Genomic DNA, 57,671 nt, shown 5'->3' on the forward strand with positions numbered 1-57,671 from the left:
TCTTTATCAAACCATAACAGCTCATCGTTATCAACTTCACCATTATAATTGATTAAAATTTCTTCTCCTGCTTTTATATCTTTATAAGCATAGAAGTTAAATGTATGATTCTCAAAAACGATGTCATACGTTGCATTCGGTGTATATGAATGATTAAATAACATACCATATCCTAAAAGGATTGCCGTATGATTGATTCCATACTCAAATGCGTAATCAGCAAGTAACGTTTTCTCAATATGTTCATGCTGTTCATTCGGATAAGAGATAACTGGTGCTGCGTGTATCAACTCACCCTTTTTAATATCACGAGTTGCAAATACACCTCTATTAAATTCTCCATCACTAAGTTCAGAAGTCTTAACTTCGATCATATGCGTCACCTATATAATTCTTTCTTTGAAGTATTTTATTCCGCTATTTGCGGATAGCTTGATTGGTGAGGGCTAATAATCAGTATGTACTAGTCTCACTTTATCTCCTTAAGCTTGGCAGAAAACGCGCAGAAAAGCAATTAAATTCCTATCAAGTATTCGTTTCAATGAAAAAAGAGCACATCACTCGTGCTCTTTCTAAGCAATATTACTTTTCTAAAATATCTTCTAACAACTTCACTTGCTCGCTAACAGTTTGTAACGTCTTCACTGACGTATCATTTCGATGTTTTTCTTCTTCCACACTCGCTAGCACTTCTTCTGTAGCTGTAGAAGTTTGCTGAATTACGTTAGAAGCATGCGTAACATCCTTTACGATATTCGTCGTTTTAACTTGGAAACTTTCTTGTTGAACAACAACCTCTCGCATTACTTCATTAATCGCATCAATAAACTTCCCTAAATCAGTTACATTTGTTAAAACGCTTGCTAACATCTCGTTACATTCTTCTTGTACTCTTTCTGACTTCTCTACTTGCACTTCTACCTTACTTGCTTGATTACTAAACTCCTTCAAAATCCCTTGAATTCTTCCCGCAGAACGATTTGATTCTTCAGCAAGCTTTAACACTTCACTCGCTACAATAGCAAAACCTTTTCCATGCTCGCCTGCCCTCGCAGCTTCAATATTTGCATTTAAAGCTAGCAAACTCGTCTGACTTGAAATATTCGTTATTACATCTACAATTTCATTAATTTGTTTCGATTGCATCATTAAATCTCTAAATATAATTCCAGACTGTGAAACAACATCATTTAAACTTCTCATGTTAGTTTCAAAATTTCTTAGAGTATGTACACTACCTTTTGAAATTTCTAAGCTTTCATCCACATGAGCCGATGCAGTTCTTACTTGAGAGATGATTTTTTCAATATTTCCCTCCATATCATTGAATACTTCTACCGAACGATACATCATCTCTGATTGTGATTGCGTACCAACTGCCACCTCTTCAAAGGCAAAATTAATTTCACTCATCGATTCCATCGACGTGTTCATATTTTGTCTTAAATGATTGAAATTACTATCTAGTTTCACAACTGTTTCTTCAATAAGTCTTTGCGTCTCTTCTAACTCCTGAGCTTTTCTCATTACTTCTTGCTTCTCATCACTTAAACGAAGGAGCAGATTAGAACCGATTTTCGTGACGCCCCACATAGCGATTGTTACAATCGCTAACAAACTTGCGAAATTAGCAGCTTCAGATGAGGCTGTATAAGCAAAAAATTGCTCCGGCCAATAGCTACAAAGGATAAATGTAATCACAACAGCTACCCCGCCAATAATTAAAATGAGGCGCTCACTTAAATAAATAAGTGAAACAGCTAATGTAAAATAGACCATTTGAAATACAGCCGGGCTTTCATTAAAAGCTTGTACCATAATGTAAGACATTGTAAGCAACATAAATGTCATGATATATTTATACGCTGATTCCATACTTTTTATAAAAGTAAAAAGCGTTCCAAATGCAACGACAGAAATACCACAAATCCAAAATGCTATGGCTCTCTCTGTAAAAATATATCCATAATACCCAATTGCGATTATCCCAAGGAAGAAACTACAAATCGTTATAAACAGTAATAAATGATTTTTCTGTGATTCTTTCTCAAGGTTAGAAAAACAAGTCCTCTTTAACCACTCCATATGAAGCCCCACCTTCTACTTATACATATCAATTACTTCAGTTTAAATACCGCACTTACTGGGTTATGATCGCTATTTTCAAACTTTAAATCTTTCCCTTGTACATTTACAATCTCTACATTCGGTGAAACGATAAAGCCATCAATAATAGTGACGAAATTTTCACCTTCTACATATTTCTTTACATCATCTCTTACAGTCATAACAGACGGATCTACAGCCCACTTAAAGCCACCGTCTGTAAAGTCCTTCGGTAACTCTACTAACCACTCAGGACGCTCTTTCACGAACTTCGGATCACTTAATTGAGCGTTCGAAACCAATTGATTCCAATCTCCACCCATTATTACGTAATCACCATTTTCATAATACTTGTTCATATATTCTTTTAAATACTCTACTTGCTGTTTTCTAATTTTCCCGCCTTCATCATAAGCAGACAAATGTAAATTTACGAGTCTAACATGTTTTCCATTATTAACAGGAATTTTATATTCCACAATTGCTCGATCTAAATCAAACAAACGCTTTGGCCAAGGCTCCATTCCAGGTAGCTGGAACCTCTTCGCTTCTTGAACAGTGTATTTAGAAAACGTACTTAATCCAGCCTCCGCATATCCCATTGGATTTGTTATTGGCACTGGAACCCATTTCGTATCGTAGTTCTTGCCAAATGACGAAACATAATCAGGTAATCCTTTTTTCAAAAATTCATGTTCATTTACATCAAATGAACGAAGTGACTTTATATCAACTTCTTGTAATAGTGCAAAATCACTATTCTCATTTTGTAAAAACGAAAGCATATTCTTTAAATTAGTTTCCGTTTGCTCTTTACTACTTGAACCAGATCCCTTTCCACCATCCATAAAGAAATCTTGATCCTTATCTAACCCAGCATATCCAATATTAAATGTTGTAACTTTAAACTCATTTCCAGTCGCTAATACGCGCTCCTTATTATTCTCTACCTTCAAGCTTATAACATCAGCAGGCTGTTCTTTAGTAAGTGTCATATAAGCTAGAAATCCTCCTACAATGCCCGCTACTACTAAAACACATGTAAATACGATTTTTAAAAATTTCTTCAAATAAATGACTCCTTTTCACGCAAATTTATTTTTCTTTATTTTCAGTCAAATAAAACAAAACGACACACATAAGAAACATTTTATCATAATTAAAACCGTATATCACTATATTTAGTTGATAAGTAATCGATCCCATTTTAATTACTTAAAAAGCCTTCAGACATCAAAAAAAGAAAAGTTACACCCTCCTCCTCACTGGAAATTAAACGGTATATTTAGTACACTATATGTAATAATCATAGGCGATGGAGTTCGCCATAAACGCTGCTTAGCTAATGACTCCTACCAGTATGGATACTGGTAGGAGTCTATTTTTTTGAGCAAGCTATTTAAAGAGGTGAGAAAATTGATTTATATTATCGTTGGCATTGCTGGTATATTAGGAGCTCTTTCTCGTTATTATTTAGGTCTTAATATCAACACATTTTGGCATCATTCATTTCCATTGGCAACATTACTCATTAACTTAATCGGTTGCTTTTTCTTAGCGTGGCTAACTACTTATATCGCTCGGCTAAACATCTTACCTTCAGAGGTTATCACAGGCATCGGAACTGGATTCATCGGTTCCTTTACGACTTTTTCAACATTTAGTGTAGAAACTGTGCAATTGATCAATCATTCTGAGTGGAGCATAGCCTTCTTATATGTATCATGCAGCATACTTGGTGGCCTCATTATGTCTGGTCTTGGCTATACACTTGGAGATTTCTTAATTAAGAAATCTCTTACAGAAGGTGATTACTCATGATAGAAGCTTTATTAGTCGCAACAGGAGGATTTTTCGGTGCGATTACACGATTTGCAATTAGCAATTGGTTTAAGAAAAGAAATAAAACACAATTTCCAATTGCTACATTCCTTATTAATATAACAGGAGCATTTTTACTTGGATATATAATCGGCAACGGAGTTACTACAGGCTGGCAACTATTATTAGGTACTGGATTTATGGGCGCATTCACTACATTTTCTACGTTTAAATTAGAATCTGTTCAGCTTCTCAATCGTAAAAAGCTATACATCTTCCTTTTATATTTAAGTGCTACTTACATAATTGGTATCCTCTTCGCCTTCCTTGGAATGAAGCTAGGCGGAATATAAAAAAAGCGACTCTATTGAGTCGCTTTCTTTCATAAGAAATATGTCCCGCCATATGGAATGGAAAATAAACCAGCTGGATGTACATCGTAATGTACAATTTGCATCGGAAGTTGTGAATACGGCATATACTGACTTTGCATCATTTGTGCAAAATATGCTTGTTGCTGCATTTGAATAGCTTGATTCACAGCATGAATTGTCCCTTGTGCCCCAGCCAGCGTAATAGCAGCTCCTACTTGTCTACCATTATAAAAATAATGATTCATCATGATTCATCTCACTTATTCTTTTTCTTCCATATGGTATGTTTCTATTTCATAGTGAGTGTTTTGTCCCTATCTATTGCCCTTTTTCAGCTTTGAAGTAATAAATCCAAATAGCAATATACCAATACCACTAAGGAACAATATATAACTTATCGGTACTAGGAAAAAGAAAGGTTCTTCAAGAAATCCATCCGCTCCTACTTTACTGTTTGAAGCATGTATCGTTAAAGAAATAATCGCTAAAATCATGAAAGAAATAGCTACTACGTATTTATTTTTCATTTCACATTCTCCTCTACTTATGTAATTCCCCTTAGATTCTTACCATCATATTATCTAAAAAATAATTATTGACTAAACAACCAACAAAAAGGTTTGCAAAGCATCTTAAATCACTTCACAAACCTTCTAAATTATAAATATTTACACTTCAAACCTCTTGCTTAATACAATATACATTGCGCAAAATAGCACGAATATCCCAGCATAAATTAACAAAATCTCTACACTAAACATATCCGACAACGGACCAAATATTATCATTCCTAAAGGAAGCGCGCATGAATTCGCAATTTGTACAAGGCTAAACATCCGTCCGTGCATTGATGGTTCTACTTTCTCTTGCAATAACACAGTAACTGGTGTATTGAAGCACGGCATTGTTATACCAATTAAAAAATTAAAGACTAAATACATAATAAATACCGGAGCGATCCCTAGTCCAATCATAAGCAGTCCATACAACGCACAAGCTAGCGCTGTTGTATGCATACGATTACGGAAACCACCCCACGCTGCAATCAATATGCCACCAGCTGCCGCTCCCGCACTAAAGGTCATCTCACTAGCAGTAAGTCTCCACATTTCGGCCCCGAAAGAACGAGTTACCATTAAAGGTGTTAAAAAAGCAGCTGGACTTATTAAAATCATGACGATAATCAATAAAACGATTAGCCTTTTAATAAATACATTTTCTTTTAAATAAGAGAACCCTTCTTTAATTCCTTGTAGATTAGATTTTTGCTTACTCTCTACATTCACATGTCCTTCCACCTGAATGATAAACATAATACCAATTCCAATCATAGCCGTAATAACATCAATAAAAAATGTTGTTTCAATGCTGGCAATAGAAAGAATCGTAGCACTTGCTGCTGGAGAAAGAAACATAATTAAAGATGTAATACTGCTATTTATTCCATTTACTTTCATAAGATACTCTTTCGGAACGATTTGCGGAATTAATGCATTCACAGCTGGCGTTTGTACTCCTGTTCCAGCTGAACGAATGAGTAACACAATAAAAAGTAACCAAATACTTTTATATCCTGTTAAAAATAAAATTGCTAAAACTAACGTCGCAATCGCTATAATCCCGTCCGATAACATAATCATCTTTTTACGGTCATAACGATCAATCCAAACACCTGCAAACAAAGATATCGCAATTTGTGGTAGAAAACCGCAAACAGTTGAAATAGTCAACATCACTCCTGATGATGTTGTAAGGGTGATATACCATATAATCGCGTATTGCACGAGAGAGGAACCGAACAACGAAATAGTTTGAGCGGTCAAAAATAATATAATTTTCGTTTTCCAATTGTTTTCACTCATACGTTTCACACCCCCTTAACTAATCCCGTCTCTATATGAAAGATGCTATCTGCCCAATCAAGATAAAAACTTGCTTCGTGAGATACGAGTATAATACTGCCCTTAAACTTAATTAACGCCTTTTGCAAAGCTTCCTTCGCTTCTGCATCCAAATGATTTGTCGGCTCATCTAAAATTAAGAAGTTACAAGGTGATAGTAATAATCCACACAGTTTCACCTTCGATTGTTCACCACCACTTAACGTACGAATTTCTTGCGAAACGTGCGTATCCTTCACTCCACACGCAGCTAAATGATGGCGTATTTCCTTCATATTCAGTTTAGGAAACTGTTCTGAAATAATTTGAAGCGGCGTTAAAGAATCATTGCTCCAATTTAAATCTTGCTCATAATATCCAATCTTTATTTGCTCTGAAAAGTGAAACTCTCCAGAAATACTAGCAATATTTCCAACGATTGTTTTTAATAAAGTAGATTTCCCTACTCCATTGAAACCTGTAATAACAAGTTTTTGCCCACCCATTACTGAAAAATTCAACTTTGGTAAGAGAGCGAAGTCGTAACCAACTTCAAGATTATTTACTTCAAGAACTGTCTGAACTGAAATGGGAAGTTCCTGAAAATGAATAGACGGTTTATGAGTAAAACTTGGTGGCGCAATTCTTTCCATACGCTGTAATTGTTTTCTACGACCTTGCGCTATTTTTGAATTCACCCCAGCAATATTTCTACGAATATACTCTTCCGTTTTTTCAATTTTCTTTTGCTGTGCATAATATTGGCGAATATAATCTTTTCGCAAATGCTCCTTTTGTCTTACAAAATCTGAGTATTTGCCGTAATACTTCTTAACTGTTCCGAACTCTACATCACATATGCAAGAAGTTACCTTTTCCAGAAAATCAAAATCATGTGATACGACAATAAACGCTCCTTCAAAATTCATTAAATAATTAGCAAGCCACTCCACATGCTCCTTATCGAGAAAATTCGTCGGTTCATCTAGCAATAAAATATTAGGCTCTTCTAATAAGAGCTTCGCTAAAATTACCTTTGCACGCTGCCCTCCGCTTAATTCACCAATCACACGATCCATCCCAATCACATCAATACCTAAACCGGCTGCCACCTTATTCGTAATACTATCTACTGAATAAAAATCACGAGCCTCGAGCAGTTCTTGAATTTCTGCCGCTTTCAATAGTTGATTTTCATCTCCAGTCATCGCACTTTCTTCATATAACTTGTTCATTCTCTTTTCCATTGCATACAAATCATAAAAGGCTCTCTTTAAATATTGTGAAATGGTATAACCCTCATCAATTTCTGCGTATTGATCAAGATGTCCAATTTGAATATTAGGTTGCCACTTTATGTCTCCCTTATCAGGAATAATTTCCCCCACCAATATTTTCATTAATGTGCTTTTTCCTGCACCATTCTGTCCAACAATTCCCATATGCTCCCCTTTATGCAAATCAAAAGAAGCATTTTCGTATAATACTTTATCTATAAAACTATGTGATAAACTTTCCACTTTAAGTAAACTCATTTTTATTCCTCTTTTCCTGAAATTAAAAAAAGCAGAGAGATAGCGTCATTCGACACTAGCCCTCTGCTTCGTGGTTTTTCCTATACTACTCCAATTTATAGTAAAGACTCATCGGAATAATATACACAAAGGGCCATAGACAAAGCATTGTCTATGGCCCCTTAATCTATTTTATACACCAGCTGAAAAACCATAACGAAATAAGCATAGATAAACTATACTTTTTTAGAAAAGTTATTCAGCCGATGAATATAGGGGATTTATACCCCTTGATTAAGCTCCGTACAACGCTTCACCGTATACATTTGTGCGGAGCAAAGTTTTCTAATGAGTTTTACAAATTTTATATAAAGCATATTATGCACCTTCCTTAATACTTAAAAAGGATTTTAGCATACGGTTTTACGAAGCGTCAACATTACTTCCGAATCTTTCAACTACTTGTTTTCAAAATATTGCTTCTGAAACATACACATTCTTATCGCATTATGATAGTTACCATCAACGAAAAACTCATCGATAAGCTCACCTTCTACCATAAACCCAACTTTTTTATAAACATGTACTGCCTTTTCATTTTCCTTATCCACAACTAAATAAATCTTATGCATATTTAGTACGGAAAAAGCGTAATCCATCGCTAAACGCGTCGCATCCACTGCATAACCATATCCTTGATAATTCGGATCAATAATGATTTGGAATTCTGTTCTACGGTGAATATAATCGATTTCTACTAACTCAACTAATCCAACCATTTCATTGTCTTTCTCAACGATAAATCGGCGTTCGCTTTGATCATGTATATGTTTATCATATAAGTCTTGCAGCTCCACAAATGCCTCATACGGCTCTTCAAACCAATACGACATAATATGCGCATTATTATTCAGTTCGTGTACAAACTTTAAATCTTCTCGTTCTAATGGACGTAACTTCAATTCCTGATTCATTCCTATAACCTCCAAGTAAAAGAAACCTCTTCACTTAATTTCTCAATTTTTTTCGATTTCAAACGCCCTAATTTCATTGTAAACTTTCAAGCAACTTGAAGGTCAAGATGTAAAAAAGTAGTGCAAACTTATGTCTGCACTACTACTCTTTTCTCAAATCTCTCATATTTGATATGTATAAAGCAATAACTAAAACAAGAATTGCTCCTGCGTATAATAACGTCTCCATCGGTTCCTCATGAGACACAATAATTAATCGAATTAAGGCCGTAATTCCGATATAAATAAAATAACGTAACGGGAAATGATAATTCGATTTAAAATACTTAATAATTAATGCAATGAACTCGAAGTATAAGAAATAGACGATGATACTTTCAACCAATTTATAAGACGTATACTCTTTTGCCGAAAAAATATACTGCACGAACGTAATTGTCTCATTCACTAAGAAAATTGATAACACAATGGATAATATAATTAAGGCTATATTTAATATCCATTGCAAAACACTAGCTATAACATGATCGATATTAAATGACTTCATTTTCTCTTTAGACTCCCCTTCGTATAAGTACTTATTTATTATAGCAAAATTACGATTGGAAAGAAGTTAAATCATATATTCGTCCTTTGTTGTTGCCAGTGAAGGGCAGATTTAGTGTGTGGAGAATTCTGTTTACAACCATACCCGACGAAACATGGAGAAACTCTTTCAAATTACCGTTCGTACATGTCGTACTAATAAGCAATGCATAATCTCGTATAGCACCCTCATGTGCCACTTTTGAAAAATCTTTACAACTTTTACAACGCCACCCCTTCTTCACTTTAACCATTGGAATAACTAAGCATTTCTCACATTGTACTCCATTTAACAACTCCTCTTTTTCTATTTTATATTGCTCAAGTATATTTTGTTGAAGTGGAGAATGCTCCATTATTATTTGATGAATGAGCCTATCTACATTATCTATAACCTTTCTCTTATATTTACTTTCAAACCACTTTATTTTATGAGGTAAATTTGCACTATGAATAATTGTATGAAGAAGATTGTCATCTGAAGATTTTATAATGGTACGAGGCGAGCTAATAACAACGAGGGACTCAATCGGAAGACTAGAGGAAAATCCATGTAAGCTTAACCATTTCTTTAGTTGTATTTCTTGCCTTTTTATTTGTAAAACCGGATCTGGAAATCCCTCTGAATTTCCTTCTGTTATTCGGATAAGTTGATTAAACTTTGCATCAAACATTAATGTACCTGCTATATTTTTTATCTCAAGAAAAAGAAGAAACTTTGTGGAAAGGATAATAGTATCAATTTGAAAGTATTGATCATGATTAGATAAGCGAACGTCATGTAAAACACTGTATTCTTTCTCAGAAATAAAACTAAGTGGATAATCAATTGCTTGCTCCCCTTTATACCCCGCCATGTGTTTTGCTAAGTTTTCTCCAATTAAATTTCGTTTTGGATGATGTACAGGTAACCTTCTAAGAAGCGCTTCTAACTGTCTTATATAAATCGGCATTTTTCTTTCTTTCACAATCATCTCAAACACCCCTTTACAAATATATCAACGATTTTTTCAATATATCTATCACAAATCGCAATATATCAACGATTTTTCCAATATATCTATCATAACTCACAATATATCAACGATTTTTCCAATATATCGATCGGTCGACAATATCCGACACTACCTCCCTCCACTCACTCACAGCATACCCCAGAAAAACACCCTCAGCAAAAACTTAAAATCGTATTTCCTCATAAAAAAAACATAACCCGCTCCTCTAGCAAAGTTATGTTTTTATCCTACAACGCCACTCTACCTATAACTTTGCCGTGAATTTCACAAAATCCATTTGTACCTATACCAACTTTCACCTTTTTCACAATGAAACTATATACGTTAAAATCGTTTCACGACGTTATTACTTACGCATAGCTACAATTTATATAATAACGGCACAGTACAAATAACGTACTAAATCACTAAGTATGGGGGAATAACGATGAAAGAGGCGTTACTATTAGTAGACATACAAAATGATTACTTTGCAGGCGGCAATATGGAATTACATCAACCTGAAAAAGCCGCACACAAAGCGAAAGAAGTTTTGAAAGTATTTCGTGAAAAGCATAAAACAGTTATTCACGTACAACATATTGCGAACAATGAAGGGGCTACTTTCTTCTTACCCGATACAGTAGGTGTTCAAATTTATGATGATGTACAACCGATTGCTAACGAAAGAGTCATTCAAAAACACCACCCTAACAGTTTTTTTAGAACACATTTATTAGAAACATTAAAGACAGAAGAAATAGATCAATTAGTCATTTGCGGTATGATGACTCATGTATGTATTGATGCAACAGTACGCGCTGCCAGTGACTTCGGATTTCAATGTATTGTAATTGAAGATGCTTGTACAACAAAAGATTTAGAATTACAAGGAAATTTAATCCCCGCAGTACACGCTCATCAATCGTTCATGAGTGCATTAGAGTTTGGTGATATTTATGCAACAATCATGTCAGCGAGCTGTTTTATAAACAAAAGCAAATAAAGAATTACAGTTCCATATGAGAAAAGAAAGGATAAGTATCTTATCCTTTCTTTTTTTCAATTGTCTTAATAACAGTATTTATACGATAATCACCATAATGTAAAACATCTGCAAGAGCCTCTTCTAATTGCTGATGCGAAGATGTGTGAAGAGTCATGACATAGCACCCATCGCCGCTTATACGATACATTTCAGTAATTACGTCCATTTTTTCAAAAAAGTTTTGAATTTGATTATGATAGTGCGGTGCATGCAAAAATAGTGTAACAAAGGTCATAATAGAACCTTCTAGCTTAGCCCTGTCAATATTTATCGTATATTTTTGAATGACACCTGCCTCTTCTAATTTATTAATTCGTTTCCCAACAGCCTGGCCAGTCAAATGTACTATCTCCCCAATTTCCTTCCAGTTCATTCTAGCGTTTTCTTGTAGTAATTGTATAATCTTAAAATCTGTTGAATCAAACATGGGCATCCCCTTCCTATACGAAACGAATTCTATAAAATCTTCATTTTCCTTACAGTTTTCCTCAAAAGTTTTGCACTACAATCGATTAGCTCTATTAGCAATTACATTATTGTTAGTGGCTTTCCTTCTTCTTTACAATGTATTTTTGGGATTACTCGTAGGCACTACAGCAAGCTAGCAATTTTTTATAAATATGAACATTTTTTAGGAATTAGTTTATCTTTTTTTAATGTTTTATTTAGAGGCAGTTTATAGTCGAGTATTAACATAAGAAACGTAGCAACTAAGTTCGTATATGACGCACTGCTACTATAATCGCTAACCGTACTACCTAAAATCATAAAATAAGGAGACGATAAAACATGAACAAAAAAACAAAAACACTATCATCCATACTGCTCGGATTCACATTAGCATTAACAGGGTGTGCTGGTACTAAAGCTGAAGAAAATCATGGGAAACAAAAGCAAGAACAAGTTGCTAAAGAAACAAAAAAGGAAAATAAATTAACTAAAGGGCAAAAAATGGCTAATATTCTTAGCGAGACAAATTGGCAAGGTACACGAGTGTATGACAAAGATAAGAATGACTTAACAAAAGAGAATGCAAACTTCATCGGTCTTGCAAAATATGATGCGAAGTCCGGCAGATATGAATTTTTTGATGCTAAAACAGGTGCAAGTCGTGGCGATAAAGGAACTTTCTTTATCACAAATGATGGGAAAAAGAGAATATTAATTTCAGAATCAATGAAGTATCAAGCTGTCGTTGACATGACAAAACTAAATAAAAATGTATTTACTTATAAACGAATAGGGAAAGACGCTAACGGTAAAGATGTAGAAGTTTTCGTTGAACATGTTCCATATAAAGAAAAAGAACTTTCTTTCACTGATCCGGACAAGCAGCTGAACACGACTACAGGAGATATTGTTAAAAACGTTGATGGAGATAAAATTTTAGGCGGTACCCTTTGGCACGGAACAAAGGTATTAGACGAAGCTGGTAACGATGTAACACAGTTTAATTCGAATTTTATAAGTCTAGCAAAATTTGATGACAAATCTAATAAATATGAGTTTTTCAATAGCGAAACAGGTCAAAGCCGCGGTGATTATGGCTACTTCGATGTTGTACACGAAAATAAAATAAGAGCCCATGTTTCAATTGGAAATAACAAATACGGTGCTGCTCTTGAACTTACTGAACTAAATAAAAATAAATTTACGTATAAAAGAACTGGTAAAGACCAAGCTGGTAACGATATAACTATATTCGTTGAACATGAACCTTATAAAGGTGATATGAAACCACAATTTAGCTTTTAAAAACGTTTGATTAAAGATCCTGTACTGAGTTACAGGATCTTTCTTATTAAGCAAGAGAACGAAAAGACGAAAAACATGTAGCTTTTCGTCTGCACAATATTCCCACCTTATAGTTGATGATTTACAAAACTTAAAAACATACCGATACAAAATAAAATTTGTGACCAAGTAAAAAGCGCCCTACTTATAGGGCGCTTGTTTTATACTTAATGACTAATACTAGCTGTTGGGTATAATGTTGTTCCTCCAATTGAAACTTTTATTTCATTTGTTAATGGAACATTTTGTTCATTAATAATTGTTCTCCACCATTCCCATGCAAGACCTGTACATTCTCTTGCTACAATTTTTATATTTTTTGAGTTCGGTGGAAGAGGGATAACTGTAGAGTAATGAGCCGTTTTGTCTTTTCCGCTACCATCCCATGTTTTATGTGTTAATACTTCGTTACCCTTTTGGTCAAATGTGAATTCATCCCAAGATACATCAAATTGAGCAACGTAAGCACCGTAATGATCAAGTGTCATTTTAGCACTTGAATATTCTGTAGTTGTCGTCTCAATATAATCTGTATTGTTATGAACAGCAGCAGTTGCATTATCTTTTAAGAAAGTGCTTGTATATGAAATTGGGTATGCTGGATTTTTAAGACTTAATTCAGCATTATCTTTAATGATATTTCGGATTTCATTGAAATCTTTAGTAACAACCTTGTTATGCTCTTTCGCATCTCCGCCTAATACTACAGCAGTAAAGGTACTTTCTTCAAAAATATCTTTATACTGTCCACTTGTTTCAACGCTGTTATTCTTAAGTAAGGCTTTAAAAGCAGCTTGTACATCTTTGCTCTTAGATGTTGTTTCTAATTTTACATAAATCGTTCTACCATAAGCTACATTTGAAACCATAACAGGTGGAGCCGAATTACTTACGCCTTTTCGAGTTAACTCGTCAAAAGTAACGCTATTATCAAAAAGGTCGGATGGATTGTTAGGTAGTTCAGCACTTACCGTATAAAATATTTGCTTATACGCCGCTACCATCACTTTTTTCTCTCCATTTGCAACCGCATTAAAATCAATGTTTAGACTGTTATCAAGATATTTAGCGTTAACATTAAGAGCACTTGCTATTTGTGATTTACTATAAACCATAGATTCCGTATACTGCATTCTTGCAGGTAACGTATGTGTTGTAGAATACTTTTCATTCCAAGTAGATACTAAATCGTCTACTGCTCCAGCTACATTACCATATGTCGGATTTTGGACAGTGATTGTATTTTCTTTTCTCATGCCCGGTAAGTCTATACTAATATTCAAAGGCTTTCTCTTAGCCACTAATAAACTTGGTTGATTGTCTGCAAAAGCTTTATTTGCAAGTTGTACAGCTCCTGGATACGTGCGATTCACTACAGAATCAATAATTGAAATATCGACTGGTGACGTTGTAAGTGATTTTTTCTCGCGTTCCACTACTACAAATTTACCATTTGAATTGATACTTTCTTTCGGAACAAAACTTTCTACTTTATCACCATTTACAGCTAAAACCTCTTGATTATTATATTTAAGATTTGCTATACCAGTATCAATGCCACTAGCATTTTTGGTTACATCAGTTGCATTACTTGCATTACTTGCTTGTGTTTCTGCGAAGGAAATAGATGAATAATTAATAGTGCATAGACTAACTAATAAACATGCAAGGAACTTTCTTCTTTTAGTGTTTTTCTTAATATTCAGAAAAGTCACCCCGTTCTTTTTTTAGTAAAATATGATAATGATTGATAAATGATAGCTAACTAATAAACTTACATAAATGCTTTTAAAAGTTCTTGAATTAACGGGATTACGCCACCTACAAATTTTAAAACTGCCATTGCGATTTCCATATTATTTCCTCCTTTTTATTGCTACGAAAATGTGATTTATCTTTATGCCCTCATTATAGTGACCCCTTACACTTTTATCAATACACTCTGATATGCAATATTACATATCAAAAAACAAGCTGAATTCTTTTAAAAAGTTATACAGGGATATTTTTTTCGTTTAGTACATACTTGAAAAGGTGAAGCATTCTTTTGCATTTTATGAGTAGTCACATAAAAAAGCTGCTGCCTATAAAATACAGACAGCAACTTCAACTAGAGTAGCTTGCATAATCTACACAAGCTACGGTATTTTTTTACATTTTATAACTAATAAACTGCGATTGGCCCATAAGGACCATTAATAATTTCTATTTTTGTTTCAAAAATATCTGTCAGAAGTGTTGAGTCCATAACTTCTTCTACTGTTCCAAAAGCAGCAATTTGTCCATCTTTCATAGCACAAATTTTATCCGAGTATTTAGCTGCAAAATTTATGTCATGCATGACAGTCAAAATTGTTCTTCCAAATTCATTAGCTGCACGTCTTAAATGCTCCATCATTTGAACAGAACGAGCAACATCAAGGTTGTTCAAAGGTTCGTCCAAAAGTACATATTCCGTCTCTTGGCACAATACCATCGCTACATATGCCCTTTGTCTTTGACCACCAGAAAGCTCATCTAAATATCTATTCTCTAAACTAGTTAAATCTAAGAAATCGATATATTTAGAAATGATAACCTCATCTTCTTTAGTCAATCTTCCCTTTGAATAAGGAAAGCGCCCAAATCCAACTAATTGTCTAACTGTAAGCCTAGTTACAAAATGATTTTCTTGTCGCAATATAGTCAAAACTTTTGCTAAGTCTTTTGATTTGGATTCAGAAACATCCATATTTGCTACCTGAATTTGGCCTTCATCCATATCTAAAAGTCTGCCAATCATCAAAAGTGTCGTGGACTTTCCAGCACCATTTGGTCCAATTAAAGAAGTAAAGCCTGCTTTTGGTATTTCAATATCCAAAGGTCCTATTTTTACCTTATCAGTATAGAACTTTTTAACATTATCAATTTTTATCATAAAGCCCTCTTCCTTAAAACTATAGTTAAGAATATGATTCCACCAAATAATTCAATAATAACTGAAACTACACCTTGAGCATGGAATACATGATACATTAAAAAGTATGCGCTCGTCATTATTAAAAATCCTATAGCAAAAGCCATCGGAAAAATATATCTATGATCATAAGTTGCCGCTGCCTGATAACTCAAAGTTGCTACTAAAAAGCCGTAGAAAGTAAGTGGCCCAATTAGAGCTGTTGAAATGGACATTAAAATAGCTACTAATACAAGCGTATAAATTACACTAGGTTGATATTTAACTCCAAAAGAAGTAGCAACATCTTTTCCTAGTGACAAAACATTCAAATTCTTAGAATGAGCAAAAATTAATACCGCTACAATTATGATCATAGGAATTACAATAGGAAAATATGCAGGATCTGCATGATTAACAGAACCAAATAATCTTGCTTGTAAAATATCAAATTCTGAAGGCGCAAGTAGTTTTCTCATGAAAGTTGACACAGAGTTTAGCCCGGTACCAATAATAATTCCAACTAAAAGCATAAGTTGTAAATTCCCGTATTTACCGGAAAGTAACCATCCATAAAGTATCAAACTCATGAAGACCATAACAACAACTTGGAATAAAAATGATCCAATTCCATTAAAATTTATTAACGCACTAGCACCAAAGAAGAATACTGTACTCGTTTGAATTGCTGAATAAAGTGATTCGAAACCTAAAAGTGAAGGAGTAATAATTTTATTATTCGTAATAGATTGGAAAGCAACTGTCGACAAGCTATGGCAAACCGCAGCAATAATCATTGCAACAATAGCTACTATCCTTCTCTTAACGACTGGGATAAAAGAAGGTGAATCTATCGGAACTGGATTGTTATAAACTAAAAGTCCATATGAAGAAAGAAGACCTAAAGCAATCAATGTTATGAGTAAAATCCAATAACGTTTTGCTTCCTTCTTAGACCGAAAAGCGCTAGCTGATCTACTTTCATTATGAAGGCTAGAATCGATTTCGACATTTTCTTTTTTTCTATATTCTAATGTGATCATCGTAGCCTCCTTGGTTTTCTTTGTCTCAATAAAATAGTAATAAACACGACTGCTCCCACTGTTGCAAGTATTAAAGAAACAGGTAATTCAAAAGGCTGTATAATTGTTCGAGAAATGGTGTCACAGGCAGTTATTGATCCCATTCCGATCACACAAACCCAAGGTAAATTACTCCTAAGATCATCACCTCTAAACATTGAAACGATATTTGGCACAATTAATCCTAAGAAAGGTAAGTGTCCAATAACAGCTGCAACAATTCCAACTGCAACAGAGATAAGAGCAGTCCCAAAAAGAACAATTCTATTGTAATTAACTCCAAGACTTGTTGCGACATCTTCTCCTAGTCCAGCTAAAGTCAATCTATTAGCATACATAAAAATAAGAAAAGTAATGATAACAATCAGCCATAAATATTCATATCTTCCCACCTGAATGTTAGCAAATGAACCTACAAACCAAGTTTCAATACTTTGCGTCTTTTGAAAAAGGAGTCCTAAAAAAGTAGACACTGCAGAAATTACTGCTCCAAGCATCAATCCGATAATCGGAACAATTAAAGACGAACGAAGCTTAACTCTTCTTAAAAATAGAAAGAAAATCATAGTTCCTATAAAAGAAAAAATGATTGCACCAGTCATTCTTTGAACTAAAGTCGGGGCAGGAAATAATAAATACACAAAAAGCAGGCCTAAGCCTGACCATTCAATCGTCCCCGTTGTAGTAGGTTCAACAAAACGATTCTGTGTAATTAATTGCATTACGAGTCCTGCCATCGCCATTGCAGCTCCAGTAAGCATTAATGCAACTGTTCTCGGAACACGAGTGATGAAAAACATCTCCATTCCGTCCTCTTGTCCACGTATATCATAAACTCCAGTAAACAGTGATATAATCCCTAAAATTATAACAACTATAACCGCTATTATAAAAGGTTTTGTCCATATTTTATTGTGATTATAAAACTGGGGTTGAGAAATATTCTCAACCCTAGAAATCATATTTTTTGACACTGTTTCGTACCCCTTTACACTACTTAGCTAAAGTTTTTGCAAGATTTCCAAATAACTCTATATAAGTTTGAATTGATTCATTTGTGTAAGTATCTTCTGGTGCATAAACAACTTGTTGTTTAGAAACAGCAGTTGTGTTTTGAAGAGCTGGTGATTTAGAAATAACATCCTTAGCAGGTGTTGACTTAGCTGCATCAGATGTTGCAGCATCACGATCTAATACGAAAAGCCAATCAGGATTTGTTTGTGCGATAGCTTCAACAGAAACGTCATCACCTTTATGACCTGCAGTAGAATTCGAAACTTCTAATGCTGGAGTCCAACCGAAAATTTCATACATAGGTCCCCAAACGCGACCAGAGTGCGGCGCAGCAAAGCCAATATTTCCACCAGTAACGATAACACTCATAACTTTATCTTTTCCGTTATAAGCAGATTTTGCCTTTTCAATAGATTTATCGAAATCAGCTACTAATTGTTTAGCTTCTTTATCTTTAGCAAAGATTTTACCTAAAGTAGTTGTAGAATCTTTAAGTCCTTTTACTAAGTTTTCTCCAGGCTTAGTAGCCTTCTCAGAAACATCAAAATTAAGATCAATAACAGCTGCATTTGGCACTAATTTTTTGATTTCTTCATAATGATCAGCAAATCTTTGACCAACGATTACAAGATCAGGGTTTGCCGCTGCAATAATTTCTAGATTTGGTTCACGGTGATTCCCAATATTTTGAACTTTTTCATCCTTTTTATATGCTGAATCAGCAGGCATGATATCCTTTGGAGCAGCCGCTAATTTAATTCCCCAATCAGATAAAGTTTCAAAAGTTCTGTTATCCAAAGCAACTACATTCTTTGGGTTTACAGGTACTTTAACAGTTCCATGAGCATCAGTGATTTCAACCGTTTTTGGCTTATCACTACCATTATCTTTATTATTAGCCTTCGAAGTTTCTTTACTTGAATCTGAGCAAGCCACTAACATTAAAGTAAAAATTGCTAGAATACTCACTAATTTTAAAAGCATAGATTTTTTCATATGTATACTCCTTATAGTGTGATTTATTTCGAAAATGATGACATCCATAGATTGAATTAGAAGATAACTTTTATTCAATTGAATCGCTATTGATAATCATTTTCATTTGAACATCCTGTTAATTAGTATAGTCATTAATTCTGTGAAAATCTTGTGAATCGTATGAATTCATAAAATCAAGCATAAAAAGTAATATGTGCGGTCAGGACTGTTGATTAACCTTCATTAAATACTTTCTCAACAAATACGGGACAGAGACCTTCCCTTACAAAATACGCGCAGTAATAGCTAATATTTCACAGAAACTACTTTATTATCTTATTTTTATCATTCAACCATTGAATAGCCTCTGCCATGTATCGTTTGAATATATCTATCTTTCTTCTCGCACTTTAGCTTTTTTCTTACATACCCAATATATAAGTCTACTACATTCGGATTTACTACTACGTCATATCCCCAAACTTGATTCAAAAGCATTTCACGGCTTAATATCGTATTTTTATTCTTAATTAAAAATACAAGTAAATCGTACTCGCGCTTCGTAAGCGAGAGATTTTTGCCACCTTTTTTCACAATATTGCTAGATGCATCAACAAAGAGATCTTTAAACTGAAAAAAGTTTGTCTCATTTTGCTGGTTATAGTCACTTCTTCTTAAAATAGCTTGAACTCTCGCTACTAATTCTTCCTTCACAAATGGTTTTCTAATATAATCATCTGCTCCTGCTTGTAACCCTGCTATGCAATCCTCGCTAGAAATATTGTTGGTCACAATAATGATTGGTGTCGTTTTAACAAGTCGTATTTGTCTACAAATTTCTGGTCCCGATATACTTAATGAATCCCAATCCAATATGATAATATCCCAATCTTGCTCATATGCTATATTTAAACCTTGGTTTTCATTGTGAAGTTTTAAAATGAAATGGCCCTCTTGCGTTAAACCGCTTACGATTTTCTTTGCTGAAGACCGTTCATTTTTAATCACCAACACCTGCTTCACCGATGGTTCACCTCTACTTCAATATAAATTATTCAGATAAAAAAATTATCCCGAAAAAATAATTTAAGATTTATAAATTTAAAACCCCTAAATAATCCATTAAAACAGTTTATTAGGAGAACTCTATATAATCTTACAATAGGTATGGATAAAAACACAAAACATATGAAGATTCGAATAAAGTAAAAAAATAATAACCACTTAACAATTGAGCGTTTACAATCTGCTATAGTATCTACCCGCTTATCATCAATAACCATTTTTTATTCTCTCTTTCAGGGATACCGTCCCATCAACTTCAGCATTCTATAAAACCACAAACAAAAAGAACCATAACCTCACCAACCTGGCAAAATTATGGTTCATATTATACAAAATAAAAAACCACCAAATATGTATTGGTGGAGACGGTGGGAGTCGAACCCACGTCCAAAAATATCGGCACTTAAGCTTCTACGAGTGTAGTCGATATATTAGCATTTCGCGAACTCTTCGGCCTATCGACAGGCTTCCAAGTTGCTAGTCTGGTTATTCTCTTCCTTTGTCCTCAGACGGCGAACTCCGGCGTAGTCCACTTAGTTTGAGTCCCTTACCCTACCACATGGACGATGGAGGGAGGAACCTTTAGTGCAATTAAGCAGCTAAAGAAAGATTGTTTTGTTTGCCAATTATAGGCTTTGACGTTTTAACGAGGCCGATCCCCTCGACTCGCAACCTAAGCTCGAACTATCCCTGTCGAATCCGTAACGTCCCCATGATAAAAATGGAGCATACGAAGAAAATATCGTGATAGCTACTAAGAGCTGTTTTTCAATGTGCAACAACCTTACATAAGTTATTATAACATACGCGCTCCATTTTACAAATGTAAATATCTGTATTACATCTTTTGGCGATCACGGAACGCGCGTGCAATTTCACGTTTAGCTTCTTTCTCTTTTAAATCGTGACGTTTATCGTATTGCTTCTTACCTTTTGCTAAACCAAGTGCCATCTTTGCAAATCCATTTTTTAAATAAATTCTAAGTGGAACTAATGCGTAACCTGTTTCTTTCGCAGCGCCCGCTAGTTTATCAATTTCTTTTTTATGCAGAAGTAATTTTCTCGTACGAAGTGGATCATGGTTGAAACGATTCCCTTGTTCGTACGTATTAATGTGCATATTATGAACCCATACTTCACCATTATGTACACGTGCAAACGCATCTTTCAAGTTTACGCGTCCAGCGCGAATCGACTTAATTTCCGTTCCTTGAAGGACAAGCCCTGCTTCGTATGTTTCTTCGATGAAATAATCATGAAATGCTTTTTTATTCTGTGCAATAACCTTACCTGTACCCTTTGGCATATAACGTCCCTCCTCTATTTTTACTATTGTAACAAATGTTAATAAAAAGCGAAAGTGGCTCGCTCAGAATCTTTGGACATTGGAACTCCCGACAGAGAAGCGCTTTTTGCTTCGGCCGAGGGAGTGAAATGGCCAACAGATTCTAGCCACTGTAGCTGGATTCCATTAAAAGCGAAAGTGGCTCGCTCAGAATGTGAGGTGGATGGAGCTTCTGACCTTGAGGCGCTCTTTGCCTCTGGGGAAGAAGCGAAGCCGCCGAACATTCTAGCCACTGTAGCTGGATTCCAATAAAAAGCGAAAGTGGCTCGCTCTTAAGCCACGAAGAAAAAAGAAAAGGCCCCGCTTTTCATCAAAGCGAAGCCACTCTTTTCTTACTTACGCTTTTTCTTTTTCTTCTTGAATCCTGGTACGTTTTCGAAGAATGCTTTTTTCTTCTTACCGTTACCATCTTTTTTTCCTGGCTGGCTAGCAGAAGCGGATGCGGATGCAGATCCTCTTCCTTTTCCTTTACCACCACGGTCAAATTTTCTACCTGTGCCACGTTCACCGCCGCGCTCATTACTGCGCTCGCTACGTCCACCGCGTTTCTTTCTGCCTGTTCTTGGCTGCTCGATAACGACTGGACGATCTTTGAACTTACGGCGAGGTGTGCCTTTCATGCCAACGATTTCAAAGTCGATTGCACGCTCGTCTTTGTTTACGTTAATAACGCGAATTGTAATTTCGTCACCGATGCGGAATACGTTTCCTGTACGTTCTCCGATCATAGCGAAATGTTGCTCGTCATAACGGTAGTAATCATCCGTTAAGTAGCTAACGTGTACAAGACCTTCAATTGTATTTGGAAGCTCTACGAATAAACCGAAGTTTGTTACAGAGCTAATCATACCGTCATACTCTTCACCGATCTTATCAACCATATACTCTGCTTTTTTCATCTCATCTGTTTCACGCTCTGCTTCAACAGCACGGCGTTCCATATTAGAAGAGTGCTCTGCAATCTCAGGTAATTTTTCACGCCATTTTGCTTGCGTTTCGTTGTCGACTTTACCCTTAATAATGTATTCACGAATTAATCTATGAACGATTGTATCTGGGTAACGACGAATTGGTGATGTGAAATGTGTGTAGAACTCAGTTGATAAACCGAAATGTCCTAAACTATCCGCATCGTAACGAGCTTGCTTCATAGAACGAAGCATAACTGTTGAAATAACTACTTCTTCTGGCTGTCCTTGAACCATTTCAAGAATTTGTTGCAGCGCACGAGGGTGCACTTCATTCGCACGTCCTTTTACCGCATATCCGAAGTTCGTTACAAACTCGAAGAAACGCTCAAGCTTATCTTCTTTCGGATCTTCATGGACACGGTACATAAACGGTACGTTCATCCAGTGGAAGTGCTCTGCTACTGTTTCATTCGCAACAAGCATAAATTCTTCAATTAACTTCTCTGAAACAGAACGATCGCGCATGACAACGTCTGTCGGTTTTCCTTCTTCATCTACTAATACTTTCGCTTCTTTAAAGTCAAAGTCAATTGCACCACGGCGCATACGTTTTTCACGTAAAATTTGTGCCAATTGACCCATCTCTTTAAACATCGGTACGAGCGGCTCATAACGCTTAATTAACTCTTCGTCCTCATCTTCTAAAATGCTTCTTACGTCAGCATACGTCATACGCTCTGTCGTTTTAATCACACTTTGGAAAATCTCGTGTTTAACAACATCACCTAAGTTGTTGATTTCCATTTCACAAGATAACGTCAGACGGTCTACTTTCGGATTTAATGAACAAATACCGTTAGATAGACGATGCGGAATCATCGGGATTACACGGTCAACAAGATATACACTCGTCGCTCTTTCCGCTGCTTCAACATCAATTGGAGAGCCTTCTTGAACGTAATGACTTACATCCGCAATGTGAACGCCTAGCTTGTAGTTACCGTTCTCAAGCTTCGTTACTGTAACAGCATCATCTAAGTCTTTCGCATCTGCACCATCAATCGTTACGATCATTTGATCGCGCAGGTCGCGGCGATCTTTTAAATCTTCTTCTGAAATCGTTTCTGGTACACTGTTTGCATGCTCCATCACTTCCTCAGGGAATGCTAAAGGTAAATGATGTTTATGAATGACAGATAAAATATCTACTCCTGGATCATTTTTATGACCTAGAATTTGAATAACTTCACCTTCTGCGCTTAAACGATTCTCTGGATAGCTCGTAATTTTCACAACTACTTTATGACCTTCTACAGCACCCATTGATGCGCTTTTCAAGATAAAGATATCACTCGTCCAGCGCTTATTGTCAGGTATAACAAATCCAAAGTTTTTCGATTCTGTATATGTACCAACTAGCTCTTTCGTGCCACGTTCTAAAATGCGTACAATTGAACCTTCTTGACGCGAACCGCTCGATTGAGAACTAAGGCGTGCTAATACTGTATCGCCATGAAGTGCACCGTTTAATTCTGTAGGCGGGATGAAAAGATCATCGTCTCCCGTTTTCTTCTCGTCTGGTACAACGAATGCAAAACCACGTGCATGTCCAATTAACTTACCTCGTACTAAATTCATCTTTTCAGGAAGACCGTAACGGTTGCTACGTGTACGAATAACAAGTCCCTTCTCTTCCATCGTTACAAGTGCCTTTACAAAATCTTTAAAACCCTCAGAACCTTCAATTCCAAATGCCTCTTCTAACTCTTGTATCGTTAGCGGTTTATACGCTTCTTCTCTCATAAATAATAACAACTTATCAATATGTTCTTGTATGATTTCTTCCAAGCAAAAATACCTCCTTTAAAACCTTATATTATTTAGTGTATCCGAAAGATAGGGGATGTATAAAGTGAAACTTCAATACTCCCCTTATGATTTTTACAGTTTTCACAAAAAATTCCTTATGAAAAAAAGAGGCAACTAGATCTTACCAATCTAGTTGCTCCAAGAAGTTATATACATCCTCATGTAGCTCGTCACGTTGTTTATCAAGTGTAATGACATGCGTAGAGTCTTCATACCATTTAATGTCTTTTAACGTAGATTCTACACCGTTATAAATAATGTTAGCACTATCTGTATTAATCATTTCGTCATGACGTGCTTGTACAACAAATGTTGGCGCATAAATCATATCCACATTGTTACGTACGTCAGCAATTAATTGTTGTAATGCTTTTAATGTATTCATCGGTGTCTTTTGGAATTCCAACATTTCTTGTTCAATTTGTTCAGGTGATTTTTGCTCACGTTTTTTATATTCGCGGGCATATGCCAATATACCTTGGTACATCGTTTCTTCACTCTTAATATACATCGGTGCACACATTGGTACTACACCTAAAACCGGTACTGTATAACCTAATTTTAAAGAAAATACGCCGCCAAGTGACAATCCAACAACAGCAATTTTCTCAAAACCTTTATCTTTTAAAAGCTGATATGCCTCCGTTACATCTTGCCACCAATCTGTAGGCCCTGTATGAACAAGCTCTTCTGGTGGTACACCGTGCCCTTTATAAATTGGCGCATGACAAGTATAGCCCTTCTTTTCTAAGAAACGCCCTAACATACGTACATCAGCTGAGTTCCCTGTGAATCCATGTAGTAATAAAACAGCGCGGTCTCCACCCTCAAATGTAAATGGTTTCGGAGATGCTAATTTCATCATGTATTTCTCCTCTTTCTCTTCTGTAATCTAGTCGTATTCTTTCTATATCTAGTGTACCATATTTGTATTTCTATAATCTAATTAGAAACATCTTTCAAATAGCAAAACAAAAAAAGAAGAACCATTAGTACCATTCACTAACGCTTCTTCTTTCAATTTTATAAATTGAAGTACGTAACACCAATTGTTAATACAAAGAACAATACAGCTAAAACAATTGTAATACGGTTTAATACCGCTTCAATTCCACGTGCCTTTTGCTTACCAAATAATTGCTCCGCACCGCCTGAAATTGCACCTGAAAGGCCTGAGCTATTACTAGATTGCATAAGTACCATAACAATCATTAAAATCGATACAATAATAAGTAAAACTGATAATAACGTATGCACTTGGCGTACCTCCTACAAAGATTCAGTTATTGTAACTGTAGCATAAATTCTATAGAAAAGCGAGAGCTATAGAGGCGCTCTCGCTTTTCTTCTATTACATAAACATCATCGCAAATAACGGTCCAAGTAAACATGTCAAAATTGCTGTTAATGTCATTGTTACCGATCCAATAACACCTTCATGTTCGTTATTTTTCATCGCTCTCATCACGCCCATAATATGAGAAGCACATCCAAATCCGATACCTTTACCAACTGAATTTGTAACACGGCTCCATTTTAATAAAAGGGGTCCTGTAATCGTTCCAGTAATACCTGCGATAACAACGAAAGCTGCTGTTAAGGAAGGTACACCACCGACTTGCTCTGAAACACTCATCGCAACTGGCATTGTCACCGATTTTGGTAATGACGATAAGATTAAGCTTTTATCCGTTCCCATAAGTGAAGCAATCGCAAAATCACTAGCGATTGCAACTGTTGTACCTACTAATACCCCGCCAGCAATCGGTACAACATATTTTTGCAGAACATGACGTTGTTTATAAAGAGGAATTGCAAATGCTACAACACCGGGTCCAAGTAGCTTTGCAATCCAGCCACCACCACTTTCCATATAATGTTGATATGGTATATCAAGCACGATAAATAGGAAAGCCATTAATCCAGTTGCTACAAGCATTGGAATGGTGAATGGTGTTGGAAATAATTTATAGATTTTTTTAGATAATTGATATAATAGCACCGTAAAAAGAACCCAACCGATTCCGATTAATATTTGGCTCATCGCGACTCTCTTTCCTTCCTATTCGCAAGATATTGTCCTGTATGTCCTGCGACAATAATAATTAAAAATGTACTCGCTACAACTGTAATGAAAAGAGAAATTCCTTTACTCATAAAAAAAGCACCGTAATTCATTAGGCCAAGCGTTGGCGGAATTAATAAAAACGGCATAATAGCAACGAGTGTTTCTGCTCCTAAATCGAACCATTTCACTGGAAGAACTTTTAGGCTAAGTAAAACAAGTAAGAGGAACATTCCAATCAAACTTCCTGGAATCGGAATATTTAACATTTCTTGCACCCAAGTTCCAACCATATAAAACACGTAAAGAGCAGCAATTTGGACAAGAATCTTTGTAAATTTCATGTTCATCATCCCTCATGTTTATACGATCTTCTGTTAATATCTTTATCATAGTATAAATTGTAAAAAGCTGCAATTTATCAACTTGACAGCAAAAACAGCCTATGTTATACGCTTACAACCTTGATATGACTGCATTTCCAAACGAAAATTACGTCAAAAACCTTGACCTAATATAAAAAGTTTTTATTTTCTGAATTTAAAAGACTATTATTTCAATAAAATAATCTTTTTATCCTTAAACTTACATATATATAAAGTGAAACTTTAATCATTGAGGTTTTCCTCATCCCCATTAATTATTATCCCTCACCAAGCGGATTTGTACCGGATAAACAAGATAGGTGGTGAACATATGCCAAAAAAAATTCTCATTTTTTGTGATCCTGGGATTGATGATACGATGGCTCTCCTCTTAGCATTCTTTATCGATGAAATAGAAATCGTCGGTATCGTTGCTGATTACGGCAATGTTCCAAAAAAAATGGCCGTAGAAAATGCTCATTTTTTTAATAACGAAACAAAGAATAGAAATATCAAGATATTCGGTGGTTCAGAACGTCCCCTTACAGGTGCCCCACCTGCGTTTTTTACGGATGTACATGGGAAACAGGGGCTCGGTCCAATTATTCCAAAGGTGAATGTGACTAACGGAGAAATGGAGAATTTTTTTGAAGTCATTCCTCTTATTGAACAGTATAAAGATGAATTAATCATTGTGAGTTTAGGAAGACTTACCTCCCTAGCAATTTTGTTTATCATGTGCAAACAGTTAATGAAACAAATTAAATCTTACTACGTAATGGGCGGTGCCTTTTTACATCCTGGTAATGTTACCCCTATTTCCGAAGCAAACTTTTATGGCGATCCTACTGCCGCTAATATAGTCCTTCAATCCGCAGTTAACATGTACATATACCCATTAAACGTCACTCAATACTCCATCATTACACCAGAAATGGCAGAATACATTGAGGCAAAAGGAAAAGCTCCACTTGTCAAACCGTTATTTGATCATTATTACTACGGATATTATAAAGACGCCCTACCACATTTAAAGGGGAGCCCCTTCCATGACACAATGCCAATACTCGCTTTATTTGATAACTCTATGTTCACGTATCATAAATCACCTATTGTTGTCATGACAGAATCCTCTGCACAAGGAGCAAGCATAGGGGAATTTCGCTCTCTAGTGAACCAGAAGCCATTTATTGATTGGCCGGTTCATCAAATCGCAATTGATTTTGACTATAACCGCTTCTTCAAACATTTCATGTCACTTATGACGGGTGAACAATTTTAGCATAAAAAAACAGACCGTGATTTCTCACGGTCTGTTTTTTTATTTTCTACAATTATCGTTTGATGTTATAGAAAGATTTGATACCATCGTAAACAGCGATTTCGCCTAGTTCGTCTTCGATGCGTAATAATTGGTTGTACTTAGCAATACGGTCAGTACGGCTCATAGAACCAGTTTTGATTTGGCCAGCGTTAGTTGCAACTGCGATGTCAGCGATTGTAGCATCTTCAGTTTCACCAGAACGGTGAGATACAACTGCTGTGTAACCAGCACGTTTAGCCATTTCGATAGCTTCGAAAGTCTCAGTTAAAGTACCGATTTGGTTAACTTTAATTAAGATTGAGTTAGAGATACCTTTTTCGATACCTTCAGCAAGTTTTTGAGTGTTAGTTACGAATAAATCATCACCAACTAATTGTACTTTATCACCGATACGCTCAGTTAATAATTTGTGACCATCCCAGTCGTTTTCGTCTAAACCATCTTCGATAGAGATGATTGGGAAGTCTTTGCAAAGCTCTTCATAGAAATCAACCATTTCTGCAGAAGTTAAGCCAGTACGGCCTTCGCCTGCAAGGTCATATTTACCAGTTTCTTTGTTGTAGAACTCAGAAGAAGCAACGTCCATTCCTAAGAATACGTTCTCGCCAGCTTTGTAACCAGCTTTTTCGATAGCTTCGATGATTACTTCTAAAGCTTCACGGTTAGAACCAAGGTTTGGAGCGAATCCACCTTCGTCACCTACTGCAGTGTTAAGACCTTTGTCATGTAATACAGCTTTAAGTGCATGGAATACTTCAGCACCCATACGGATTGATTCTTTGAATGTTGGAGCACCAACTGGTAAGATCATGAACTCTTGGAAGTCAACGTTGTTATCAGCGTGAGAACCACCGTTGATGATGTTCATCATTGGAGTTGGTAATTGTTTTGCATTGAATCCACCAAGGTAACGGTATAATGGAAGACCTACGAAGTCAGCTGCTGCGTGAGCTACTGCCATAGATACACCAAGGATAGCGTTAGCGCCTAGTTTACCTTTGTTTGGAGTGCCATCTAATTCGATCATAGCACGGTCGATACCAGCTTGGTCAGTTACATCGAAACCTTCGATTTCTGGAGCGATAATTTCGTTAACGTTGTTTACTGCGTTAATAACACCTTTACCAAGGTAACGAGATTTGTCACCGTCACGTAATTCTACTGCTTCGTGTTCACCAGTAGATGCACCACTTGGTACGATAGCGCGTCCGAAAGCGCCGCTTTCTGTATAAACTTCTACTTCTACAGTTGGGTTACCACGAGAGTCAAGGACTTCGCGAGCATAAACATCAATAATTGTTGGCATAATAAATTCTCTCCTTTTTATATAAGCAAATTATTTAATAATTGTTTTACCTGTCATTTCTTTCGGTTGTTCCACATTTAAAAGTGTAAGCATTGTTGGAGCGATATCTCCTAAAATACCACCTTCACGAAGCTCTACATCATTTTTTGTAACGATGAAAGGAACCGGGTTAGTTGTATGAGCTGTCATAGGACCGCCATCAGCAGTTAACTCCTGATCAGCATTACCATGGTCAGCAGTAATAAGTGCTACACCATCTTTTCCAAGAATCGCTTCTACAACTTTTCCTAAACATTCGTCAGTTGCTTCTACTGCTTTAATTGTTGGTTCCATCATCCCAGAATGGCCAACCATATCACAGTTCGCAAAGTTAAGAATGATAACATCATGTTTATCATTTTCGATTTCATTTACTAAAGCGTCCGTTACTTCGTAAATGCTCATTTCAGGTTTCAAGTCATACGTTGCAACCTTTGGTGAGTTAATTAAGATACGTTCTTCTCCTGGGAATTCAGCCTCACGACCACCGCTAAAGAAGAATGTAACGTGCGGATACTTTTCAGTTTCCGCGATGCGAAGTTGCTTTAATCCCGCTTGCGCAACAACTTCACCTAAAGTGTTATCAAGGTTCATTGGCTTGAATGCCACGTATCCATCTACAGTTTCACTGAAGTGTGTCATACATACGAATTCTGGAATGTGAGGTACTTTTTCACCACGATCGAACTCACGGAAGTCTTCGTTTGTAAATACACGAGCAATTTGAATTGCACGGTCTGGACGGAAGTTATAGAAGATAACTGCATCATCATCATTGATTGTTGCAACTGGCGTGTTATCTTCGTTAACAATTACAGACGGCAATACGAATTCATCATAGATACCGTTCGCATAAGAGTCTTCTACACACTCTTCTGCTGATTTATAAGTAGGGCCTTCACCATTCACCATAGCACTGTAACATTTTTCTACGCGATCCCAACGCTTGTCACGGTCCATAGAGTAATAACGACCAGAGATAGTCGCGAATTGTCCTACTCCTGTTTCTTTAATTACTTCATTCGTTGCATCGATATAACCTTTTGCTGTTTGTGGTCCAACATCGCGGCCGTCTAAGAATGCATGGATATAAACTTTCTCCACGCCTTCTTTTGCTGCTAAGCGAAGAAGAGCAAACATATGGTTCATGTGACTGTGCACACCACCGTCAGAAAGTAAACCGAATAAATGAAGTGCAGTACCTTTTTCTTTTACGCTTTTAATTGCATTTTGAAAAGTTTCGTTCTTATCGAACTCGCCTTCACGAATTGCAACGTTAACGCGTGTTAAGCTTTGATATACTACGCGGCCAGCACCGATATTTAAGTGACCAACCTCAGAGTTACCCATTTGACCTTCTGGAAGACCTACTGCCTCGCCACAAGCTGTAAGCGTTGTGTGAGGGAATTTGTTCCAGTAACCATCAAAATTAGGTTTCTTAGCTTGTGCTACAGCATTCCCGTAAGTTTCTTCACGAAGTCCGAAACCGTCAAGAATGATTAAAGCTGTTGGCTTTCTCATTTTACCGCCCCCAGAAGACCTAAGAACGAAGCAGGCTCTAAGCTAGCACCGCCAACTAAAGCGCCGTCGATGTCAGATTGTGCCATATACTCTTTAATGTTTTCTGGTTTTACGCTACCGCCGTATTGGATACGAACAGCTTCTGCAGCTTCTGGAGAAACAGCTTCTGCAACAACTTTACGGATGTGCGCACATACTTCGTTTGCATCTGCAGAAGAAGAAGATTTACCTGTACCGATAGCCCAGATTGGCTCATAAGCGATAACAGTTGCTTTAACTTGCTCTTCTGTTAAACCTGCAAGTGCTTTTGTAACTTGACCTGCTACTAGATCAAATGTTTTTCCGCTTTCGCGCTCTTCTAAAGTCTCACCACAACATACGATTGGTGTTAAACCATGTTCAAATGCTGCGATAGTCTTTTTATTTACTGACTCATCTGTTTCAGCAAACATTTCACGACGCTCAGAGTGGCCAAGTACTACATAGCCAACTTTTAAGTCGCTAAGTGCTACTGGGCTAATTTCGCCAGTGAATGCACCATTTTTTTCGAAGTGCATGTTTTGTGCACCTACTTGTAAGTCAGTTCCTTCAGTTGCTGCTACAAGGCGCTCTAAAAATAGAGCTGGAGAGCAAACTACTGCATCAACAGCTGAAGCTGCTGGGATTTGACCTTTAACTTCCTCTACGAAGCTAACTGCTTCAGATAGAGTTTTATTCATTTTCCAGTTACCTGCGATAATTGGTTTACGCATGCTTTGCACCGTCCTTTTTCTTTGGCTGCTACTTATTTGTCGTTAAGACAAACTACACCTGGAAGCTCTTTACCTTCCATGAATTCTAATGACGCACCGCCGCCAGTAGAAATGTGGCTCATTTTATCAGCCATACCGAATTTTTCAACAGCTGCTGCAGAGTCACCACCGCCGATAACAGAGTATGTATCTTCTGCATCTGCTAATGCTTGTCCTACTGCTTTTGTACCTTCTGCGAATGGAGTCATTTCGAATACACCCATTGGTCCATTCCATACAACAAGCTTAGAATTTTTAATTACATCTGCATAAATTTCACGTGTTTTAGGACCGATGTCCACGCCTTCCCAGTTAGAAGGGATAGAGTCGATACCAACGATTTTAGTTGTTGCAGTTTCAGAGAATTCCTCAGTGATTACAACATCAACTGGCATGTAGAAGTTTACGCCTTTTTCTTTTGCAAGTTGCATAAATTCTTTAGCTAGTTCGATCTTGTCGTCTTCACATAGAGATAGACCAATTTCATGACCTAAAGCTTTAACGAATGTGTAAGCAAGTCCACCACCGATGATTAAGTTATCTACTTTGTCTAATAGATGACGAATTACACCGATTTTATCTTTTACTTTCGCACCACCGATGATAGCTGTAAATGGACGTTCTGGGTTAGAAAGTGCTTTACCAAGTACATCTAACTCTTTTTCCATTAATAGACCAGATACTGCTGGTAGGTAGTCTGCGATACCTGCTGTAGAAGCGTGAGCACGGTGAGCTGCACCGAATGCATCGTTTACGAAGATGTCAGCAAGTGCTGCAAATTCTTTCGCAAGTTCTGCATCGTTCTTTTCTTCGCCCGCATAGAAACGTACGTTTTCAAGAACTAATACGTCGCCTTCGTTCATTGCTGCAACCATTTCTTGTGCAACTGGTCCGAATGCTTCGTCCGCTTTTTTAACGTCTTTACCAAGAAGCTCACCTAAACGTGCTGCTACTGGAGTTAAACGCATTTCTTCTACTACTTGACCTTTTGGACGGCCTAAGTGACTTGCTAAAATAACTTTCGCACCTTGCTCTACTAAGTATTGAATTGTAGGAAGAGCTGCACGGATACGAGTTTCATCTGTAATTTTGCCTTCTTTCATAGGTACGTTGAAATCAACGCGGCAAAATACACGCTTACCTTTTAAATCTACGTCACGAATTGATTTTTTGTTCATTGGATTTCCCTCCGACTACTAGTTAGGATTGACAAAACCCACTCAAAAGCTTAACACATTTGCTTTTAAAACGAAAGAAGAGAGAGAGGGAACAAACCCTCTCCCTCGTTTTGTCATTGATAACTTATATAATTAAGAATTAAAGACCTTTTGAAGTCATGTAAGCTGCTAGGTCTACTACGCGGTTAGAGTAACCAGTTTCGTTATCGTACCAAGAAAGTACTTTAACCATGTTACCTTCCATTACCATTGTAGATAATGCATCGATTGTAGAAGAAGCTGTACATCCGTTATAGTCGATAGATACTAATGGCTCTTCGCTGTATCCAAGGATACCTTTTAATTCGCCTTCAGCTGCTGCTTTGAATGCTGCATTTACTTCTTCAACTGTTACTTCTTTGTCAAGTTCAACAACTAAGTCAACTAGAGAAACGTTAGCAGTTGGAACACGTACAGCGCCACCGTTTAATTTACCTTTAAGTTCTGGTAATACTAATGCTACAGCTTTAGCTGCACCAGTAGATGTTGGGATCATGTTTTCAGCTGCTGCACGAGCACGACGTAAATCTTTGTGTGGTAAGTCTAAGATTTGTTGGTCGTTAGTGTAAGAGTGAATTGTTGTCATCATTCCGCGTTTTACGCCGAATTTTTCGTTTAATACTTTAGCGAATGGAGCTAGACAGTTTGTAGTACAAGAAGCGTTAGATACTACGTTGTGGTTAGCTGCATCGTATTGTTCGTGGTTAACACCCATAACTACAGTGATATCTTCGTCAGAAGCTGGAGCTGAGATGATAACTTTCTTAACTGATCCACCTAAGTGTTTCTCAGCATCTGATTTTTTAGTGAAACGGCCAGTAGATTCTACTACTACTTCTACTCCGTAGTCGCTCCATGGTAATTGAGCTGGGTCACGCTCAGCGATAACTTTAATTTCTTTACCGTTAACAACGATGCTGTTTTCGTTAGCAGATACTTCTGCATTTAAAGTTCCGTGAACTGTGTCATATTTTAAAAGGTGAGCTAATGTTTTAGCATCTGTTAAGTCGTTGATTGCTACTACTTCTACCTCAGAGTTGTTAAGAGCTGCGCGGAATACGTTACGTCCGATACGTCCAAATCCATTAATACCAATTTTAGTCATTTGAATTTCCTCCTTGGGGGATTATATTAAAGGGTAAAACCCTTTGTTAACTGTTTTGCTGCACCTTCATCTGTAATTAGAATTGAAGTGTGCCCTTGTTTAATTACAGCCTGTATTGCTTTTGCCTTTGAAGAACCTCCAGCGACTGCAACAACATGAGATACATTTTGTAAGTCCTCTAGTTGCATACCAACTGTTCTTACTTTATGAACAACATTTCCTTCTTCATTAAAGTAGTAACCGAAAGCTTCGCCAACTGCTTCGCTTGCCTGAATCTTTAACCAATCTGCTTCTGAAGTACTTCTGCGACGTGCCATTGTTAACGCATCACCTATTCCATGAATGACGATATTGGAAGATCGAATCAACTCAAGAACTTCTTTCACGGAAGGCTCTGTCACAATAGACGCATATGCTTCGCTACTAACATGGTCTGGAACATACAATAAGCGATAATTACTCATCGTATTTTGCGCCATCTTGGCACAAATGGTATTGGCTTCTAATTCAACACCTTCTCCAATCCCACCACGTGCTGGGACAAACAGCATATGTAAATCTTTGCAATCAAGTTGCATCATGTCCGCAGCAGCAGCTAGCGTAGTTCCTCCAGCCACAGCAACGATATTATTCGCTGTCAGACGGTCTTTTATACAAGTCACACAAGCACGGCCCATCTCCAGTTTGACCCAAGGTGATTCATCACTATCACCAGGGACAACGAAAACTTCATCCAAGTCTAATGTTTCCTTAAGTTGCTTTTCTAAAACCTTTAACCCGGAAATTTCTTTCATAAAGTCTTCCAAAGCAAGAACTAAAGCTGTTCCTTCTTCTGTCAAAGTCATTCCAGAAGAAGCGACGTGAACTAAGTTTTGTTCTTTCAAAACTTGAACTTCACTTCGCAATACTCGTTCTGTCATACCGAGACTTGCTGATAAGTTTCTTCTTCCAATCGGCTGCATGAGCCTAATGTATTGAAGAATTTGCATTCTCGTTTGCATAACAGGTAGCAGATCAGGTAATAATTTTTTTGTGTTCTGAATCCATGAGCGCATATCTTTTCTCCTCACTACATCGGTTCATTTTCCCTCGTGGTCACTTTACGTCCCGTAGTGACATTTTGTGTCCCACATAGGTTAAAAAAATAATCCCTGCTACGTGTATTATTGTAACAGGAGATAGAAACTTATTCAACTCTTAACTGCATTCTTTATATAGTTTATTATGACACCTTTGTGAATGTTACCATATTCTACTTGTTTTCCGTCCATTTCTACAACCGGAATCATTAAGTGATATTTTTCTAAAAGGTCATTATCTTCATATATATCTATTTCCTCGATTTGAAAAGAATATTCACATTGTACTTCCTGTAAAACTTGTTTCGCCTTCACGCAAAGGCCACAATCTTTTTTAGTATACAGTACAACTTTCATCTTCTTCACCTATCCGATCGTTTTTCGTAATGACGAAGCTGGGATATGCATTTGTTCTCTATACTTCGCCACTGTTCTTCGAGAAATAACAATTTCATGCTCTTCTTCTAATAATTTTGAAATCTTTTGATCTGAAAGTGGCTTTTTCTTATCCTCTGCCCCAATTAGCGTTTGAATAAATTGTTTTACACGTTTTGTAGAAACTGCTTCATCTTCAGTCGTCGAAACGGCATTGCTAAAGAACGATTTCATCTCAAATAAACCGTGTGGTGTTTGCACATATTTATTTCGCGTCGCACGACTAATTGTCGATTCATGCACACTTAACTCTTCCGCTACCTCTTTTAAAGCGAGAGGTCTTAAATACTCTGGACCTTTCCAGAAGAAATCACGTTGTTTTTCCATAATAATAGTCATTACTTGCAGCAATGTCTGTTTTCTCTGCTTCAAACTGCGCATAATCCACTGCACATGCTGATACTTTTCTGATACGTAAGATGCTACTTCACTTTCACTATTATTAAGAAGCGCACTATATTCAGAATGAATTTCAATTCTCGGCATATTTCTCTCATTCATTTGTAAAACGAGGCGATCGCCATCTTTTTTCACCGCCATATCAGGTACAATGTAAAGTGGTTTATCTGAAGAAAACGCAAGACCTGGTTTTGGTTGTAATGACGTTATACAATTTACCGCAATCTGCAATTCCTCATTACTACATTTCAACACTTGAACGAGCTTTCGCCAATCTTTCTTCACAAAATAAGCGAAATGATCTTCTACAACCTCTTCTGCTAATCCATTACGTCTTTGTAAGCGCTTCAATTGTAAGGTTAAACATTCCTGAATATTACGCGCCCCTACCCCTGCTGGCTCCAGTGATTGGACAAGCTCTACAGAACGGTCGACTACATGAATATGTGCAGAAAGGAGCTCTGCTAACTCTTCATTCGTTTCTTGTAAATATCCATTTCCATCCATGTTCATAATAATGAAAGAAGCTACTTTTCGCTCTTCTTCATCTATTTTATAATACTGTATTTGATTTAATAAATGTTGCTGAATCGTTGTAGAATCCACACTGTAGATCTCCATCTGATTCTCGACTTGTTTGCTGGTACTTTTACTGTTGTTAGAGCTCTTTTTCTTCTCCCTCTCAAAACCACCTAACTCAATAAGGGGATTCTCTAACGATTGCTCATACAAAAACTCCGATAATTCTTGTACATTATACTGGAGCATTGTAATCGCTTGCCTTAACTCTTGTGTCATTGCCAAACGTAAGCTTTGTTCTTGTAAAAGACTTGCCTTCAAACTAATCTCCCCCTTGTTTCTATTGTACAATAAGTTTGGTAAAAGGAGAATCCTCACGCAGACACCCATTCCAAAATATTATTAATTTATATGTATTAATGAGATTTACAACTTACAACCGAAATTTGAATAATATTGAAAGAAAATAATAAAGTGAAACTTTAATCAGTGGGGGGTTTTGTCCATCCCCACTGATTATTAGCCCTTACCAATCGGGCTTTTACGGGCAGTCCGATCCCCACCTAACTTCTTTGCTTCCGCTGAATTTTGAGGTGGGGGTCTTACTGCCCGTTAATGCGGATAAAATTTTATAACCACATACTAATAGTAACTCTTAATTTTATATATAACAACATTAAATTTCTCTCTGTTCAATTCCAAAATAAAAAGAGCAGTTTAGGTATAGTGACGCTTCACTATGCCTAACTACTCTTTTATGATTTTTGTTAAGGAAGAAACCTTTTATTCAACGCTAAGGAACTTTGATTCCTAATTACATAGGAATCATAGAGATAATCATTTGATTCACTAGACGCTCCTTGAATTCCCCTCATCTCTTCCACAGACAACTCAACTATTTTTTTCACGCTTCTCTCGCCACTACTATCCATCATTTTTTGTTTTCTTTTCGAAAAAAATCTCATTATTTATTCCCCCCTACAACTAATTATTTTTTAACAGTTGACTAAATTTAAGGCTCTTACCACTTCTTAACACGCCTTTCGGATAGACCTTCGCTGCAAACATAGCAATTAAGCTGATACTAGCTAATAATACAACCATAGATGTAATAATTTCTAAACTCCCAACGGATCCATTAATAATCCTAACTACCATACTAATTGGAGCTGTAAACGGTACATATGATGTCACTCTTGATACTAGCCCTTCAGGGTTATCAAGTACTACTAATAACTCCACCACTAAGCTTCCCATCAATATAAGAGTAATTGGCATCGTTGTTCCAGATAATTCTTCTGGCCTGCTTACCATAGAACCAAACACTGCGAAAAGTGCCGCATAAACGAAGTAACCGAGAACAAAATATAACAAGAAATATGCAGCGTGCTCACCTGTAATCATATTTACATCAATATTCACTCCAAAAAACGAATCCGATACCTTAAAAATTCCAGATTTAATATATAGCGCCATACTAAAGAAGAAGATAAATAACTGTGTCAAACTAGCAAGACCGACTCCTAAAATTTTCCCGAAAACCATATGGACAGGAGATACTTTTGTAACCATCACTTCCATAACACGTGAGGCTTTCTCTGATGCAACTGCTGTCGCGATAGCATTTCCATATGAAGTGATCGCTAAGTACATAATCGCTACTAATAAATATACTAGTAAAAATGAACTTGTTTCTTCATTATTTAAGTTTTGCTTTGTCGCTTGCACGTTCATCGTCAATGATTTCACAGCCTCTTCTGATAACTGCTGCTTAACTACCGCACTTTGAAAATACTGATTTTGTACAAATACCTGTGCACTTTGAATCAACTTAGGATTATCTAGCTTCATAAAGTAATCTAATACTGGTTCAGCACCCGCACCCTCTTTTAATATAAAGAGCGCTTCGACTTTCTTATCTAACAATTGTTGCTTATATTGATTTAATTTTGTTTTATCTCCTAAAGACCAATCCCATTCTGGCAGAGCTTTACTAAGATTAGATTGATCCACCGTAACATTGGGTGCTTCAGAAATAAATACAACCTTTGCTTTTTCTTTCTCCCCAGAAAACTTTTGTACTAAAGTTGGAAAAGAGAATAAGAATATCCCTCCTCCTATTAATAACAATGTCATCCCAATAAATATTTTCGTTCTCACACGGTCCCAGTATGTTTGCCCTAAAACAATCCAGAAATTCCTCATTACTTATGCACCCGCCTTTTCAACAAAGATTTGATGTAAAGAAGGTTCTTTAATAGAAACATCTCGGATATATTGTTTAGTTTTAATATCTTCAAGCAGCGAAAATGCATCCTCTCCATCATTAACTTTAATCATGAACGTACGATTAACTTTTTCAAAATTGAAATTTTTCTTCTTAAGAATAGGTTCAATATCCCCTTCCGTTTGCAACGTCATATATTTATATTGATAACTTTTCTTAATATCTGACAAAGCACCCGATAATACAAGTTGACCGTTTTTCATAATACAAATTTCCTCACAGAACGTTTCTACACTGTCCATTTGATGACTACAAAAAATAATCGTTTTTCTTTGCGCAATTAACTCAAGCACAACATTTTTTAACATCTCTGCATTTACAGGATCCAATCCACTAAATGGTTCATCTAGTATGATGAATTCCGGATTATGCAATATCGCTGAAATCAATTGGATTTTTTGTTGATTTCCCTTTGACAATTCCTCTGTTTTCTTCTTTAAATGTGGTGTCATTTCTAATTTTTCTAGCCATTGTAACGCATGCCTTTTTGCAAGATTAGCTGGCATTCCTTCTAACTTGCCGAAATACACCAATTGCTCCACTACATTCATTTTCGGGTATAATCCACGCTCTTCTGGTAAATAGCCAATAGATAGGTCTTTCTTTGAAAAAGGGCGATTATTCCATAGAATTTGGCCGCTATCCGGTTTGATTAAATCTAAGATCATACGAATCGTTGTCGTCTTACCAGCACCATTTCGGCCCAGCATCCCTAAAATTCCACCTTCTTCTACACGTATATTTAAATCATTAACGGCTTTATATTCACCAAATGTTTTATTTAATCCTTGAATTTCAAATGCCACCCATAACAGCTCCTTTTAGCTTTTTACGAAATAAATAACCGCCATTCCTAATACAATCCCGCCTACCATCAACAAAAACTTTTTCATAACTATTTCCCCTTTCATTTACTTGTTAAGTTGTATCTTTATCATAGACTTCTTTCTGATGCTATTGTCCGCAATCCGTACTGTATTTACCGTAAAAAAGCGAACCACTCTTATGTGGTTCACCGCAATTTCAACAGATGAAGTTGATTGTATGAAAACTTCTTAAATGTTATTATAAAAATATTCAGAAATTAAATGATGTACCTACAAAGAGAGGTGTCCAAACCGTTGCAGATACAACGTAATTTCGTTTTCATTTCATGTGTAACTATCATGTATTTTTGTTTACAAGGCTATATCTTATATAAAATAAACCAACCATATAGTGGAGTTCTTATTTCTAAAACAGACTCAGCTACATACACAATAGCAAAAATTAAATCCTCCGGTTGGGCTTTTCATACGGACTTAAAAGAAGGAGATATAATCTATTCGATTAATAAAGAAAAGCCTCATTTAGGAATACTTCCTGGATATCAAAACCAATCACTAAATGCATCAGAAATACAAGTTAAAAAAGATGATATCACCCAAACTTATAAAGGAACACAACATTTCATTGATTATCGTGACAAAATCATTTCTGTATACTTCCCCTTCCTACTCGCTTTTATTTGTTTAGGGTTATCTATTTTTCTTTATACAAAGAAGCCTTTGAACCGGGAAACATTCTTTTTGATCACGTTTCTATTCATGACTTCCTCAAGTCTTCTAATTGCAGTTGAATCTGGTAAAGGTGATTTTATCGCCCTCATTATTTTAAGTATTGTATTTCAAGGTACACCTATGTCTCTCATTTTATTGTTGAATGAATTATTTAAGAAAAAGCAACTATACGTCATTTCTATGAGATTTCTAAAAATCGACATTGCAATTGGCATTATTTTATTATCACTCTCTATTTTAATGATGTTCATTCCATTTCCCGTAGTTAATACCGATGGATTAGAACTAATTTACCTTTCAATAAATATTATCTTTTGCATATACTTTTTAATCCGTGCCTATATCAAATATCACAATACAGTACATAAACCATTTTTAAAATTAATGCTCACGATTCATTCCATTGCCTTCTTTCCGTTCGTTACACTCTATGCTCTTCCAGATGCAATATTCAGTACACCGATTCTCTCAGCAGATATTGGAGCTATGTTCCTAATCGCTCTTCCAATCGGTTATTTTTATTTAGTAGCGACGAAGCAGATCTTTGATATAGATTTTGTATTTGATCGTTTACGGTATTACGCATTTCTGTCACTAATCCCAACTCTATTAATTGCAATCATTACGAGCTGGAGCATTTATTACAAAGACAATTTTCTCTCTCGACTACTGCAAAGTTTTATTATTATTTTTCCGTTAAACATTCTATTTCTCATATTAAAAGAAAGGTTAGATTTTACCTTTCGTAATCACCTCTTTCGGACTAAAACAAACTTATACGTAAACATTGAACAGTTTACCGCACAGCTATCATCTATTATGAAAACAGAAGAGTTAGAGAAAAAATTCACTAATGAAATCGTTTCGATGTTGAAACCTTCTTTTATTCAATTTGTTCAATATAATATGAAAGACAACACATATACACAATGTAACGGATATGGACAAACGAAAGATTTCACACTTTCTAAAAAGAAAAAATGGAGTATGGCAGCATTACTAATTAATGATTTATTAGAGGATGATGGATGCATCGGCATTTACTTATACTCTACTAAACATATAAAACACTACATCTGGATTGGAACAAAAGTGAATAATATCAAATATAATACGCATGAGAAATCATGGTTCATCACTGTCACGACATACGTCCGTCTTATTTACGAAAACTTGTATACCATTAATGAAATTATTCATTCTCTAGAGCAGGAGAGTTTAGAATCCAAAACAAATTCTGCAAGCTTATCACGCCTACTCTTTCAAATTTCTGAACAAGAAAGGCGCCGACTCGCTTCAGATTTACACGACTCTGCATTACAGGATCAAATCGTATGGTACCGTAAACTAGATTCTTTACTAAAAAACAAATCCGTTCCACTAGAATTAAAAAATGAACTAAAAAAAATCCATTTCGGTATGCACGATGTAATACAACAAATTCGCGACACATGTAATGAATTGCGTCCATCACTTTTATCAGATGCTGGTTTAATTGGTGCATTAAGAGAATTGCTAGCCCAAACACAATTGCGTGTGCAGTTTCAAATTCAATTTGATCATGAATCAATTCAAGAACATCATTACGATTTTGACAAAATTTTATCTTTATATCGTATCATTCAAGAACTACTAACAAACGCAGATAAACATTCCGAGGCAACCATCGTATCGATTTTTTTATGGGAAGAGAATAACTGTATTTTCCTAGACTACCGAGACAACGGCAAAGGTTTTAATATAGACACTCCCTACTCTCCTAATCAGCATATGGGGCTTTCCGGTATAAAAGGAAGGCTTCAATCAATTGGTGGAGAAATACATATAGTATCCGAAGCTAAAAAAGGACTTCAAATAAACATTACAGTTCCGAGGTGGTAAATAATGATTCGAGTATTAATCGTAGATGATCATCAAATTGTAGGCGAAGGAACAAAGAACATGATTGAATTAGAAGAAGATATGCAAGCAGAATATATTTTAAATGAACAGGAAGCACTTATAAAAAGTGACGCTACACCTTTTGACGTATACCTCTTAGATATGAATATGCCCAATTGTAGTGGTATTGAACTCGCCCAGAAAATATTACATATTCAAACAGATGCAAAAATCATTTTATATACAGGTTTTGAATACGTATCCCAATTCAATTTATTAATAAACTCTGGTATCAGCGGCATTATTAGTAAATCAGCTTCTCAACAAGAGCTATTAATGGCAATTCGTGCAGCTGTAAACGGATATACTTTACTTCCTATTTCGTTATTACGTCAACTACGTACAGACGATATAACGACTCAACAACTTGAAAATAAAACCGCTCTTCTTACACAAAAAGAATTAGAAATCTTAGAATCCGTCTCTAAAGGAAGTAGCAATAAACAAATTGCTGATGAACTGTACATGAGTTCAAGAGCTGTAGAATACAACCTAACAAAAATCTTCAAAAAATTAAAAGTAGGATCACGCTCCGAAGCTTTAACAGAAGCAATGAGACAAGGCATTTTGAAAGTACACATATAAAATGAGACTTCCATCAGTTTGTTTTGTTTAACCCTCAAATAATGAGATAAATAAAAAAGTCCTAACCTACAAAACGTAAGTTAGGATTTTTTGACGCGCCCAGAGGGATTCGAACCCCCGGCAGACGTGGTACCGGAAACCACCGCTCTATCCGACTGAGCTATGGGCGCATGATTATAGAAAACACTTCATTTTCTTCTCATAATAATAGCAATAAAATCCATCTAAATCAATAAAAATATCCCCGTAATACCTTATGCATCTTAGCTAAGAGCATATAAAATCCATTCCACCCCTAAATTTTCCAATCATAAATTCTCCCCAACTCACAAATTATAATCTTTGAATTGATATTCCAAAGGGGGCTTCATTCAATGACTGTAATTACAAAATTAAAGCAGACTGTTTCGGGATTAAAAAGTGCCCAAGCTAGCTTAGAGGGATTCGCTCTTGATACGGATAACCAACAAGCTAAGCAACTTTTCCAAACAGCTGCGCAGCAAACACAAACGATTATCGATTCTTTAAACCCACGTGTTGAAGAAGTCCAACAAGAAGAACCACAATACTCACAGCAATAACGAACCAATCTTGCTGTGAAATAGAAAAAGGATGATATGCAGTCATCCTTTTTCTATCACATTACATATTGCAATAGAAATGGAATGATAATTATGCGAAAACTCGGCCTCATAACCGCATTATTTGCACTTCTATTTAGCTCTTTTACCGGATGTGATAATAGTCCTTTAGATAAAAAAGTGAAAGAAGAAGCAAAACGAACGGAGAAAGAAAAAGGTCCAAAGTTAACAAAGACGAGTACGGAATCCTTTAATCAATCTATATCACAAGGAGCGAAGAAAAGAGCTCTCGCTATGGATGAAATTATAAAAAGCACAGCAGTGAATTCAAATTTAGATCTCTACATAGCAGTTACACCTGAGCATCACGAAAGGTTTGGATTAAAGCCGTTGCGCAGCAAACTTCAAAAGCAACTAAGTGATGAGCACCCTACTTTCGATGTTCGTGTCAGTACAGATAAAAAAATCTTTATGTTACTCGAAAAACTCGAAAGAAAAATTAAGGAAAAAGAAGTATCTAAAGATGAAATTAATAAACAATTAAAATTCATTGGTAAAAAAATGGAGTCTAACACTTAACGCTTTTTAAAAGAAAAGGAAGGATTGCAATGTCTAGTAAAGATAAAAACTTAACCCCTGTACAACAGGAGTATAAAAAATTCGAACAAGAACGCGAACCGAAACGACCTGTCTTAAAAAATTGTATAAAAGCCTTTTTCGTCGGTGGTTTTATTTGCTTCATCGGACAACTCATTTCTACTTTTTACATCACATATTTTGATTTCACTGAACGCTCAGCAGGCAATCCAACAGTCGCAACTCTCATTTTCATCTCCATGTTACTAACTGGATTTGGTATATACGATCGTTTTGGACAGTTTGCCGGTGCTGGTACAGCTGTACCTGTTACTGGATTTGGTAACTCTGTTATTGCCGCATGTATTGAGCATCGAACGGAAGGATTTGTCCTTGGCGTTGGTGGCAATATGTTTAAACTAGCTGGTTCTGTTATTTTATTTGGTGTATTTTCCGCTTTCGTCATCGCGCTTATTAAAACTATTCTCGTTCAATGGGGAGGGCTATAAATGTTACAAGGACACCGAACGTGGGTATTTGAAAACAAACCAGTCATTATCTCAACAGGGGTTGTCGGTGGACCATTTGAAGCAAAGGGGAACATCCCAGAAGACTTCGATATCCTTCATGAAGATTTATGGCTCGGACAAGATTCCTATGAAAAAGCACATAAGATTTTATTCGAAGAAGCTTGTAGTCGCGCTACTGAAAAAGCAGAGCTTCGTAAAGATGATATTCAATTCGTACTCGCAGGAGATTTAATTAATCAAATTACTCCAACAAGCTTTGCTTGCCGCACACTTGGGACTCCTTATCTCGGATTATTCGGGGCTTGCTCTACTTCTATGGAAGGTTTAGCACTTGGGGCAAGTATCGTAAATGCAAAAGGTGCAAAATATTTATTAACTGGAGCTTCAAGCCATAATACAGCTGTAGAAAAACAGTTCCGCTACCCTACCGAATACGGTGGACAAAAGCCGCCTACTGCACAGTGGACAGTAACCGGAGCAGGAGCCGCTATTTTAAGCGATACTGGACACGGTCCAAGAGTAACCTCTGCAACAATCGGCCGAGTGGTTGATATGGGATTAACGGATCCGTTTAATATGGGAGGCGCAATGGCTCCAGCTGCAGTTGATACAATTGAAGCCCATTTACGTGAACGTCAAATTGATGCCTCTTACTACGATTTAATCGTAACAGGCGATCTCGGACATGTAGGACGCGAAATTGCTTATGACTTACTACATAAACACGGAACGAAAGTAACGAGCGAACAATTTCAAGATTGCGGAATTATCATTTATAGAGAAGGACAACCTGTCATAGCTGGTGCTAGCGGACCTGGATGTTCTGCAACAGTCGTGTACGGTCATTTATTAAACCGAATGAAAAGAGGAGAGTTCAAAAAAATACTTGTCGTTGCGACAGGCGCTTTACTATCTCCACTTACATTCCAACAAGAAGAAACGATTCCGTGTATCGCTCACGCCGTTTCGATTGAGTTTGGAGGTGCAACGCAATGATTTTTTTCTGGGCTTTCGTCATTGGCGGACTCATATGTGTAATCGGCCAACTTATGTTTGATGTCGGCAAACTAACACCTGCTCATACAATGGCAACACTCGTTGTTGCTGGAGCTATATTAGATGGATTTAATTTGTATGAGCCATTAATTGATTTCGCTGGAGCCGGGGCAACTGTACCTATTACAAGCTTTGGTAATGCCCTCGTTCATGGCGCAATGGAAGAAGCTGCAAAACATGGCATCGTTGGCGTTATTACCGGCATGTTTAAAGTAACGAGCGCCGGTGTATCAGCGGCTATCATTTTCGGCTTCATTGGAGCATTGTTATTCAAACCGAAAGGATAAGAGGTGTTTATATGACTGTTATCGCTAGCGTAAAAACTTGCCTTGCTAGTGTAAGGGGCGCTCAAGCAAGTTTAAGCTCCCTTTCATTAAATTCACAAGACGAAGAATCAAAACGCGTATTTCATGAATGTATGTTAGAAATGGACAGCGTCATCGCTGATTTAAAGGATAGAATTTCAGTATTAGAACGTGAAGAACCTCAATATAAAGGGTTTTAAGTAGACTGGAGGAAACGACTATGTCTCACCTGCCGGAATGGACACTTGTCATTCTTCGCTCTGTATTCATATTAATTATTTTATTCGCTATTACGAAATGGTTAGGGAAAAGACAAATCTCTCAGCTTTCCTTTTTTGAATACATAGCCGGAATGACGATTGGTGACATCGCTGCCCAAGTATCTACAGGGCTCGATTCAAAATTTTTTCACGGCGTCTTTGCGATACTCATTTTCGCTGTGGTACCTTTTTTAACAGGAATCCTCTCTTTAAAGAACAAAACAGCTCGGGACTTCTTTGAAGGGAAATCTACCGTATTAATAAAAGACGGAAAGATACTCGAAGATAACTTAAAGAAAGAAAAATATACGAGTGACGAATTACTGGAACTTCTCCGTGGAAAAAGTGCGTTCAGCGTAGCTGAAGTCGAATTTGCTGTCTTAGAACCGAGCGGAGAATTAAATGTATTATTAAAGAAAGATTCCCAGCCACTTACAGCAAAAGATATCGGTTTAAAAGTACCAAACGAGAAAGAACCACAAACTGTTATTATGGATGGAAATGTACTAGATGAACCTCTTTCAGCAAGCGGACATAACCGCGCTTGGCTACATTCAGAATTAGAAAAACTCGGTGTTGTTATTGAAAATGTCTTCCTCGGTCAAGTGGATTCATACGGACAACTTACTATCGACATTTACAATGACAAACTCCAAATGCCTTCTCCTCAAAACAAACCTTTATTATTAGCATCTTTAAAAAAATGTCATGCTGATCTTGAACTATTTTCCCTAGAAACAAAGTCGAAATCAGCAAGCGAAATGTATAGTAAAAACGCGAAACAAATCGAAAAGATTTTAAATAAAGTAACCTATCTTTTAAAAGACTAATTATCGAAAGAACGCTTCAGTTAAAAGGCGTTCTTTTCTTTTTTCTCCAGTTTTCATAACGTTTAAATTTATGTAATTCGGTTATGATGTTGAAGATACATAAGCAGGGAATTTCGAAAACATAGCGAATATTTCATGGTACAACTACATATTTTTTTGATTTAAAGTGGTTTCGTTTGACCTTTATTGACCATAATTGTATTATAAGACTAAGAAAGCTTTATAAGGAGGAAATAACAGATGAATTTAATTCCTACAGTAATTGAACAAACAAATCGTGGAGAACGCGCTTACGATATTTACTCTCGACTATTAAAAGACCGCATCATTATGCTTGGTAGTGCAATTGATGACAACGTAGCTAACTCAATCGTTTCCCAGCTTTTATTCTTGGAATCTCAAGATCCAGAAAAAGATATTCACATCTACATCAACAGCCCTGGTGGTTCTATCACAGCAGGTATGGCAATCTATGATACAATGCAGTTTATTAAACCACAAGTATCAACAATCTGTATCGGTATGGCAGCATCTATGGGTGCATTCTTACTTGCAGCAGGTGAAAAAGGAAAACGTTATGCACTTCCAAACAGTGAAGTAATGATTCACCAACCACTTGGAGGAGCACAAGGTCAAGCGACTGAAATCGAAATCGCTGCAAAACGTATCCTATTCTTACGTGAAAAACTAAACCAAATTCTTGCTGACCGCACTGGTCAACCACTTGAAGTACTACAACGCGACACAGACCGCGACAACTTCATGACAGCAGAAAAAGCTTTAGAATACGGTTTAATCGATAAAATCTTTACAAATCGTTAATTAATTTAAAGCGAAAGCGGCTCGTTCAGAATCGCAGGGCGAAGCGACCGGAGATTCTAGCCGATGGAGCTGGATATACTAAAAGCGAAAGCGGCTCGTTTAGAATCGCAGGTCGCTGGAGCTGGATACAACTAAAAGTGGAAGCGCCCTATAATTGGGCGCTTCTTTTATATATTGTTCCCCGCTCACATACCCCATCCAGTATCTCTCTAAATATATCAGCGATTTTTCAAATATATCGACCGCAACTCCGATTATATCGGCGATTATTTTAATATATCGACGTTTCGACATAACTTATCGACTTACCGACAATTCTCGACAAGCACGTACCCCTTAAATACCCCTCCTCGCTAATTCGCACAGACAACAAAAAAGCTATCGCATATACGCGATAGCTTTTTATTGTACATATGCAGCTAATGCTTCTAAAGCCTCTTCTGCATCTGAACCTTCTGTTGTAATTGTTATCATGCTTCCAGTTCCAATTGCTAAGCTCATAATCCCCATTATGCTCTTTGCATTTACTGTCTTTCCATCTTTCTCGATGAAGATATCTGCATGAAAGCGATTTGCCTCTTGTACAAACAACGCAGCCGGACGTGCTTGTAAACCGTTTTTTAATGAAACCTGAACTCTTTTTTGAACCACAGCTCCATTTCCCCTTTAACCTCTTATTTTTTTGCTACCGTTTCCCCCGCGCGTAATTTCTCTGCAATTTCATCGATTTTACGCAAACGATGATTAATACCCGACTTACTAATCTTCCCCCCGGATACCATCTCACCTAACTCTTTCAATGTTACATCTTGATAATCTCTTCGTAATTGTGCAATCTCTTGTAGTTTATCCGGCAATATATCAAGACCAACTGTCTCATCAATGTAACGAATATTTTCAATCTGCCTTAGTGCTGCACCAATTGTTTTATTTAAATTAGCTGTTTCGCAGTTCACTAAACGATTTACAGAATTACGCATATCACGTACGATTCGAATATCTTCAAATCTTAAAAGTGCATTATGAGCACCTATAATATTTAAAAACTCTGTAATTTTTTCTGCTTCTTTCAAATACGTAATGTACCCTTTTCTTCTCTCCAGCGTCTTACTATTTAAATCAAATCCGTTCATCAGTTCACATATAGCATCATTATGTTCCTTATATAACGAAAAGATTTCTAAATGATAAGATGATGTTTCTGGGTTATTTACTGAACCACCTGCTAAAAATGCTCCGCGTAAATACGATCGTTTACAACATTTCTTCTCAATCAGTTCTTGTGATATATTTCGAATAAATGAAAAGTCATCTCGAACGATATGAAGATCAGCTAATATTTCGCGAGACTTCTCAACAAGCCGCACAATATATACATTATTTTTCTTCAATCGCATTTTTTTACGAACAAGTAATTCTACCGTCACGTCATATCCTTTTTTCAAAAGCGTATAAATCCTTCTTGCAATTGCCGCATTTTCCGTTTGAATATCGATAGATAGACGACGGTTTGAAAAAGAAAGCGACCCGTTCATTCGAAGTAACGCTGATAATTCTGCTTTCTCACAGCATTCCTTCATCTCAAGATTCGTCAACTCTTTCTTTGTTTCTGATGCAAATGACACAGTCAACACCTCCTTATACGATTATTATGGAACAAAATTCTTGTCCTATATGAATGAGGAGCGCTACCTCAAACGAGGCAACGCATATTTATAACAATGAATATAAAATGGAAGCTAACTTTAACGTATCATGCCTTACAACATGATCATCATACTTCGCTAATCCCTCTTGAATAACATCAATATTATTTTCAACAAAACGTTCTTCATCCACTACAACTGGTGTAGACATTTCTTCATCATATAACTTACGTAATTCACAAGGAATCTCACGGTTATTTACAATTGCAGTGTTGATAAATGGTTGCCCTAAATGATCGTGTAACGCCTGCACATGATCAAAAGCAGTATATCCCATCGTTTCACCCGCTTGTGTCATAACGTTACATACATATACCTTCTTCGCCTTTGCAGCAAGAACAGCGTCTCCAATTTTGTTAACAACTAAATTGGGCAATATACTCGTATACAAACTGCCAGGACCGAAAACAAGTAAATCAGCTCGTTTAATCTCAGCCAACGTTTCATGCAATGGCTCTACATCTTCTGGAGTTAAAAAGACACGATTAATCTTCTTTCCGTAATAAGGAATCTTTGATTCACCTGTTACAATTTCTCCATCTTCAAGTTCCGCATGAAGTACCGCACTTTGATTCGCTGCTGGTAATACACGTCCTCTGACATTTAATACTTTACTTGTTTCCGTAATTGCATGGAAAAAGTCTCCTGTAATCGAGGTCATACCTGCCAATAATAGATTTCCTAACGCATGACCTTTCAGTCCGTCTCCTGTTGTGAAACGGTGCTGAAATAAAGCTTCCACCAATGGCTCTACATCCGATAACGCAACAAGTACGTTACGGATGTCACCTGGAGGTGGAATTTCTAGCTCATCACGTAATCTACCCGAACTACCACCATCATCAGCGATTGTAACAACTGCTGTAATATCAACAGGATATTGCTTTAATCCTCTTAATAAAACAGAGAGTCCAGTTCCGCCTCCCATGATGACAATTTTAGGCTTTCTCTCTTTTTTCATCCCTTAATGGCCCTTTCTCTTCTCCACATCACGATGAGATACATGAACACTATACTCTGGTTTCAAATGTTTCCCAAGGTATTCTGTAAGCGTAACAGAACGATGCTGTCCACCTGTACATCCAATTGCAATTACAAGTTGACTTTTGCCTTCTCTTTTATAATGAGGCAGCATGAAAGTAATCAGATCCGTCAACTTCTCTAAAAACTTATGTGTCTCATTAAATTTCAGTACATACGAAGAAACTTCTTCATCTAGTCCTGTTAATGGCTTCATGTGTGGAATGTAATATGGATTTGGTAAAAAACGAACATCAAATACTAAATCTGCATCAATTGGAATACCGTACTTAAATCCAAATGACATAACATTTACACGAAATGCTTGCTCAGTTTCTGTTGAGAACAAGTGAACAATTTTTTCACGTAATTCTTTCGGTTTTAAATCCGATGTATCAAGCACAATATTCGCTCGTGCTTTCATATCTGTTAATAAATTGCGCTCTGCTTCGATTCCCTTTAACGGCAAACCAGTTGGTGCAAGTGGATGCGAACGTCTCGTTTCTTTATAACGAGTTACAAGCGTACTATCTTTCGCATCTAAAAATAAAATATGAGGAATAATCCATGTACGTTCTGATAAATCATCAAGTGCTCCCCATAAATGTTCGAAAAACTCGCGGCCACGTAAATCAATACCAAGTGCCACTTTATTCATTTTCCCTTTTGAATCCGCCATAAGTTCAATAAACTTTGGCAATAACATCGGTGGTAAATTATCTACACAAAAATATCCTAAATCTTCAAAACTTTGTAAAGCTACTGTTTTTCCAGCTCCAGACATCCCTGTAATAATTACCATTTTTATATCATTATTCTCTGTCATCGTATCCTCTCCTTGACGGTTTAACTCGGATCTAATCGATATGAAAGCAACTCAAAATCTGGGGTATATACAAATGTACCGTAGATTATGCCATTTCCTTTAATTAAATAATCAATAATGTGATAATCTCCTGGCGCCATTGCTAAATCATCAATTTTATCAAATGTATGCCAACCAATGATGCCTTCTTCGCTCTCTAGTTTGTTTTCTCCTGCAAAATCTGTCGCTAAAAAGGAGAACATCATCCATTCAGAAACAACTTTATCACCTTCTTGGATGACAAAGGTGAAGACCCCCTTTAACGCTGGGTTTTTCAAATAAATACCTGTTTCTTCGCGATATTCGCGAACAACGGAATCTCTTACAGTCTCACCACGCTCCATTTTCCCGCCTGGTGCAACCCACCAATTCCGGCGAGGTTTTTGGAGTAAGAGTACTTCATTATCTCTAATTAACACACAGTTTGTCACTCTTTGCATGTTTCTTCACCTCAGCTACTTGCAGTAAAATTCCTCACTGCATACTTCTTTCATTATACTATCAAAAACAGTTTGCTACAACGAAGGAGCCAGTCCTCTTTCGCTAAGCATATGCTACTCAGCAATTTTAAAAAAGCTTTCTATAACAAGCAATGTAAATGCTTATACTTTTAATGAATAGCATGAAAAATCCCCTTAACGCTTTTTATCGCCAAGGGGATTAAAGTACTTATTTCTTACCGAAATAAGTAACAATCGCAAATCCTAAAATAAAGGTAATGATTGAACTTATAATTGAAAATCCACCAGTCGGAATCCCAGGGAATACAATCACAATCGAACCGATTACAAGTCCAATAATTGCCGCAAATGTCATACTTTTATAACGATCTAATAAAAAACTAATGCCTTTACTACTTACAACAAATCCAACCATAACACCAGCACCGATAACCACGATTAAAGGTAAGTTAAGTGTAGTTAAAGCGTTAATTGCTGTTGGATACACACCAATAATTAATAAAATAAACGATCCACTAATCCCAGGAAGCAGCATGGCCATACTAGCCATCCATCCTGCGAAAAATAAACCAATTGCATTTAAAATTGTTAAAGTCGTAATTGGATCTGCTGCCTTATCTGGTTTAAAGAAAGCTGTAATCGCAACAAGAATTGCTGCAACTATTAATAAAACGATGTGCTTACCTTTAAACGACGACTTTGCATCAGCTTCCCTCATTAACATCGGTAATATACTAATAATTAAACCGAGGAAGAAAAATTGAGTCGGTTCATAATGATTTGCAAGTAAATATTTAATAACGTGACTTAACGTTAAAAATGCCGCTGCCACACCAGCTGCAAGGGGAATTAAAAATCCTAAATGTTTTTTCCATTCACGACTAAAGAATCCACTAATTGCCGCAAGCAATTGTTCATAAATCCCTAACACAACAGCGATTGTACCGCCGCTCACACCAGGAATTAAATCACTAACGCCCATACAAAATCCACGATATATATTACGCCATTCCATACTGAATAAATTCCTCATTTCTTATAGTGATTTTTTCCGTAAAGTCCAGTATATCAATAAGAAAGCTTATAATCCTTATATTTTTTGACAAAACTTTGACATTTTCACACAAAAAAAGAAGAAAGCTCCTGTCGGTAGCTTTCTTCTCACAAGGTATATTATCCCTTATTTTTCTGATACAGTTTTTAATTCCTCTAATAATTCTTCTACGTAATGTTGTGCACTTTGCGCTGCAATACTACCGTCACCTGTTGCAGTTACAATTTGACGAAGCATTTTTTCACGAACATCACCAGCTGCGAAAATACCAGGGATTTTCGTTTCCATACGCTCGTTCGTTTCAAGGTAACCATTTTCATTTGTAATACCTAGTTCAACAAATGGTTTTGATAAAGGTAACATACCGATGTATACAAATACGCCGTCAGTTTTGACTTCTTTCTCTTCTCCACTATTTACGTCCACAAGTGTTACACTTCCTACTTTACCACTTGCTTCGTTGATTTCTTTTATAGTGTGATTCCAAATGAAATCTACTTTTTCGTTTTGGAAAGCACGGTCTTGTAAAATTTTCTGTGCACGAAGCGTGTCACGACGGTGAACGATCGTTACTTTTGATGCGAAGCGTGTTAAGAACACACCCTCTTCAACAGCAGAATCTCCGCCACCAATTACGATAAGCTCTTTTCCTTTAAAGAATGCTCCGTCACATACTGCACAATATGATACACCGCGGCCGCCAAGTTCTGCTTCACCCGGTACACCAATTTTTTTATACTCTGCACCGCTTGCAACGATAATTGCACGTGCTTTATATTCTTTTTTACCAGCAATAATTGTTTTGTATTCTTTACCATCGATGACTTTTTTCACATCACCGTATGCATATTCAGCACCAAATTTCTTCGCATGCTCAAACATTTTATTTGATAAATCTGGTCCTAAAATAGACTCATAACCTGGGTAGTTTTCTACATCTTCCGTGTTTGCCATTTGGCCACCTGGAATACCTCGCTCAAGCATTAATGTGCTTAAATTTGCACGAGATGTATATACTGCAGCTGTCATACCAGCTGGTCCTGCACCAATAATAACGACATCATAAATTTTTTCTTCTGACACACTATTCACTCCTATCCATTCCTACACAATTAAGTTACCCTCATTATACTGTTAGCATCATTTTTTTCCCAATGATTTGCTTATCTTATGTGTGCGTACGCTTAACAGCTTGCACATACTTTCGGACAGTCGCTACAGATACATTATATACATCTCCAAGCTCCGACTGTGTCATTTTATTTCCTTGTTCGCCGCGTACAATGTATTCAATCGCAGCTGACCAGCCGTACACATTTGTAAATATGTCTCCAGATGTATATAAACGTATGAACGTACAAAACCAAAAGTGTAAACACTCTTCGATTAATTCATCATCTTTTTTCGTATAATTGTATAATGCATCCGCAATTCTCGCGCACTGCTCAAATTGCTGTAAATCAGCTGGAATACTCTTATGACTATTAAGTAAAAAGAAGTACTTTGCAAGTTGCGATACGATGGGAACACCGTTCTTCGCTTGCGTTATATCAAAGAAGAATCCAACCTTCTCCGGCGTTGACAATTCATTCATTAAATATAAAGCTAGCATTTGTTCTTCTAGCGTCGCACTTTGCTGAAATGATTTTCGTAATTCTTCAAATAACACATTTTGCCCTTCATCTGCTAAATTCAGCGCATTCCACGGTTCTTTTCCCTTTTTATCAGGATGTAATTCCACGACATATTGCCACATTTTTTCAGCTAGTTGCTGGTCTTTCACCATATACGCAGAATATGCAAACCAATAATAAAAACTAACGTCTCCCTCATATCCTTGACGCTTTAATAGTTTGAACCACTTATATGCATGCTCGAAATAACCAATTGTTGCGAGTGTAGTTCCCAGTTTCAAACGATGTTCAAATGAAATCGGATATACCGAAACTAGCTGTCCCGCTAATGCCTCTACTTGTTTATGCTCTCCAATTGAATATAGAAAAATAAGCGTATTACAAAGCGCATGTATATTACCAGGATTTTTCTCTAAAATCATTTCTGTTAACTTCAGTGCTTTGTCTACATTACCAGATTGAAAATGTGCAATGGCTAAATTATTATGACCTGACCAAAATTCCGGATAATCTTTCGTAACAATTTCTAATGTAGCAATTGCTTCTTCCAATTGTCCATTACGAATATAGCGATTCGCTTCTTCCTGCATAACAATTAAATCATCTTCATCTTCAATCTCTTCCGCACCCATTGCTTCTTCTTCCATAATCTCAAGAAGTTCTAATGTATCTTCTACGAATTCCTTCTCTTTTGCAACTTCTAAATAACGATCTGCATATTTCTTCGCCTGTTGAAATAACCCCATATATGCATAATTATTTGCAATAAAATAATAGCACTGTTCAAGTTCTGGATTAGATCTAACTAACTTTAAGAAGATTTGATTCGATTCTTGATATTCACCAGCCTCAGATAATACTGATGCTAATTGACATAAAATAAACGGCTCCTTCTCACTTTGTGCCGCTCTTCGAAAATATTTAATTGCATCTTGCAATTTTTGTCCTTTGTAAGCTCTCATCCCTTTTTTATAAAAGAAGTCCGCTAATTGATTAAAAGAGATAACTTGTCCGTTCTCCTTATATATCCTTTGATTTTTCCCCATATATCCTCCAGTTTTTTGTTTTCTTCGTTCACACATTCTTCTATCTATAAGTATAAACGATTCCGTAAAAAACAAAACAGTATATTATACTCAATTATTTCCTTTTTATTCATAAAAAAAGAGGAGAAATGTTACATTTTCACCATGAACCTTCTCTTGCGGTCATTTGCTCTTTCGTATAAATAATACGCATTGGATTTCCACCTACGAAAGCACCGCTCGGTACATCTCTATGAACAAGTGTGCCAGCTGAGACAGTCGCACCGTCTCCAATGTTCACACCTGGTAATATTGTTACATTCGCTCCAATCATTACTTCATTTCCAATGACGATTTCGCCAAGTCGATATTCACGAATTAAATATTCATGTGCTAAAAGCGTTGTGTTATAGCCAATAATCGAATTCTCTCCCACAGTTATCTTTTCTGGGAACATAATATCCGGCATTACCATAAGCGCAAATGATGTTTTCTTTCCTACTTTCATCCGTAAAAAAGTGCGGTACAACCAATTTTTTACGGATAAAAATGGCGTGTAACGCGCAATTTGGATAATAATAAAGTTTTTCATTACCTTCCAAAAAGACACTGTTTTATACACATTCCATAACGAATTTTCTCCTGAAACAGGATAGCGCGTTGTCCGTCGCACTTAGCTCGCTCCTCTACTAACTTACTTGGACCTTTATGAACGGTTCATGTTAGACAAAATCGGTAGCAAATCACTCATTTTATCTAGCATAAAGTCCGGCTTGTAAGCCTCTAAATACGCTCTACCTTTCAACGTCCATGAAACCGCAGCTGTTTTCGTCCCCGCATTTTGACCACCGACAATATCATGATGATTATCCCCAACCATCAATGCCTCTTCTGGTTTTGCATCTAATAATTCAAGCGCTTTTTGAAGTGGCTCCGGATGTGGTTTCACATGCTCTACATCATCAATTGTCACGACAACATCAAAAAATTCATCAAGCTTTGACAACTGTAATCCCATCTCAACGGTTTGTCTCGCTTTCGTTGTAACAATACCAACTTTATAACCTTGCTTCTTCAACTCTCGAACTGTTTCATATACAGTTTCATATTCTTCTACTAATTCATCATGATGATCATGGTTAAATTTCCGATAGCTAGTAATCATCTCTTCAACCTTACTTTCATCAATCTTGCTGAAAGTATCATGCAAAGATGGACCGATAAATGGCAACACATCTTCACGCTTATATTGATTTGGATAATATGTATTTAAAGTATGTAAAAACGAAGAAATAATAAGTTCATTTGTATTAATTAAAGTTCCATCTAAATCAAATAACACGGTATTTATTCTCATCGCCTTAGTCCTTTCGCCTTCCTGAATATGAAAGAAGCAGCATCTTATAATAAGATGCTACTTGTCTCTAATTTTCTAAATATCTTTTATCAGCTTGCCCCATTTTTCGTCTCACAATAATGAAAATAATAGAAATAACAACAAGTCCAATTGACATTACTTGTGCAATACGAAGTGGTCCTAGCATTAAACTATCTGTACGTAAGCCTTCTACGAAGAAGCGTCCTACTGAATACCAAATTAAATATGTGAAGAATAACTCCCCGCGACGTAAATTCACTTTTCTTAATGCAAGTAGTAAAATTACGCCTGCAAAATTCCATAATGATTCATATAAAAACGTCGGATGATAGTACACACCCTCAATATACATTTGATTAATAATGAAATCTGGTAAATGAAGACCTTCTAAAAACTGTCTCGTTACTTCATCACCATGCGCCTCTTGGTTCATAAAGTTTCCCCATCGGCCAATTGCTTGTCCTAGTAAAATACTTGGTGCAGCAATATCAGCCAACTTCCAGAAGGAAACCCCGCGTCGCTTCGCAAAAAGAATTCCGGTAATAACAGCTCCGATTAAACCACCATGAATCGCCAAACCGCCTTGACGAATATTAATAATTTGACTCGGATTTTGTGCGTAATATTCCCATTCAAAAATAACATAGTACATTCTCGCAAAAAGAATAGCGATCGGTACTGCAATTAATACAAGGTCAACAAATGTATCTTTTGGAATACCTAGCCTTTCTCCCTCGCGAG

The 57,671-nt window shown here is 36.5% G+C and carries 61 protein-coding genes, 1 tRNA gene, 1 other RNA gene and 1 riboswitch (2 of these 64 only partly in view); of the genes, 16 read left to right on the forward strand and 47 right to left on the reverse strand.

Features of this window, described 5'->3' with window-relative positions:
- The 3 genes from BHV55_RS25340 to BHV55_RS25350 form a co-directional block, all read right to left on the reverse strand.
- On the reverse strand, positions 1-374 hold the 5' portion of the coding sequence (locus BHV55_RS25340; protein ID WP_000573649.1) for an SET domain-containing protein. Its footprint begins 22 nt before the window's first position; only the first 374 of its 396 coding nucleotides appear in the window; its start codon is at positions 372-374; its stop codon lies beyond the left edge, outside the window.
- A 208-nt stretch (positions 375-582) separates the two neighbouring features.
- Positions 583-2,085 carry a DUF4077 domain-containing protein gene (locus BHV55_RS25345; RefSeq protein WP_070757734.1) on the reverse strand — a complete coding sequence of 501 codons (1,503 nt, stop codon included), beginning with the start codon at positions 2,083-2,085 and terminating at the stop codon, positions 583-585.
- A 32-nt stretch (positions 2,086-2,117) separates the two neighbouring features.
- Entirely contained in the window at positions 2,118-3,176 is a 1,059-nt protein-coding gene (locus BHV55_RS25350; protein ID WP_069605323.1) for an endonuclease/exonuclease/phosphatase family protein, read from the reverse strand.
- Positions 3,177-3,408: 232 nt separating this feature from the next.
- Positions 3,409-3,468: riboswitch (Fluoride riboswitch) on the forward strand.
- Between the two features lie 54 nt (positions 3,469-3,522).
- On the opposite strand from BHV55_RS25350, the gene crcB (BHV55_RS25355) reads away from it, so the two are divergent.
- Positions 3,523-3,927, forward strand: a complete 405-nt coding sequence (gene crcB, locus BHV55_RS25355) for a fluoride efflux transporter CrcB (RefSeq protein WP_000639312.1) — start codon at positions 3,523-3,525, stop codon at positions 3,925-3,927.
- Entirely contained in the window at positions 3,924-4,280 is a 357-nt protein-coding gene (crcB, locus tag BHV55_RS25360; protein WP_000568581.1) for a fluoride efflux transporter CrcB, read from the forward strand. The genes crcB (BHV55_RS25355) and crcB (BHV55_RS25360) overlap by 4 nt, the downstream gene beginning before the upstream one ends.
- A 29-nt stretch (positions 4,281-4,309) precedes the next feature.
- On the opposite strand, the gene BHV55_RS25365 is transcribed toward crcB (BHV55_RS25360), so the two are convergent.
- The 7 genes from BHV55_RS25365 to BHV55_RS25395 all read right to left on the reverse strand — a co-directional run bounded on the left by BHV55_RS25365 (position 4,310) and on the right by BHV55_RS25395 (position 10,228).
- Positions 4,310-4,549: a DUF3947 family protein gene (locus BHV55_RS25365; protein ID WP_000980956.1), complete on the reverse strand. Its 240-nt coding sequence runs from the start codon at positions 4,547-4,549 to the stop codon at positions 4,310-4,312.
- Between the two features lie 66 nt (positions 4,550-4,615).
- Positions 4,616-4,828, reverse strand: coding sequence for a DUF3955 domain-containing protein (locus tag BHV55_RS25370; protein WP_000792610.1), 213 nt, complete (start codon positions 4,826-4,828; stop codon positions 4,616-4,618).
- Positions 4,829-4,969: 141 nt separating this feature from the next.
- Positions 4,970-6,163: an MFS transporter gene (locus BHV55_RS25375; protein ID WP_048568706.1), complete on the reverse strand. Its 1,194-nt coding sequence runs from the start codon at positions 6,161-6,163 to the stop codon at positions 4,970-4,972.
- Between the two features lie 5 nt (positions 6,164-6,168).
- Positions 6,169-7,716 (reverse strand): ABC-F family ATP-binding cassette domain-containing protein, encoded by a 1,548-nt coding sequence (locus tag BHV55_RS25380; protein ID WP_048568707.1) that lies wholly within the window; start codon positions 7,714-7,716, stop codon positions 6,169-6,171.
- A gap of 437 nt (positions 7,717-8,153) precedes the next feature.
- Positions 8,154-8,669 (reverse strand): spermidine N1-acetyltransferase, encoded by a 516-nt coding sequence (gene speG / locus BHV55_RS25385; protein WP_001071092.1) that lies wholly within the window; start codon positions 8,667-8,669, stop codon positions 8,154-8,156.
- A gap of 142 nt (positions 8,670-8,811) precedes the next feature.
- The gene (psiE, locus tag BHV55_RS25390) at positions 8,812-9,216 is read right to left on the reverse strand and encodes a phosphate-starvation-inducible protein PsiE (protein WP_000834708.1); all 405 of its coding nucleotides are present in this window, start codon (positions 9,214-9,216) and stop codon (positions 8,812-8,814) included.
- 49 nt (positions 9,217-9,265) lie between these two features.
- Complete coding sequence (locus BHV55_RS25395) at positions 9,266-10,228, reverse strand: nuclease-related domain-containing protein (RefSeq protein WP_070757732.1); 963 nt, start codon at positions 10,226-10,228, stop codon at positions 9,266-9,268.
- 469 nt (positions 10,229-10,697) lie between these two features.
- Here BHV55_RS25395 and BHV55_RS25400 point away from each other — a divergent pair, with 469 nt between their 5' ends.
- Positions 10,698-11,255 (forward strand): cysteine hydrolase family protein, encoded by a 558-nt coding sequence (locus BHV55_RS25400; protein WP_070757730.1) that lies wholly within the window; start codon positions 10,698-10,700, stop codon positions 11,253-11,255.
- 40 nt (positions 11,256-11,295) lie between these two features.
- Here the strand turns inward: BHV55_RS25400 and BHV55_RS25405 are convergent, their stop codons facing one another.
- Positions 11,296-11,724 (reverse strand): Lrp/AsnC family transcriptional regulator, encoded by a 429-nt coding sequence (locus BHV55_RS25405; RefSeq protein WP_229180809.1) that lies wholly within the window; start codon positions 11,722-11,724, stop codon positions 11,296-11,298.
- A gap of 362 nt (positions 11,725-12,086) precedes the next feature.
- Between BHV55_RS25405 and BHV55_RS25410 the strand changes: the two genes are divergently transcribed.
- Positions 12,087-13,052 (forward strand): DUF4822 domain-containing protein, encoded by a 966-nt coding sequence (locus BHV55_RS25410; RefSeq protein WP_070757728.1) that lies wholly within the window; start codon positions 12,087-12,089, stop codon positions 13,050-13,052.
- A 206-nt stretch (positions 13,053-13,258) separates the two neighbouring features.
- On the opposite strand, the gene alo is transcribed toward BHV55_RS25410, so the two are convergent.
- From alo to smpB, 8 genes are all read right to left on the reverse strand, one after another.
- Complete coding sequence (alo, locus tag BHV55_RS25415) at positions 13,259-14,806, reverse strand: anthrolysin O/cereolysin O family cholesterol-dependent cytolysin Alo (RefSeq protein ID WP_070757726.1); 1,548 nt, start codon at positions 14,804-14,806, stop codon at positions 13,259-13,261.
- 449 nt (positions 14,807-15,255) lie between these two features.
- Positions 15,256-16,008, reverse strand: coding sequence for an iron ABC transporter ATP-binding protein (locus tag BHV55_RS25420; RefSeq protein ID WP_000590071.1), 753 nt, complete (start codon positions 16,006-16,008; stop codon positions 15,256-15,258).
- Positions 16,005-17,069, reverse strand: a complete 1,065-nt coding sequence (locus BHV55_RS25425) for an iron chelate uptake ABC transporter family permease subunit (protein WP_070757724.1) — start codon at positions 17,067-17,069, stop codon at positions 16,005-16,007. The genes BHV55_RS25420 and BHV55_RS25425 overlap by 4 nt, the downstream gene beginning before the upstream one ends.
- Entirely contained in the window at positions 17,066-18,082 is a 1,017-nt protein-coding gene (locus tag BHV55_RS25430; RefSeq protein ID WP_070757722.1) for an ABC transporter permease, read from the reverse strand. The genes BHV55_RS25425 and BHV55_RS25430 overlap by 4 nt, the downstream gene beginning before the upstream one ends.
- 19 nt (positions 18,083-18,101) lie before the next feature.
- A complete protein-coding gene (locus tag BHV55_RS25435) occupies positions 18,102-19,118 on the reverse strand; it encodes a siderophore ABC transporter substrate-binding protein (RefSeq protein ID WP_000749436.1) in 1,017 nt (338 codons plus the stop codon).
- A gap of 327 nt (positions 19,119-19,445) precedes the next feature.
- A complete protein-coding gene (locus BHV55_RS25440; protein WP_000815809.1) occupies positions 19,446-20,123 on the reverse strand; it encodes a response regulator transcription factor in 678 nt (225 codons plus the stop codon).
- Positions 20,124-20,522: 399 nt separating this feature from the next.
- Positions 20,523-20,877: a transfer-messenger RNA gene (ssrA, locus tag BHV55_RS25445) on the reverse strand.
- A 126-nt stretch (positions 20,878-21,003) separates the two neighbouring features.
- Entirely contained in the window at positions 21,004-21,471 is a 468-nt protein-coding gene (gene smpB / locus BHV55_RS25450; protein ID WP_001123919.1) for an SsrA-binding protein, read from the reverse strand.
- Between the two features lie 123 nt (positions 21,472-21,594).
- On the opposite strand from smpB, the gene BHV55_RS25455 reads away from it, so the two are divergent.
- The gene (locus BHV55_RS25455; protein ID WP_168369329.1) at positions 21,595-21,762 is read left to right on the forward strand and encodes a hypothetical protein; all 168 of its coding nucleotides are present in this window, start codon (positions 21,595-21,597) and stop codon (positions 21,760-21,762) included.
- Between the two features lie 80 nt (positions 21,763-21,842).
- Here BHV55_RS25455 and rnr read toward each other — a convergent pair whose 3' ends face one another.
- The 5 genes from rnr to BHV55_RS25480 all read right to left on the reverse strand — a co-directional run bounded on the left by rnr (position 21,843) and on the right by BHV55_RS25480 (position 26,699).
- On the reverse strand, positions 21,843-24,269 hold the full coding sequence (gene rnr / locus BHV55_RS25460; RefSeq protein WP_070757718.1) for a ribonuclease R: 2,427 nt from the start codon (positions 24,267-24,269) through the stop codon (positions 21,843-21,845).
- Between the two features lie 142 nt (positions 24,270-24,411).
- Positions 24,412-25,152 carry a carboxylesterase gene (gene estA, locus BHV55_RS25465; protein ID WP_000761986.1) on the reverse strand — a complete coding sequence of 247 codons (741 nt, stop codon included), beginning with the start codon at positions 25,150-25,152 and terminating at the stop codon, positions 24,412-24,414.
- A gap of 161 nt (positions 25,153-25,313) precedes the next feature.
- On the reverse strand, positions 25,314-25,547 hold the full coding sequence (secG, locus tag BHV55_RS25470) for a preprotein translocase subunit SecG (protein ID WP_000557264.1): 234 nt from the start codon (positions 25,545-25,547) through the stop codon (positions 25,314-25,316).
- A 94-nt stretch (positions 25,548-25,641) separates the two neighbouring features.
- The gene (locus tag BHV55_RS25475) at positions 25,642-26,334 is read right to left on the reverse strand and encodes an LrgB family protein (protein WP_000078304.1); all 693 of its coding nucleotides are present in this window, start codon (positions 26,332-26,334) and stop codon (positions 25,642-25,644) included.
- Entirely contained in the window at positions 26,331-26,699 is a 369-nt protein-coding gene (locus BHV55_RS25480; RefSeq protein ID WP_000673222.1) for a CidA/LrgA family holin-like protein, read from the reverse strand. Before BHV55_RS25480 ends, BHV55_RS25475 begins: the two co-directional genes overlap by 4 nt.
- 352 nt (positions 26,700-27,051) lie before the next feature.
- On the opposite strand from BHV55_RS25480, the gene BHV55_RS25485 reads away from it, so the two are divergent.
- Entirely contained in the window at positions 27,052-28,002 is a 951-nt protein-coding gene (locus BHV55_RS25485) for a nucleoside hydrolase (RefSeq protein ID WP_070757716.1), read from the forward strand.
- Positions 28,003-28,054: 52 nt separating this feature from the next.
- Here the strand turns inward: BHV55_RS25485 and eno are convergent, their stop codons facing one another.
- The 11 genes from eno to BHV55_RS25540 all read right to left on the reverse strand — a co-directional run bounded on the left by eno (position 28,055) and on the right by BHV55_RS25540 (position 39,548).
- Positions 28,055-29,350, reverse strand: a complete 1,296-nt coding sequence (gene eno / locus BHV55_RS25490; RefSeq protein ID WP_001142111.1) for a phosphopyruvate hydratase — start codon at positions 29,348-29,350, stop codon at positions 28,055-28,057.
- Positions 29,351-29,380: 30 nt separating this feature from the next.
- A complete protein-coding gene (gpmI, locus tag BHV55_RS25495; RefSeq protein WP_070757714.1) occupies positions 29,381-30,910 on the reverse strand; it encodes a 2,3-bisphosphoglycerate-independent phosphoglycerate mutase in 1,530 nt (509 codons plus the stop codon).
- Positions 30,907-31,662: a triose-phosphate isomerase gene (gene tpiA, locus BHV55_RS25500; protein ID WP_001231038.1), complete on the reverse strand. Its 756-nt coding sequence runs from the start codon at positions 31,660-31,662 to the stop codon at positions 30,907-30,909. Before tpiA ends, gpmI begins: the two co-directional genes overlap by 4 nt.
- A 32-nt stretch (positions 31,663-31,694) precedes the next feature.
- Positions 31,695-32,879, reverse strand: coding sequence for a phosphoglycerate kinase (locus BHV55_RS25505; RefSeq protein WP_001036350.1), 1,185 nt, complete (start codon positions 32,877-32,879; stop codon positions 31,695-31,697).
- 139 nt (positions 32,880-33,018) lie between these two features.
- Positions 33,019-34,023: a type I glyceraldehyde-3-phosphate dehydrogenase gene (gene gap, locus BHV55_RS25510; protein WP_000161236.1), complete on the reverse strand. Its 1,005-nt coding sequence runs from the start codon at positions 34,021-34,023 to the stop codon at positions 33,019-33,021.
- 26 nt (positions 34,024-34,049) lie between these two features.
- Positions 34,050-35,078, reverse strand: coding sequence for a gapA transcriptional regulator CggR (gene cggR / locus BHV55_RS25515; protein WP_001258185.1), 1,029 nt, complete (start codon positions 35,076-35,078; stop codon positions 34,050-34,052).
- A 135-nt stretch (positions 35,079-35,213) separates the two neighbouring features.
- Positions 35,214-35,459, reverse strand: a complete 246-nt coding sequence (locus BHV55_RS25520; RefSeq protein WP_000869730.1) for a glutaredoxin family protein — start codon at positions 35,457-35,459, stop codon at positions 35,214-35,216.
- A gap of 9 nt (positions 35,460-35,468) precedes the next feature.
- On the reverse strand, positions 35,469-36,776 hold the full coding sequence (rpoN, locus tag BHV55_RS25525) for an RNA polymerase factor sigma-54 (protein WP_000647952.1): 1,308 nt from the start codon (positions 36,774-36,776) through the stop codon (positions 35,469-35,471).
- A 446-nt stretch (positions 36,777-37,222) separates the two neighbouring features.
- Positions 37,223-37,420, reverse strand: coding sequence for a hypothetical protein (locus BHV55_RS25530; RefSeq protein ID WP_001210632.1), 198 nt, complete (start codon positions 37,418-37,420; stop codon positions 37,223-37,225).
- 19 nt (positions 37,421-37,439) lie between these two features.
- Complete coding sequence (locus BHV55_RS25535) at positions 37,440-38,660, reverse strand: ABC transporter permease (protein ID WP_001243609.1); 1,221 nt, start codon at positions 38,658-38,660, stop codon at positions 37,440-37,442.
- Between the two features lie 3 nt (positions 38,661-38,663).
- Positions 38,664-39,548 carry an ABC transporter ATP-binding protein gene (locus tag BHV55_RS25540; RefSeq protein WP_000863493.1) on the reverse strand — a complete coding sequence of 295 codons (885 nt, stop codon included), beginning with the start codon at positions 39,546-39,548 and terminating at the stop codon, positions 38,664-38,666.
- 282 nt (positions 39,549-39,830) lie between these two features.
- Here BHV55_RS25540 and BHV55_RS25545 point away from each other — a divergent pair, with 282 nt between their 5' ends.
- Both BHV55_RS25545 and BHV55_RS25550 read left to right on the forward strand, forming a co-directional pair.
- Positions 39,831-42,182 (forward strand): sensor histidine kinase, encoded by a 2,352-nt coding sequence (locus BHV55_RS25545; RefSeq protein WP_423220432.1) that lies wholly within the window; start codon positions 39,831-39,833, stop codon positions 42,180-42,182.
- A 3-nt stretch (positions 42,183-42,185) separates the two neighbouring features.
- Positions 42,186-42,827 carry a response regulator gene (locus tag BHV55_RS25550; protein ID WP_000621763.1) on the forward strand — a complete coding sequence of 214 codons (642 nt, stop codon included), beginning with the start codon at positions 42,186-42,188 and terminating at the stop codon, positions 42,825-42,827.
- Between the two features lie 94 nt (positions 42,828-42,921).
- Here the strand turns inward: BHV55_RS25550 and BHV55_RS25555 are convergent.
- Positions 42,922-42,997: transfer RNA gene (locus BHV55_RS25555), tRNA-Arg, on the reverse strand.
- Positions 42,998-43,201: 204 nt separating this feature from the next.
- On the opposite strand from BHV55_RS25555, the gene BHV55_RS25560 reads away from it, so the two are divergent.
- The 8 genes from BHV55_RS25560 to clpP all read left to right on the forward strand — a co-directional run bounded on the left by BHV55_RS25560 (position 43,202) and on the right by clpP (position 47,787).
- Complete coding sequence (locus tag BHV55_RS25560; protein WP_000216166.1) at positions 43,202-43,408, forward strand: DUF1657 domain-containing protein; 207 nt, start codon at positions 43,202-43,204, stop codon at positions 43,406-43,408.
- Positions 43,409-43,501: 93 nt separating this feature from the next.
- On the forward strand, positions 43,502-43,987 hold the full coding sequence (locus tag BHV55_RS25565; RefSeq protein ID WP_001228546.1) for a YhcN/YlaJ family sporulation lipoprotein: 486 nt from the start codon (positions 43,502-43,504) through the stop codon (positions 43,985-43,987).
- 29 nt (positions 43,988-44,016) lie between these two features.
- Entirely contained in the window at positions 44,017-44,493 is a 477-nt protein-coding gene (gene spoVAC / locus BHV55_RS25570) for a stage V sporulation protein AC (protein ID WP_000095399.1), read from the forward strand.
- On the forward strand, positions 44,494-45,510 hold the full coding sequence (gene spoVAD, locus BHV55_RS25575; RefSeq protein ID WP_000938972.1) for a stage V sporulation protein AD: 1,017 nt from the start codon (positions 44,494-44,496) through the stop codon (positions 45,508-45,510). It begins immediately after the preceding gene.
- The gene (gene spoVAE / locus BHV55_RS25580) at positions 45,507-45,857 is read left to right on the forward strand and encodes a stage V sporulation protein AE (protein ID WP_000575919.1); all 351 of its coding nucleotides are present in this window, start codon (positions 45,507-45,509) and stop codon (positions 45,855-45,857) included. Before spoVAD ends, spoVAE begins: the two co-directional genes overlap by 4 nt.
- A gap of 11 nt (positions 45,858-45,868) precedes the next feature.
- Entirely contained in the window at positions 45,869-46,075 is a 207-nt protein-coding gene (locus BHV55_RS25585) for a DUF1657 domain-containing protein (protein ID WP_000215909.1), read from the forward strand.
- A gap of 20 nt (positions 46,076-46,095) precedes the next feature.
- The gene (locus BHV55_RS25590) at positions 46,096-46,965 is read left to right on the forward strand and encodes a DUF421 domain-containing protein (RefSeq protein WP_000018924.1); all 870 of its coding nucleotides are present in this window, start codon (positions 46,096-46,098) and stop codon (positions 46,963-46,965) included.
- Between the two features lie 240 nt (positions 46,966-47,205).
- Positions 47,206-47,787, forward strand: coding sequence for an ATP-dependent Clp endopeptidase proteolytic subunit ClpP (gene clpP / locus BHV55_RS25595; protein ID WP_001049162.1), 582 nt, complete (start codon positions 47,206-47,208; stop codon positions 47,785-47,787).
- Positions 47,788-48,189: 402 nt separating this feature from the next.
- Here the strand turns inward: clpP and BHV55_RS25600 are convergent, their stop codons facing one another.
- The 11 genes from BHV55_RS25600 to lgt all read right to left on the reverse strand — a co-directional run.
- Positions 48,190-48,438 (reverse strand): HPr family phosphocarrier protein, encoded by a 249-nt coding sequence (locus BHV55_RS25600; protein ID WP_000250307.1) that lies wholly within the window; start codon positions 48,436-48,438, stop codon positions 48,190-48,192.
- A gap of 23 nt (positions 48,439-48,461) precedes the next feature.
- Positions 48,462-49,412: a DNA-binding protein WhiA gene (gene whiA, locus BHV55_RS25605; protein ID WP_000006560.1), complete on the reverse strand. Its 951-nt coding sequence runs from the start codon at positions 49,410-49,412 to the stop codon at positions 48,462-48,464.
- An 88-nt stretch (positions 49,413-49,500) separates the two neighbouring features.
- A complete protein-coding gene (locus tag BHV55_RS25610; RefSeq protein ID WP_000712186.1) occupies positions 49,501-50,454 on the reverse strand; it encodes a gluconeogenesis factor YvcK family protein in 954 nt (317 codons plus the stop codon).
- A 3-nt stretch (positions 50,455-50,457) separates the two neighbouring features.
- Positions 50,458-51,339, reverse strand: coding sequence for an RNase adapter RapZ (rapZ, locus tag BHV55_RS25615; RefSeq protein ID WP_000138459.1), 882 nt, complete (start codon positions 51,337-51,339; stop codon positions 50,458-50,460).
- A 20-nt stretch (positions 51,340-51,359) separates the two neighbouring features.
- Positions 51,360-51,818, reverse strand: coding sequence for an NUDIX hydrolase (locus tag BHV55_RS25620; protein WP_001190080.1), 459 nt, complete (start codon positions 51,816-51,818; stop codon positions 51,360-51,362).
- A 229-nt stretch (positions 51,819-52,047) separates the two neighbouring features.
- Positions 52,048-52,854, reverse strand: coding sequence for a DUF368 domain-containing protein (locus tag BHV55_RS25625; protein WP_000455196.1), 807 nt, complete (start codon positions 52,852-52,854; stop codon positions 52,048-52,050).
- Positions 52,855-53,019: 165 nt separating this feature from the next.
- On the reverse strand, positions 53,020-53,976 hold the full coding sequence (trxB, locus tag BHV55_RS25630) for a thioredoxin-disulfide reductase (RefSeq protein WP_070757710.1): 957 nt from the start codon (positions 53,974-53,976) through the stop codon (positions 53,020-53,022).
- Positions 53,977-54,061: 85 nt separating this feature from the next.
- A complete protein-coding gene (locus BHV55_RS25635) occupies positions 54,062-55,573 on the reverse strand; it encodes a tetratricopeptide repeat protein (RefSeq protein WP_000517720.1) in 1,512 nt (503 codons plus the stop codon).
- A 139-nt stretch (positions 55,574-55,712) separates the two neighbouring features.
- The gene (locus tag BHV55_RS25640) at positions 55,713-56,225 is read right to left on the reverse strand and encodes an acyltransferase (protein WP_001255073.1); all 513 of its coding nucleotides are present in this window, start codon (positions 56,223-56,225) and stop codon (positions 55,713-55,715) included.
- 33 nt (positions 56,226-56,258) lie between these two features.
- A complete protein-coding gene (ppaX, locus tag BHV55_RS25645) occupies positions 56,259-56,909 on the reverse strand; it encodes a pyrophosphatase PpaX (RefSeq protein ID WP_002097946.1) in 651 nt (216 codons plus the stop codon).
- Positions 56,910-56,976: 67 nt separating this feature from the next.
- Positions 56,977-57,671 carry the 3' portion of a prolipoprotein diacylglyceryl transferase gene (gene lgt, locus BHV55_RS25650; RefSeq protein ID WP_000922848.1) on the reverse strand. Its footprint extends 118 nt past the window's final position, so 695 of the gene's 813 nt are visible here — the last part of the coding sequence; its start codon lies beyond the right edge, outside the window — the gene reads right to left on this strand; the stop codon is at positions 56,977-56,979.

Source organism: Bacillus sp. RZ2MS9 (genome assembly GCF_001816185.2).
GTDB lineage: Bacteria > Bacillota > Bacilli > Bacillales > Bacillaceae_G > Bacillus_A > Bacillus_A cereus.

What these genes read in the sequence shown, in the direction of transcription:
- BHV55_RS25620 (WP_001190080.1), bottom strand. Translation starts at nt 51,818, where the DNA reads ATGCAAAGAGTGACAAACTGTGTGTTAATTAGAGATAATGAAGTACTC.
- BHV55_RS25365 (WP_000980956.1), bottom strand. Translation starts at nt 4,549, where the DNA reads ATGATGAATCATTATTTTTATAATGGTAGACAAGTAGGAGCTGCTATT.
- spoVAD (WP_000938972.1), top strand. Translation starts at nt 44,494, where the DNA reads ATGTTACAAGGACACCGAACGTGGGTATTTGAAAACAAACCAGTCATT.
- eno (WP_001142111.1), bottom strand. Translation starts at nt 29,350, where the DNA reads ATGCCAACAATTATTGATGTTTATGCTCGCGAAGTCCTTGACTCTCGT.
- BHV55_RS25550 (WP_000621763.1), top strand. Translation starts at nt 42,186, where the DNA reads ATGATTCGAGTATTAATCGTAGATGATCATCAAATTGTAGGCGAAGGA.
- BHV55_RS25425 (WP_070757724.1), bottom strand. Translation starts at nt 17,069, where the DNA reads ATGATCACATTAGAATATAGAAAAAAAGAAAATGTCGAAATCGATTCT.
- tpiA (WP_001231038.1), bottom strand. Translation starts at nt 31,662, where the DNA reads ATGCGTAAACCAATTATCGCAGGTAACTGGAAAATGAATAAAACTCTA.
- psiE (WP_000834708.1), bottom strand. Translation starts at nt 9,216, where the DNA reads ATGAAGTCATTTAATATCGATCATGTTATAGCTAGTGTTTTGCAATGG.
- estA (WP_000761986.1), bottom strand. Translation starts at nt 25,152, where the DNA reads ATGAAATTAGCATCTCCGAAACCATTTACATTTGAGGGTGGAGACCGC.
- BHV55_RS25400 (WP_070757730.1), top strand. Translation starts at nt 10,698, where the DNA reads ATGAAAGAGGCGTTACTATTAGTAGACATACAAAATGATTACTTTGCA.
- BHV55_RS25420 (WP_000590071.1), bottom strand. Translation starts at nt 16,008, where the DNA reads ATGATAAAAATTGATAATGTTAAAAAGTTCTATACTGATAAGGTAAAA.
- BHV55_RS25405 (WP_229180809.1), bottom strand. Translation starts at nt 11,724, where the DNA reads ATGTTTGATTCAACAGATTTTAAGATTATACAATTACTACAAGAAAAC.
- ppaX (WP_002097946.1), bottom strand. Translation starts at nt 56,909, where the DNA reads ATGAGAATAAATACCGTGTTATTTGATTTAGATGGAACTTTAATTAAT.
- BHV55_RS25635 (WP_000517720.1), bottom strand. Translation starts at nt 55,573, where the DNA reads ATGGGGAAAAATCAAAGGATATATAAGGAGAACGGACAAGTTATCTCT.
- BHV55_RS25520 (WP_000869730.1), bottom strand. Translation starts at nt 35,459, where the DNA reads ATGAAAGTTGTACTGTATACTAAAAAAGATTGTGGCCTTTGCGTGAAG.
- rapZ (WP_000138459.1), bottom strand. Translation starts at nt 51,339, where the DNA reads ATGACAGAGAATAATGATATAAAAATGGTAATTATTACAGGGATGTCT.
- BHV55_RS25375 (WP_048568706.1), bottom strand. Translation starts at nt 6,163, where the DNA reads ATGAGTGAAAACAATTGGAAAACGAAAATTATATTATTTTTGACCGCT.
- BHV55_RS25560 (WP_000216166.1), top strand. Translation starts at nt 43,202, where the DNA reads ATGACTGTAATTACAAAATTAAAGCAGACTGTTTCGGGATTAAAAAGT.
- cggR (WP_001258185.1), bottom strand. Translation starts at nt 35,078, where the DNA reads ATGCGCTCATGGATTCAGAACACAAAAAAATTATTACCTGATCTGCTA.
- BHV55_RS25610 (WP_000712186.1), bottom strand. Translation starts at nt 50,454, where the DNA reads ATGAAAAAAGAGAGAAAGCCTAAAATTGTCATCATGGGAGGCGGAACT.
- smpB (WP_001123919.1), bottom strand. Translation starts at nt 21,471, where the DNA reads ATGCCAAAGGGTACAGGTAAGGTTATTGCACAGAATAAAAAAGCATTT.
- BHV55_RS25590 (WP_000018924.1), top strand. Translation starts at nt 46,096, where the DNA reads ATGTCTCACCTGCCGGAATGGACACTTGTCATTCTTCGCTCTGTATTC.
- BHV55_RS25505 (WP_001036350.1), bottom strand. Translation starts at nt 32,879, where the DNA reads ATGAACAAAAAATCAATTCGTGACGTAGATTTAAAAGGTAAGCGTGTA.
- BHV55_RS25395 (WP_070757732.1), bottom strand. Translation starts at nt 10,228, where the DNA reads ATGATTGTGAAAGAAAGAAAAATGCCGATTTATATAAGACAGTTAGAA.
- BHV55_RS25475 (WP_000078304.1), bottom strand. Translation starts at nt 26,334, where the DNA reads ATGAGCCAAATATTAATCGGAATCGGTTGGGTTCTTTTTACGGTGCTA.
- speG (WP_001071092.1), bottom strand. Translation starts at nt 8,669, where the DNA reads ATGAATCAGGAATTGAAGTTACGTCCATTAGAACGAGAAGATTTAAAG.
- BHV55_RS25345 (WP_070757734.1), bottom strand. Translation starts at nt 2,085, where the DNA reads ATGGAGTGGTTAAAGAGGACTTGTTTTTCTAACCTTGAGAAAGAATCA.
- clpP (WP_001049162.1), top strand. Translation starts at nt 47,206, where the DNA reads ATGAATTTAATTCCTACAGTAATTGAACAAACAAATCGTGGAGAACGC.
- BHV55_RS25485 (WP_070757716.1), top strand. Translation starts at nt 27,052, where the DNA reads ATGCCAAAAAAAATTCTCATTTTTTGTGATCCTGGGATTGATGATACG.
- BHV55_RS25370 (WP_000792610.1), bottom strand. Translation starts at nt 4,828, where the DNA reads ATGAAAAATAAATACGTAGTAGCTATTTCTTTCATGATTTTAGCGATT.
- crcB (WP_000568581.1), top strand. Translation starts at nt 3,924, where the DNA reads ATGATAGAAGCTTTATTAGTCGCAACAGGAGGATTTTTCGGTGCGATT.
- BHV55_RS25625 (WP_000455196.1), bottom strand. Translation starts at nt 52,854, where the DNA reads ATGGAATGGCGTAATATATATCGTGGATTTTGTATGGGCGTTAGTGAT.
- BHV55_RS25535 (WP_001243609.1), bottom strand. Translation starts at nt 38,660, where the DNA reads ATGAGGAATTTCTGGATTGTTTTAGGGCAAACATACTGGGACCGTGTG.
- BHV55_RS25530 (WP_001210632.1), bottom strand. Translation starts at nt 37,420, where the DNA reads ATGAGATTTTTTTCGAAAAGAAAACAAAAAATGATGGATAGTAGTGGC.
- BHV55_RS25565 (WP_001228546.1), top strand. Translation starts at nt 43,502, where the DNA reads ATGCGAAAACTCGGCCTCATAACCGCATTATTTGCACTTCTATTTAGC.
- BHV55_RS25410 (WP_070757728.1), top strand. Translation starts at nt 12,087, where the DNA reads ATGAACAAAAAAACAAAAACACTATCATCCATACTGCTCGGATTCACA.
- gap (WP_000161236.1), bottom strand. Translation starts at nt 34,023, where the DNA reads ATGACTAAAATTGGTATTAATGGATTTGGACGTATCGGACGTAACGTA.
- BHV55_RS25585 (WP_000215909.1), top strand. Translation starts at nt 45,869, where the DNA reads ATGACTGTTATCGCTAGCGTAAAAACTTGCCTTGCTAGTGTAAGGGGC.
- spoVAE (WP_000575919.1), top strand. Translation starts at nt 45,507, where the DNA reads ATGATTTTTTTCTGGGCTTTCGTCATTGGCGGACTCATATGTGTAATC.
- spoVAC (WP_000095399.1), top strand. Translation starts at nt 44,017, where the DNA reads ATGTCTAGTAAAGATAAAAACTTAACCCCTGTACAACAGGAGTATAAA.
- BHV55_RS25545 (WP_423220432.1), top strand. Translation starts at nt 39,831, where the DNA reads ATGATGTACCTACAAAGAGAGGTGTCCAAACCGTTGCAGATACAACGT.
- BHV55_RS25480 (WP_000673222.1), bottom strand. Translation starts at nt 26,699, where the DNA reads ATGAAATTTACAAAGATTCTTGTCCAAATTGCTGCTCTTTACGTGTTT.
- BHV55_RS25380 (WP_048568707.1), bottom strand. Translation starts at nt 7,716, where the DNA reads ATGAGTTTACTTAAAGTGGAAAGTTTATCACATAGTTTTATAGATAAA.
- BHV55_RS25435 (WP_000749436.1), bottom strand. Translation starts at nt 19,118, where the DNA reads ATGAAAAAATCTATGCTTTTAAAATTAGTGAGTATTCTAGCAATTTTT.
- gpmI (WP_070757714.1), bottom strand. Translation starts at nt 30,910, where the DNA reads ATGAGAAAGCCAACAGCTTTAATCATTCTTGACGGTTTCGGACTTCGT.